Raw genomic sequence first — 56,833 nt, 5'->3', positions numbered from 1 at the left:
CGGCGGCGCAATCCGCTCCGGGAGCCACTTCGGAAGCGGCTTCGGAAGCGGCGGACGTGACCGAGGTGGCTGCGGATGCGCTGCGCCTGCTTGCGGAGAGTGACCACTCCCTCGCGGTGGCGGAATCACTGACCGGCGGCATGGTCGCCGCCGAGCTCACGGCCGTCCCCGGAGCCTCCCGATCCTTCCGCGGCTCGGTCACCGCGTACGCGACGGAGATCAAACACCTGGTCCTCGGGGTGGACGCGGGACTGCTCGCGGCCGAAGGCGCGGTGAACGCGCAGGTCGCGGCGGAGATGGCGGCCGGAGTGCGGCGCGTGATGGGCGCTTCGTGGGGGATTTCGACGACCGGGGTGGCCGGTCCGGAGCCGCAGGACGGGCAGCCGGTGGGCACCGTTTTCGTCGCGGTGGACGGTCCGGGGAGCAGGAAAACGGTCCGTCTGAGGTTGAAAGGCTCCCGTGCGGAAATTCGTAGGGAGAGTGCACGCACAGTGCTCAGGCTTCTCTCGGACCAACTCCGCGAGAATGCGCGGGGGCAGGATACGGAACAGAACGGGGGGATTTGATGTTTGCAGCCCTGAGTGAACACGACATCGCTCCCCGCACGGCCGCGGCGCGAGGCGGTACGGTGGGGCGTGAAGGATGCGGCTACACGGTCAGAGGAGGGAGCCACCGATGATTCTGCTCCGTCGCCTGCTGGGTGACGTGCTGCGTCGGCAGCGCCAGCGCCAGGGCCGTACTCTGCGCGAAGTCTCCTCGTCGGCCCGAGTTTCTCTCGGCTATCTCTCCGAGGTGGAGCGGGGGCAGAAGGAGGCATCCTCCGAGCTGCTCTCCGCGATCTGCGACGCGTTGGACGTACGGATGTCCGAGCTGATGCGCGAAGTCAGTGACGAACTGTCGCTGGCCGAGCTGGCACAGTCGGCCGCGGCAAGCGAACCGGTGAGTGTGCCGGTCCGCCCGATGCTCAATTCGGTCTCCATGGCTTCGGTCACGGGTGGACCGGAGCGGGTGACCATCAAGGCGCCTGCGGAAGCGGTGAATGTCGTAGCCGCGTGAGCGAGCACGTGCGTGTTTGAGCGTGGCCGGAGCCCCGGCCGGTGCCTGGTGCACCGGCCGGGGCTCCCGGCCGTTCTGGGTGCGGGGGCGCGGAGGGTGCGGGAGGATGGGCCCGTCCGGGTTCCGGCCCCTGGGAGGCAGTCGTGCGGCGGTTGCTGCGCATACCCGCGGTGTCGGTCCTCGCGTTGACGGTGGGGGCACTGTGGTGGTGGGCCGTGCTGCGGCTGGTACTGGCGCCCGCCGAGTCCGGGGCCGTGGAGGGCGCGGTGGCGGTGGGCGGCTGGGGGCTGGGGCTGCTGCCGGTGCACTGTGTGCCGGGCCCGGTACGCAAGGCGCGGCGCAAGGCGTCGGCGGCGGTCGAAGGGGCTACCAGGGCATGGACACCCCACCGTTCGGGCGAAGAATCTGACCTGTCATGAAGGACGAGGCGTCCGAGGCCAGGTAGAGCACCGCCCGGGCGATGTCCTGCGGCTCTCCGACCCGGCGCAGCGGGGACATGCGGACCATCGCCGCCTCGGTCTGCTGCTGGACCTCGGGGCTGTGGCGGCCGGTCATGGGGGTGCGGATCCATCCCGGGGCGACGGCGTTGACCCGTATGCCGTGCGGGCCGGCCTCGGTGGCGAGGGTCTTGGTCAACTGGACGACGGCGGCCTTGGCGGCGCTGTAGCAGAGCAGGCCGGGCTGGGCGGCGTCCACGGCGCCGGAGGCCATGGTGACGATGGAACCGGGGCGGCCCGCCTCGATCATGGAACGGGCGGCCTCCTGGCAGGTGCGCAGGACTCCCTTGAAATTGATGTCCAGGATCCGGTCGAGGTCCTCGTCGGTCGTCTCCAGGACGCTGCTCCTGTGCATGACCCCGGCGATGGCGGCCGTGATGTCGAGCGGGCCCGCCGCGGTGACGGCCGCCCGGAGCGCGGCCCGGTCGGTGACGTCGAGGGGGTGGACGGTGGCGACGCCGCCGGCCTTGGCGACGAGGGCGGCCGTCTCGGCGAGTCCCTGCTCGTCGCGGTCCGCGCAGTGCACGTGCGCGCCCGCCTCGGCGAGCAGGACGGCGGTGGCGCGGCCGATACCGCTGGCGGCGCCGGTGATCAGGGCGGTGCGGCCGGTGAGGCCGTACGGGTGCGTGGGTGTGGGCATGCCGGGACCGTACGACCGTATCTGACGGACCGTCAATCGGTGTGCGGTGGTGCGTCCTGGGGCCCGTGCCCGCTGCCTACGGGGTCGGGCCCTGCTGGCAGCGGGGGCACCAGTAGGTGGGGCGGTCGTCCTGGGGGGCCTCGCGGACGGGGGTGCCGCAGCGCAGGCAGGGGCGGTGTGCGCGGCCGTAGACGAAGAGGTCCTGGCCTGGGCGGCGGCTGCCGGTCGTGTTGCGCGGGCCCGGCCGCTCGCCGGTGTTCGCGGCCAGCAGCCGGTGGGCGGCCCCGGCCAGCCGGGGGAGGGTCGACTCGGGGAGCGCGCCGACCGGGGTCCACGGGGTGACCTGGGCCAGGAAGCAGAGCTCGGCCTTGTAGATGTTGCCGATGCCGGCGAGGTTGCGCTGATCGAGCAGGGCTTCGCCGAGCGGGCGCTCCGGGGCGGCGAGGAGGTTCGCGGCGGCGAGGTCGGGATCCCAGTCCGGGCCGAGGAGATCGGGGCCGAGGTGGCCGACGGCGCGGTCTTCCTCGGCGGTGCGGATCAGTTCCAGGACGGGGAGGCGGTAGCCGACGGCCGTGGCCTCGGCCGTGCCGAGGACGGCCCGGATCTCGTGATCCGGGCCACCGCGCCACTTCTCACCGGCGGCGAAGACCTTCCAGGCACCGTCCATCCGGAGGTGGCTGTGCAGAGTGAGGCCACCCTCGAAGCGGGCGAGGAGGTGCTTGCCGCGGGGGGTGACGTCGAGGGTGACCCGGCCGGTGAGGTCGGCGAGGGCGAAGCGGGGGACGCGCAGGTCGCTGCGGGTGAGCACGCGGCCTGCGAGGGCGGTGTGCAGGCGGGTCGCCGCGCGCCGGATGCTGTCGCCTTCGGGCATGGCTTCATTGTGCCGGTGCCGGTCCCCGCCGGGGCGGCTGGGTCGTGACGCCCCGGGACCTGGCGCGGCGTGTGCACGCGCGGGCGGGCCTGCGGCGTGCCTCGCCGGGAGGGTGCGGCCGGCCGGGGGTTCGACGGGCGTGGTGTCGGACGCCGGGGCTGGTCACCCGTCCCGGCTCGCCGTCCGGCGCTGCTCCGATCGGCTCCTGCCGGTTCTGGGCGGCGCCCGCGAGGCCGCCCGGCCAGGGGGGACTCCTCCCAGGGCGCGGGACCCCGCTCACCGGCGGAGCCGGCCGGCCGGAGCCGGGACGGCATGCCGGGCCTACCCGTGCGGGGGTTGGCGGGCAGCGAGGCCCGCCCTCGCGGGGGCACGAGGCAGCAGTCGGTCCGGACCTCCGCCCTGTCAGGGCCCAGGGTCGTGGGGTCGGCCCAGGGGCGTGAGGTCCGAGGCGGCGGGTTCGACCTGCCCCCGGGTTCAGGGCAGCGGCCCGCTCGGCCTTGTGGGGCGTGAGGCGGTGGTCCGGGTCGCCCCGCAGGGGCCGGGACGGGCATGCCGGGCCTACCCGCGCGGGGGTTGGCGGGCAGCGGTCGGGCCGTCCTCGCGGGGTGCGATCGACCTGTTCAGGACGTGAGCGGAGCGGTCACTGCCGCGCGCGGCTTTCAGGAACGCATACGCAGACCCCGCGGGGTGGCATGGAAGCCCGCCGCTTCCAGCGCCGGGCCCCACGGCGAGGTCAAGGCCGCCGCCGCGTTGATCCGCTCCACCGTGAGGGCCGGGAGCGTGCCCGTGCGGGAGGCCGCCGCCAGCGCGGCCGTGGCCGCCGCGAGTCGCGGATCCTCCGGGGCGGGCCAGGCCAGCAGGGTCTTTCCGCCGCGCTCCAGGTACAAGGTGAGCTCCCCGTCCACCAGAACCACCAGGGAGCCCGCCTTGCGGCCCGGTTTGTGGGTGGCCCCGGCCGGGGGCTCGGGCCAGGGCAGGGCCGCGCCGTACGCGTTCGCCGGGTCGGCGGCCGCCAGCACCACCGCAGCCAGCGGCGGTGGGGTCCGCTCGGCGGCCCGGAGCCGGTCCACCGCTCCGTCCATCGCGAACTGGGCCGCGCCCAGCCCCTCCACCACATAGCCCCGACGGGCCTGGCCGCTGTCCTCGAAGGCCGACAGGACGCGGTAGACCGCGCTGAAGCCGCCCTCCACCCCTTCCGCGGCGACCGCCCCACGGGTCACCACCCCGTGGCGGTCCAGGAGGGTGCGGGCCAGGGCGTGGGCCCGGTGCGTCGGATCGGGGGCGGCGGCCGGCAGCAGGGACCAGCGGCCGGAGACCGTGGGCGGCCCGGTACGCGACACCGTCGCTTGAAGCGTGCCGTACCGGCCGCGGGGGACGGTGCGCCGGGCCCGATGGGCCGTCGAGCCCGCCGTGCGGCCCGAACCGAGCAGTGAGCGCAACGGGGCCAAGGTGTCGTTGGTGAGCCGGCCCGACCAGGCCAGGTCCCACACCGCCTCGGACAGCGCGACGTCCGACACCTCGGGGAACTCGGCCCGGATCGACTGCGCGATCTGCCGGAAGAACAGCCCGTACCCGCCCGCCAGCGACGCCAGGACCGCCTGGTGCAGAGGGCTCTGCTCCAGTGGGTGCGGTGGGGGCAGCAGCATCGGGGCCGCCTCCGCCAGATAGAGCGAGACCCAGCCGTCCTTGCCCGGGAGGGCGCCCGCACCCGCCCAGACCACCTCGCCCGCGGTGGTCAGTTCGTCCAGCAGGCCGGGGGAGTACCCGCTCACCCGCGACGGAAGGATCAGGCGTTCCAGCGCGGAGGCCGGGACCGGGGCGCCCTGGAGCTGCTCGATCGCCCGGGCCAGCCCGTCGAGGCCGCGCAGGGCTCCGCCCAGGTGCTGCCACTGGGGGAGGAAGGTGGCCAGCGAGGTCGGCGGGACCGGTTCCAGCTCCTGGCGCAGCGCGGCGAGCGAGCGGCGGCGGAGCCTGCGCAGCACCGTCGCGTCGCACCACTCCTGGCCGATGCCCGCCGGGTGGAACTCTCCCTGCACGACCCGGCCGGCCGCGGCCAGCCGGTGCAGGGCGCCCTCCGTCACCGCCGCGCCCAGGCCGAAGCGGGTGGCGACGGTGGCCGTGGTGAAGGGCCCGTGGGTGCGGGCGTACCGGGCGAGCAGGTCCCCGAGCGGGTCCTTGACCGGCTCGGTGAACGCCTCCGGGACGCCGACGGGCAGTGCCGTGCCCAGCGCGTCCCGCAGCCGGCCCGCGTCCTCGATCGCCGCCCAGTGGTCCGCGCCGCCGATCCTGACCGGGATGGCGCGGCGGGCCGCGACGAGTTCCCCCGCCCAGGCCGGATCCGCCCCGCGCTCGGTCAACTGGTCCCGCGTCAGCGGGCCCAGCAGGCGCAGCAGGTCGGCCACCGACTCGGGGTCCTTGGCCCGCCGGTCCTCGGTGAGCCACTGGAGCTCCCACTCCAGCTCCTCCAGAACCTGTGCGTCCAGGAGTTCACGCAGCTCCGCCTGGCCGAGCAGCTCGGCCAGCAGCCGGGAGTCCAGCGACAGGGCCGCCGCCCTGCGCTCCGCCAGGGGCGAGTCGCCCTCGTAGAGGAACTGGGCCACATAACCGAACAGGAGGGAACGGGCGAACGGCGAGGGCTCCGGGGTCGTGACCTCGACCATGCGGACGCGGCGCGCCTCGATGTCCCCCATCAGCTCGGTCAGGCCGGGCACGTCGAAAACGTCCTGGAGGCACTCCCGTACGGCCTCCAGCACGATCGGGAACGAGCCGAACTCCGAGGCCACCTGCAGCAGCTGGGAGGCGCGCTGGCGCTGCTGCCACAGGGGGGTGCGCCGGCCGGGGCTACGGCGCGGCAGGAGCAGGGCACGCGCCGCGCACTCACGGAAACGGGAGGCGAACAGGGCCGAGCCGCCGACCTGGTCCGTGACGATCTGGTTGATGTCACCGTGGTCGAAGGCGACATCGGCCGCGCCCAGCGGGGCCTTCTCGTCGTCGAACTCGAACCCGTGCGGAGCGGCCGGGTCGTGGTCCAGGAGGTCCATGGACAGCAGGTCCGCGTCGGGCAGGCGGAGCACGATCCCGTCGTCGGCGTGCATCACCTGCGCGTCCATGCCGTACTTCTCGGCGAGGCGGGCACCCAGCGCCAGCGCCCACGGGGCGTGCACCTGCGCGCCGAAGGGGGAGTGGACCACGACGCGCCAGTCGCCCAATTCGTCGCGGAAGCGCTCGACCACGATGGTCCGGTCGTCGGGGACGTGACCGCACGCCTCGCGCTGTTCGGCGAGGTACGCCAAGACGTTCTCGGCGGCCCAGGCGTCCAGGCCGGCCGCCACCAGCCGCAGCCGGGCGTCCTCCTCGCCGAGGCCGCCGAGCTCGCGGAGGAACGCACCGACCGCGCGCCCCAGTTCGAGCGGCCGGCCGAGCTGGTCGCCCTTCCAGAACGGCAGCCTGCCCGGCACCCCGGGGGCCGGGGTGACCAGGACCCGGTCGCGGGTGATGTCCTCGATCCGCCACGAGGTGGTGCCCAGGGTGAAGACGTCCCCGACGCGGGACTCGTAGACCATCTCCTCGTCCAGCTCCCCGACCCGGCCGCCGCCCTTCTTGGGGTCGGAACCCGCGAGGAAGACACCGAAGAGGCCGCGGTCGGGGATGGTGCCGCCCGAGGTGACCGCGAGGCGCTGGGCACCCGGCCGCCCTGTGATCGTCCCTGCCACCCGGTCCCACACCACCCGCGGCCTGAGCTCGGCGAAGGCGTCCGACGGATAGCGCCCGGCCAGCATGTCCAGCACCGCCGTGAACGCCGACTCCGGCAGCGCCGCGAAGGGCGCCGCCCGCCGCACCAGGGCGAGCAGGTCGTCCAGCTGCCAGGTGTCCATCGAGACCATCGCGACCAGCTGCTGCGCCAGGACGTCGAGGGGGTTGGAGGGCACCCGCAGCGACTCGATCGCCCCCGTGCGCATCCGCTCGGTGACCACCGCCGCCTGCACCAGGTCGCCGCGGTACTTGGGGAAGACCACCCCGGTGGAGACCGCGCCCACCTGGTGCCCGGCCCGGCCCACCCGCTGCAGCCCGGAGGCCACCGACGGCGGGGACTCCACCTGGACGACGAGGTCCACCGCGCCCATGTCGATGCCCAACTCCAGGCTGGAGGTGGCGACCACGGCGGGCAGCCGACCCGCCTTCAGGTCCTCCTCCACCAGCGCCCGCTGTTCCTTGGACACCGAGCCGTGGTGCGCGCGGGCCAGCAGCGGCGGAGCGCCCAGAGCGGCCCCCGACTGGGCCATGATCTCGGCCGGGGGCTTGCCCTCCGGCGGCTTCTCGCCCAAGGCGCGCTCGTACGCGATCTCGTTGAGCCGGTTGCACAGCCGCTCGGCGAGCCGGCGGGAGTTGGCGAACACGATCGTCGAGCGGTGCGCCTGCACCAGGTCGGCGATCCGCTCCTCCACATGCGGCCAGATCGACGGCTTGTCCCCGCCCTCCTTGCCCTCGGTCGCGGGGGATCCGCCCAACTCGCCCATGTCCTGCACCGGGACGACCACCGACAGGTCGAACTCCTTGGCCGACGGCGGCTGGACGATCTCCACCTTGCCGCGCGGCGCCAGGTACCGGGCCACCTCGTCCACCGGCCGGACCGTCGCCGACAGCCCGATCCGGCGCGCCGGGCGCGGCAGCAGCTCGTCCAGCCGCTCCAGGGAGAGGGCGAGATGGGCGCCGCGTTTGGTCCCGGCGACCGCGTGCACCTCGTCCAGGATCACCGTCTCGATCCCGGCCAGCGCATCCCTGGCCGCCGAGGTCAGCATCAGGAACAGCGACTCGGGCGTCGTGATCAGGATGTCCGGCGGGCGGGTGGCCAGCGCCCGCCGTTCGGCGGGCGGGGTGTCCCCGGAGCGGATCCCCACCCGGATGTCCGGCTCGGGCAGGCCGAGGCGGACCGACTCCTGACGGATCCCGGTCAACGGGGAGCGCAGATTGCGCTCCACGTCGACGGCCAGCGCCTTCAGGGGCGAGACGTACAGCACGCGGCAGCGCTTCTTCGACTCCGCGGGCGGCGGGGTCGAAGCGAGCCGGTCGAGGGCGGCGAGGAACGCGGCCAGGGTCTTGCCCGAGCCGGTGGGGGCCACCACCAGCACGTCCGAGCCCTCCCCGATCGCCCGCCAGGCGCCCTCCTGTGCGTCGGTGGGCGTGACGAAGGCCCCCGTGAACCACGAGCGGGTCGCGGGGGAGAACGAGTCGAGCGCAGCGCCTGCCATGCCCCCATCGTGCACCCGGCCACTGACAACGGGCCGGACCTGGGGAAACGCGGGACGCGGGCGAGGCGCAGAATGGGGGGATGGGGACGGACGAGGGCGCCGGGGCCGGGGGCCGCCGGGAGTGGGCACGGCACTGGCAGTACGCGGAACTGCCCGGGCTGGACCTGCTGCGCGCCCGCTACGTACGCCACACGTTCCCGCGCCACGCGCACGACGGGTACGTCATCGCGGCCGTCACCGGAGGCATAGAGGAGATCGGGCTCCCCGGCCACGTGGTGCGCGCCGGCCCCGGCAGCGTGGTCCTGATCAACCCCGAGGTACCGCACACCGCGCGCGCCGGGGTGCCCGAGGGCTGGGCGTACGCCACCCTCTACCCCTCGCGCGAGCTGATCACCGAGGTCGCCGAGGAGATCGGCATGCTGCGCGGCACCCCCGGCTTCACCGCCGACATGATCTACGACGCGCCGGGTTCGCAGGCCGTCATCGAGGTCCACCGGGCCGCCGAGGCCGGGAACGCCCTGGCCGCCGACACCCTGCTGCGCGGCGTGGTGGCGCGGATGCTGACCCGGCACGCCGGACCGCTGCCCGCCCGGACGATCCGCGGCGCGGGCGGCGCCGACGCGGCCGCCGCCCGGGCCGTACTGCAGGAGCGGATGGCCGACCCGCCGTCGCTGGAGCAGCTCGCCGCGGAGCTGGGCACGAGCCCCTTCGCCCTGCTGCGTGCCTTCCGCGAGCGGTACGGGATGCCGCCGCACACCTGGCTGACCGACGCCCGCGTCCGGCAGGCACGCCGGCTCCTCGACGCCGGCACGGCGCCCGCGGAGGCGGCCGTCACCGTGGGCTTCACCGACCAGCCCCACCTGAACCGGCACTTCACCCGCATCGTGGGGGTGCCGCCCGGCGCCTACCGGCGGGAGCGGGCCGGCTAGGCCGTCTCTTGCGCATCGCGCCGGGCCCGCCGGACCGGGCACCTCGCCGCGTGGTCGGCCGCGGACCGACCGCGCACCGCCCCCGCCCCGCGGCACCAGGGCGCGCAAGAACGTACAAGACCGGCCCGCCCCGTCCCGCGTAGTTTCGGGGCGTGGGAGAACATCGAGCAGTGATGCAGGAGACCCCCGAGGAGACCCCCGAGGGGGTCGCCGAGGAGGTCGCCGAAGGGCGACCGCGGGCCGCCGTCGTACGCGACGCGCTCGGGGTCGGGGTGGCCGTCGGGCTGTCCGGGTTCGCGTTCGGGGTGACCGCCGCGGGGGCCGGCATCAGCACCCTGCAGGCCTGTGTGCTCAGCCTGCTCGTCTTCACCGGCGCCTCGCAGTTCGCCCTGGTCGGAGCGCTCGCGGCGGGAGGGAACCCGTTCACCGCCGCCGCCGGGGCCTTCTTCCTCGGCACCCGCAACGCCTTCTACGGGCTGCGGCTGTCCCAGCTGCTCCAGCTGCCCCGGCCCGTGCGGCCCCTCGCCGCGCACTGGGTGATCGACGAGACCACCGCCGTCGCGCTGGCCCAGCCCGACCGGAAGTCGGCCCGACTCGGCTTCACCGTCACCGGGCTCACCCTCTACGCGCTGTGGAACCTCACCACCCTGCTCGGCGCGCTCGGCGCCGAGGCCATCGGGGACACCCGGGCCTGGGGCCTGGACGCCGCCGGACCCGCCGTCTTCCTGGCGCTGCTGGCACCGATGCTGAAGACCTCCACCGAGCGCGCGGTCGCCGTCCTCGCGCTGGTCCTCGGGCTCGGCTTCCTGCCCGTACTGCCCGCCGGCGTGCCCGTGCTGATCGCGGCCCTGGCCGCCCCCGTCGTGCTGTGGATGAAGGGACGCCGTCCGTGACCGTCTGGATCGCCATCGCCCTCACCGTCGTCGGCTGCTACGCCGTCAAGCTCGCCGGGCTGCTCGTCCCCGCCGGGGCCCTGGAACGGCCGCTGGTGCGCCGCCTGGCCGCCCTGCTGCCGGTCGCCCTGCTCGCCGCGCTCACCGCCCAGCAGACCTTCAGCACCGGATCAGCGCTCGTCGTCGACGCCCGCGCCGCCGGACTCGCGGCCGCCGGGCTGGCGCTGCTGCTGCGCGCCCCGTTCCTGGTCGTGGTCGCCGCCGCCGTCGTCGTCACCGCGGGGGTACGGGCCCTGGGTGGCTGACCGTCGCGGGCAGGCGGCCGTACGCGCGCAGGGTGAGCAGGGCCTCCAGGGTGGCGATCGGCCGCCGCTCCAGCGAACTCCCCGGCGCCCAGGCCCGCCGGCGCACCGGCCAGCCTCCGTCCGGCTGCTGCTCGGAGGCCAGGAGGTCCAGTGAGCGGCGCAGCTCCGCGTCGGTGAACCAGCCGCGGGCCAGCGATTCCGGCCGCTTCGCGTAGTCGTGCGGATACAGCCGCTCGCCCGGTGCGTAGCCGGGGGCCTCCGGGTACTCCGCCCGCCGTAGCGGGTCGAGCACCACGAGCCGCTGCTCGCGCACCAGCCGGCCCAGCCGGTCCGCGGCCGCCGCGGCGCGCGCCCGGTCGGGGATGCCGTCGAGGAAGGCCACCGCGCTCTGGACCTCGTAGGGATGCGAGTGCCGTAGGTTCTCGACCCGGTCCCAGCAGAAGTCGGTGGCCCGGAAGAGCCAGGCGTGCCAGACGCGGTTGCGGTGCAGTACGCCGACGACCGGGCCCGTGGTCAGCAGCTCGCCCGGCGGGTCGTCGTGCATCGGGTGGTAGGGGGCCGCGGGATAGTCGCGGGGGGCCGGGAAGACCACCGGGAGTGCGCCGTCCACGGTGGAGACCCCGGTCAGATGGCGGCAGAGCCGCTCGATGCGCTGTCCGGCGCAGCGGCCCAGGCTGTCGAGCACGCGCAGCGCGTGCGCGGTGTGCAGGGGCTGGCTGAGCGGTCCGCGAAGATCCGGATCGAGTGCGTGACCGTAGCCTCCGTCCGCGTTGAGATACGAGCCGAGGGCCGTGTCCACCGGGTCGGCGTCCCCGCCGAGGAAGTGGAACGCGAACCGCCGCTGCTCCAGCACGCGGGCCGTGAGCCAGATGAACCCCTCGGCGCGGGTCAGCGCGGTCTGTGGGGGCTGCGCGGTCTGCGGGGGCTGTGCGATCTGCGAGGGCTGTGGGGATGGCGGGGTCTGCGAGGAAGCTTCGTCTCCGGGCATGCGTGCAACCTAGGACGCGGTGGTGCGACGGGGAGGGTCGAACGCGGGCGGTGCACTCTCCCGGGGCGGGATACTGGGGGCATGCGGTTGACGATTTTCTGGGAACGGATGGCGGAGCACTTCGGCGCGGCCTACGCGGACTCCTTCGCGCGGGACCACGTCATGACGGAGCTGGGCGGGCGCACAGTCCAGCAGGCGCTGGACGCCGGCTGGGAGACCAAGGACGTGTGGCGCGCGGTGTGTTCGGCGATGGACGTGCCGGCGTCGCTGCGCTGACCCGGCCCTGACCCCGCCCTGACCTCCCTTGGCCGGCGCGCTGTTTCGCGGTGGTGGGCGCGCGTGGGACAGACTTGGCGCCGTGGCAGCCAGTGAAGAGACGACCGATCAGTCCGCCGAGGCGCGAGGCGTGACACCGCCGGTGCGGGTGGAGGAGGCGACATCGCCGGTTCCGCCCGAGCCGCCGGCTCCGCCGCCCTCCGGTGCGACCGGCGCCGCGGACGACGCGCGCATGCCGCGCTGGCTGCCGCGCGCCGTGATCCTCGTACTGGCCCTCGTGGCCTGTTTCCAGCTCGGCAGCTGGGCCTTCCACCAGCTGATAGGCCTCCTCGTCAACATCCTGATCGCGTTCTTCCTCGCGCTCGCGATCGAGCCGGCGGTGGCCAGGATGGCGGCCACCGGTATGCGTCGCGGGCTCGCGACCTTCGTGATGTTCCTCGCGGTGTTCGTCGTGACCGCCGGCTTCCTCGCGTTGCTCGGCTCGCTGCTCGCCGGGCAGATCGTTGCCATGGTCGAGGGCTTCCCGGGCTATATCGACGCGGTGATCAAGGCGATCAACTCCACCTTCCACACCGAACTGTCCCGGCTGGAGATCCAGGAGAGCGTGCTGCGCTCCGACTGGCTGCGCAAGTACGTGCAGAACAGCGCCTCCGGCGTGCTCGACGTGTCCGCCACCGTGCTCGGCGGACTCTTCAAGCTCCTGACGATCGGGCTGTTCTCCTTCTACTTCGCCGCCGACGGACCGCGGCTGCGGCGCGCGCTGTGCTCCGTACTGCCGCCCGCGAAGCAGGCCGAGGTGCTGCGTGCCTGGGAGATCGCCGTGGCCAAGACGGGCGGGTACCTCTACTCGCGCGGGCTGATGGCCTTCATCTCCGGTGTCGCGACCTACATCGTGCTGGCCGTACTCGGGGTGCCGTACGCGCCCGCGCTCGCCGTGTGGGTGGGTTTGGTCTCGCAGTTCGTCCCCACCATCGGCACCTATCTCGCGGGCGCGTTGCCGGTGCTGCTCGCCTTCACCGTCGATCCCTGGTACGCGCTGTACGTACTCGGCTTCGTAGTGATCTACCAGCAGTTCGAGAACTACGTCCTCCAACCGAAGCTGACCTCGAAGACCGTGGACATCCATCCCGCGGTGGCCTTCGGATCGGTCATCGCAGGCACCGCACTGCTGGGCGCGGTCGGGGCGCTGATCGCGATCCCGGCCGTCGCCACGCTGCAGTCCTTCCTCGGCGCGTACGTCAAGCGCTACGAGCTGACGCGGGACGCGGAGTCCTCTACTTCCCGTCGACGTCGACGCGTACGGCTGCCAAGGCTTCGCTGACGGTCGCCTCGACGGCGTCCTTGCGCAGACCGAGGCCGCTCAGCGGACCCTCGCCGTTCTCCAGCTCCAGGAGGGCGAGCAGGAGGTGCTCCGTACCGACGAAGTCGTGGCCCAGGCGCAGGGCCTCGCGGAAGGTGAGTTCGAGGGCCTTCTTCGCCGACGCGTCGAAGGGGATGAGGTCCGGGACCTGCTCCTGGGCCGGCGGCAGTACGGCGGCCACGGCGGCCCGTACGTCGTCCGGCGAGACCGACTGGGCGCGCAGGGCGAGCCCCGCGAGGCCGTCGGGCTCGGCCATCAGACCGAGCACCAGGTGCTCGGTGCGGATCTCGGTGTTGCCGGCGGAGCGGGCCTCGTTCTGCGAGGTCACGACCACGTTGCGGGCGCGGGGGGTGAAGCGGCCGAAGCCCGCGTTCGGGTCGAGGCCGCCGGCGCCCTCCTTGTCCGCCTTGGGTACGAAGCGCTTCTGGGCCGCCTGGCGGGTGACGCCCATGCTGCGGCCGATGTCGGTCCAGGAGGCGCCGGAACGGCGGGCCTGGTCGACGAAGTGGCCGATGAGGTGGTCCGCGACGTCGCCGAGGGCCTCAGCCGCGACGACTGCGCCGCTGAGCTGCTCCAGCGGGTCGGTGTGGACCTTGTTGATGGCCTCGATCAGGTCGTCGAGGCGTACCGGATTGGTCATGCGAACGGGTTCCACCGAAGGGTTCGTCATAGAGGCAACCCTAGGTTGACACTTCGGCGAGTGTCAACCTTGGGTTGTCAGTTGGTGGATGTCGGTCGGTCGGATGTCGGTCGGCGGTGTGTCGTGCGCACGGGGTGTCGTGCGCACGGGTCCGCGGTGCCATCCTGGGCGGAAGGGCGCGAGACGCGGAGGTCGCCATGGGGTTCTACGCCGAGCAGGCGGTGCCGCGGATCCTGGACCTCGCCTGCGGGGCCAAGACGGCCCGGCCGCTGCGGCGCCGGGTCTGCCACGGACTGACGGGCGAGGTCGTCGAGATCGGCTTCGGCGCGGGACACAACGCCCCCTTCTACCCGCAGGGCGTCACGGGCGTGTCGGCGGTCGAGCCGTCCGACGTCGCGTGGCGGCTGGCCGCCGAGCGCGTACGGGACGCCCGCGTCCCGGTCCGACGGGCCGGCCTGGACGGCCAGTGCCTGCCCTTCGAGGACGGCGGCTTCGACTCCGCGCTGTCCACCTGGACGCTGTGCACCATCCCGGACCCCGTGGCGGCCCTGCGCGAGCTGCGCCGCGTACTGAAGCCCGGCGGCACCCTGCACTTCGTCGAACACGGACTCGCCCCGGAAGGGGACCGGCGCGTGCGCCGCCTGCAGCGCCGGCTCGAACCGCTGAACATGCGGCTCCTGGGCGGCTGTCACCTCACCCGCTCCGCCCCGGACCTGCTGGTGGCGGCGGGATTCACGATCACCGCCCTCGACGTCTTCTACGAGGAGGGCGCGCCGAAGTTCCTGTGCGCCGAATCCCTCGGGACGGCGGTCTCCCGCTGACCGCATCGGCGACCCGTCACGAAACCATCACGAGGGACACGGGCCGGAAGGCTCCCTGGCAGCATCGGTCGGACCGATCCAGGGGGGTTCCAGATTCCATGAGATTCCGTGTGCGTGTCCCCGGGGCGACCCGCGTCGCCGTCGCCCTCGTGGCCGTCGCAGCAGGCGTGTCGGTGCTCGGGGGCTGTTCCCGGACCCCGGCCGAGAAGCTGGAGGAGTGGTACAGCTCGGGTGGCGAGGCCCAGATCAGGAAGCTGAACGAGGACGCCGGCCGGGTCAACGAGGTGAGCATGCGCACGATCGACGTCCAAGGCCCGGCCTGCCAGGACCTGTTGGCCCGGACCGCCGAGGCCGAGAAGCTCGACCCGATCCCGGACGAAGCAGCCCAGCGGTACTGGAAGGAAGCCCTCGGCGGCTTCCGTCGGGGTGCGGGTGAATGCGCCGACGGGGCCGCGAAGAAGGATGAGAGCCAGATCTCCCGGGGCATCAGGGGGGTCCAGACGGAAGGCCTCCCCAAACTGGTGAGCACCGTCTCGATGATCAAGGCGGGCCTGGCGACGGCCAAGTGACCTGACCTGACCTGAACGGGCCTGATCCGTCCAGGACGGGCCCGAGGGGGAGGGGAACGCACTCGATCCTGGACATGGGGAGGATCGTGCAGTCGGGCGAGGACCCCGACCACGGCACCGTGCGGCCCGTTCGGCCTGCCGAGGCCCATCGCGTGGCGGGTACCGACCGCCTCACGCGGGCCCACGTCACGGCCATGGAACCGCCGGCCGAACGACGGCGGTTCGGCAGGTGCGCGATCCTGCACGACGCCCACGGCAGGCCGGAGGAGATCTGCTTCCGGAGCTTCTCCGGCGACCGGCGGACGGCCCCTTCGCGCGGGCGCGGGCGGCTCCCACGGTATTCGGGTCGATCCCCGCGAGGGGCGCTGCCTACGCTGTTCGCATGGCTCATGCGAAGACCTCCTACGTCTGCCTGCCCTGCCGGGCCTCGTACAAGCAGCCCTACGACAGGGACCGGGAGCGGGTCTGTCCGCGGTGTACGGGAACCCTGATCCATGTGGGCTCGGCCTTCGCCCCGCCCCCGCGCCGGGACGCCGCGGGGTGGCGGACCCTCGCCGTGTTGCTGAACGCCGGCGTGCGGTTCCACAAGAGCTGCTGCGGCGGGCCCGGTTACCGGCCGCGCACCCTGCACGAGGTGCGGGAGCGGATGACGTACGCGGAGCGGACCGGTACGCCCTTCGCGGAGGCGCTCGTCCTGCGCGACCTGCCGTGACCGGTTACGACACCCTGGCGCGGCTCGTGACGCCGCCGACCGTGCCGATCGACGCCCATGGCGACTGGACCGCCGCCGAGACCGCGGTCGGGGTACGGCTGCCCGACGACTACAAGTGGCTGGTCGCCACCTACGGATGGGGGGAGTTCCGGGATTTCCTCTACCTCCGCACACCGTTCGGCGCTAGCAAGTACAACGGCATCGAGTGGCAGAGCGCGCATCCGACGGAATCGGCCGACCTGGGTGGCGAGCGCTACCCGTACCCACTGCACCCGGCGCCGGGCGGGCTGCTGATCTGGGGCACCACCATGGACGCCGACCGGCTCTGCTGGCTCACCGACGGGGAGCCGGAGGAGTGGCCCGTCGTGGTGTGGAGCAGCGAGGGCTGGTACGAGACCCTCCGCACGGGCGCGGTCGGGTTCGTCGAGGGCTGGGTCGGCGGCCGCGTCCGCTCCGACCTGCTCGGCGCGGCGGAGGCGGACCTGGCGCCCTGGTTCAACACCTTCCGGCCCCGCGTCGACCGGTGCCTGCTCCTGTCGGAGGGGCCCTTACCGCATGACGAGCGTCTGCGGCGCCTGCGTACGGCTCTGGCTCCCACCACGGACCGCGGCTCGTGGCGCTCGGAGCGCGACGGGAGCGGACAGGACCACTTCGCGACCGTCGACACCGATTGGCTGTTCACCTACGACACCCCCGACACTCACACGATTCGGATCGCCTTCCCGCCCGAGGACGCGGAGCATGTCCGCCGGCGGCTCTTCGCCGCCGCCGAGCTCATGGAATGCGAGGTGCTGGAGATCACCACCGCGGCGGGGACCACGCTGGAGGCCTGGGACGCGGTCACGGACGAGGACGAGGAGGAGTAGCGGGGCCGCGACCGGGCGAGGTGCTGATGCCGACGCCGACGGGCAGCGGTGCAGGTGGGAGCGGGGTGGGCGTGGCGCGCTTGACAGGGAAATCGAACATCCATTCTGATGGGTTATCCACAGCCGAAACGCTCGTGGAGGCGCATTGTCAGTGGCAGGCACTAGCGTCAGTGACGTGAAGCGATCGACTCAAGCAAACCGGGTGGAACCCATGGCAGGCACCGACCGCGAGAAGGCTCTCGACGCCGCTCTCGCACAGATTGAACGGCAATTCGGCAAGGGTGCGGTCATGCGCCTCGGCGACAAGCCGAACGACCCCATCGAGGTCATCCCCACCGGGTCGACCGCGCTGGACATCGCCCTCGGCGTCGGCGGGCTGCCCCGCGGCCGTGTGATCGAGGTGTACGGCCCGGAGTCCTCCGGTAAGACGACCCTGACCCTGCACGCCGTGGCCAACGCGCAGAAGGCCGGCGGCACCGTCGCCTTCGTGGACGCCGAGCACGCGCTCGACCCCGAGTACGCCAAGGCCCTCGGCGTCGACACCGACAACCTCATCCTGTCGCAGCCGGACACCGGCGAGCAGGCGCTGGAGATCGTGGACATGCTGGTCCGCTCCGGTGCCCTCGACCTGATCGTCATCGACTCCGTGGCGGCCCTCGTGCCGCGAGCGGAGATCGAGGGCGAGATGGGCGACTCGCACGTCGGTCTTCAGGCCCGACTGATGAGCCAGGCACTCCGGAAGATCACCGGTGCGCTCAACCAGTCCAAGACCACCGCGATCTTCATCAACCAGCTCCGCGAGAAGATCGGTGTGATGTTCGGCTCGCCCGAGACCACCACCGGTGGTCGCGCGCTGAAGTTCTACGCCTCCGTGCGTCTCGACATCCGTCGTATCGAGACCCTCAAGGACGGCACGGACGCGGTCGGTAACCGCACCCGTGTCAAGGTCGTCAAGAACAAGGTCGCGCCCCCGTTCAAGCAGGCCGAGTTCGACATCCTCTACGGCCAGGGCATCAGCCGCGAGGGCGGTCTGATCGACATGGGCGTGGAGCACGGCTTCGTGCGCAAGGCCGGCGCCTGGTACACGTACGAGGGCGACCAGCTCGGCCAGGGCAAGGAGAACGCCCGCAACTTCCTGAAGGACAACCCCGACCTCGCCAACGAGATCGAGCGGAAGATCAAGGAGAAGCTGGGCGTGGGTGTCCGCAAGGACGCCGCGGCCGAGGCCGGTGCGGAGGCGACCGACGCCGCGGCCACCGCCGTGCCCGCCCCGGCGACGAAGGCCAAGACGACGGCCAAGGCCGCCGTGGCCAAGAGCTGACCCGTGCGCGAGCAGGAAGGGGGCGGCGAGCGCCGAGGCGGCCGTGAGGGCCGTTCGGAGCTGCCGCCCCAGAGCCCCGAGGAGCAGGCGCGGGCGATCTGCCTGCGCCTGCTCACCGGGAGCCCGCGTACCCGGCGCCAGCTCGCGGACGCCCTGCACAAGCGGGGCATCCCCGAGGAGGTGTCGCAGCAGGTCCTCTCCCGGTACGAGGAGGTGGGCCTGATCGACGACGCCGCCTTCGCCGGAGCCTGGGTCGAGTCCCGGCACCGCGGCCGGGGCCTGGCCCGTCGGGCATTGGCCCAGGAACTCCGGACCAAGGGGGTGCACGCCACCCTCGTGGAGGAGGCCCTGGAGCTGCTGGACTCCGACCAGGAGGAGCAGACCGCCCGGGAGCTCGTGGAGCGCAAACTCCGTTCCACCCGGGGCCTGGAGCGGGACAAGCGGATCCGGCGCCTCGCCGGGATGCTCGCCCGTAAGGGATACCCGGAGGGCATGGCCCTGCGGGTCGTGCGCCGCGCGCTGGAGGCGGAGGGCGAGGACGCCGACGACCTGGGGTATCCCGGGGAGTGAGCCGGTAGGCCCGGGGTGGGGGTAACCCCCGGGGCCGGACGCCGGGACACGCCAATGTCAGGCGCCGGGCACGGCGGCAGAGTTGGCCGCATGATGCTGCGTTACGCCCTTCAGACCGTCAGGGACCGCAAGGCCGGTTTCTTCGGCGCCTTCGTCGCGCTGCTGTGTGCGGCCGCCCTCGTCACCGCCTGCGGGACGCTCCTGGAAACGGGACTCCGCGGAAAGATCGGCACCGAGCGCTACGCGGCCGCACCCGTCCTCGTCTCCGCCGACCAGAACGTCCACGAGACCACGGTCGAGGAGAAGAAGGGCGGACGGACCAAGACCAAGCACAAGGCCAAGCCCGTCGCCGAACGGGCCTGGCTCCCCGCCGCCACCGTGGACACCGTCCGCGCCGTGCCCGGCGTCGAGCGGGCCGTCCCCGAGCTCACCTTCCAGGCCGTTCCGCTGGTCGAGGCCCCCGGAAAGCCGGCGCCCTCGTACGGGCACGCCTGGAGCTCCGCCGCACTGACCCCCTTCACCCTCACCGAGGGCCGCGCCCCGCAGAGCGGGGACGAGGTCGTCGTCGACCGCGCGCTCGCCGCCCGCGCCGGACTGCGTCCCGGCTCCGAACTCGCCGTGCAGTCCACCGGAGAGCCCAGGACGTACCGGGTCAGCGGGGTCGCGAAGACCGACCGGGGCGACCTCGACCGGCAGAGCGCGCTCTTCTTCGGCGAGGACGAGGCCCAGCGGCTCGCCGCCCGCGCCGGCCAGGTCAGCGCCATCGGAGTGCTGCCCGCACCCGGGGTCGGCGCCACCGAGCTCGCCGCCCGGGTCGAGCGGGCGCTGCGGGGCACGACCGCGCAGGTCGCCACGGGCGACGAGCGCGGCCCCGTCGAATTCCTCGACGCCGCCGGCGCCCGGATCAAGCTGGTCTCCATGGGCGGCGCGATGGGCGGCACCTCGCTGCTCGTCGCGATCCTCGTGGTCGTCGGCACCTTCACGCTCTCCGTCCGGCAGCGCTACCGCGAACTCGCCCTGCTGCGGGCCATCGCCGCCACGCCCGAGCAGCTACGGCGCATGATCGGCCGGGAGGCGCTGCTCGTCGGCCTGGCCGCCGGCGTCGCCGGAGCGTTCGCCGGGCTGCCGCTCGCCGCGTGGCTGCACGGCCGGTTCGTCGACAGCGGGGTCGTCCCCGTCACCCTGGAGCGCACCGCCGGCGTCTTCCCGATGTTCGCCGCCGTCGCCGCCTGCCTGCTCGGGTCCTGGGCCGCCGCCCGGATCACCGCCCGCCGGATCGCCCGGATCCGCCCCGCCGAGGCGCTCGCCGAAGCCGCCGTCGAGCGGGGGCGGCCCGGCTGGCTTCGCAGCGTGCTCGGCGTGCTGCTGCTGGCGGGCGGGGCGGTGCTGGTCGTCGTACTCGGCACGCTGCGCACCGAGCCGGCCTCGACCCCGGTCACCTTCCTCGCCGTGGTGGTACTGGTCGGGGCCCTCTCGCTGCTGGGCCCGCCGCTCGTACGGGCCGCCACCGCGCTGCTCGCCGGCCCGCTGCGGCTCGCCGGTCCCGGTGGCCACCTGGCCACCGCCAACCTGCGCGGGAACGCCACGCGGATGGCCTCCGCCGTCACCCCGCTCGCGCTGCTGATCGGTATGACCTGCACCGTGCTCTTCATCACCCCGACGCTCGGGGACGCCGCCCGGGCCCAGGCCCGCGACGGGATCCGGGCCCAGTGGGTACTGGCCGCACAGGGGCCAGGGCCCGGAGTCACCCGGGAGGCCGCCGAGCGGATCCGGCGTACCCCCGGGGTCACGGCGGCCACCGAGATCGTGCACACGTCGGTACGGGTGGGCCTGACGAAGTACGCCGCGCAGGGCGTGACCCCGGCCGGGCTGACCCGCACCTGGGACCCCCAGGTCACCGGCGGCAGCCTGGACGGCTTCGGCGAGGGGAGCGCGGCGGTGAGCGAACTCGCCGCCGACCGACTGGGCCTGAAGCCGGGGAGTCCTCTGCAGCTGACGCTGGGGGACGGCACCCCGGTCACGCTGACGGTCTCGGCGGTGTACGCGCGAGGGCTCGGCTTCGGCGATCTGACGCTGCCGCACGGGCTGGTGGCCGCGCACGCGGACAATCCGCTGGCCGGCAGCGTGCTGGTGGCGGCGGCACCGGATTCGGGCATCGGGCGGAAGCAACTGGCCGCGGCGGTGGGGGCGTTCCCGGGCGTACGGGTGCTCTCCGCGGCGGACGCCGACACGGCACGGGCGGAGCGGCAGGACGCCGGGGCGGAGATCAACCTGCTGGCCATGGGGCTGGTACTGGCCTTCACCGCGATCGCGGTGGTGAACACGCTCGCGATGTCGACCGCCGAGCGGTTCCGGGAGTTCGCGATGTTGCGGCTGGCCGGGGCGAAGCGCCGGCAGGTGCTGCGGATGCTGCGGGCGGAGGCGCTGGCGGTGGTCCTGATCGGGACGACGCTGGGGTCGGGGATCGCGCTGGCGGTACTGACCGCGTTCAGCGTGGGCATGACGGGGGTGGCGGCTCCCGCGGTGCTGCCGGTGGCCTACGCGGCGGTGGTGGGGGTGGCCGGGGTGCTGGCCCTGGCAGCCACTTCCCTCCCGGGGAGGGTGGCGTTGCGGATGGCGCCGGTGGCTGTCGCCACGGCGAAGGGGTAGCCCCCGTACGGGGATCCGGCCTCGCGGCCCCGGGGGCGTACCGCCTGAGCGGAGCGGGCCCGGGGCCGTCGCACGTGCGGCGCCGTCGCGGGGGCGCCGCCCCCGAACCCCCGCGCCTCAAACGCCGGCGGGGCTGGAACGGCGCTTTACGCGCGGGCGGGGCTGGGTGGTGCGCTTCCAACGTCGGCGGGGCTGGAACGGCGCCCTACGCGCGGGCGGGGCTGATGGGGAGGCCTGCTGACTTCCAGGCCTGGAAGCCGCCCGTCAGGTCCGTCGCGCGGTGCAGGCCCAGGGCGTGGAGCGAGGCCGCGGCGAGGCTGGACGCGTAGCCTTCGTTGCAGATCACCACCACCCGGAGGTCATGGCTCGTGGCCTCGGGGAGGCGGTGGCTGCCCCGCGGGTCCAGGCGCCATTCCAGCTCGTTGCGCTCGACCACCAGCGCGCCCGGGATCAGCCCGTCCCGCTCGCGCAGGGCCTGGTAGCGGATGTCCACCAGGACGGCCCCGGCGCGGGAGGCGGCGTACGCCTCCCGCGCGTCCAGCCGGGTGTAGCCCGCGCGGACCCGTTCCAACAGTTCGTCGATGCCGATCGGGGCGCTCACTGCCAGTCCGCCGGACGCTCGACGTGCTCCAGGCTGAGCACCGGGCCGCTACGGCTGTAGCGGCGGATCAGCGGGAGCGGCGGGTAGTAGGCGTGCACGGAGATCGCGTGCTCGGCCGGCGACCCGTTGAGGACCTCGTGCACGTGGTGCTCGCGGAAGGCGCGCCCCGAGCCCGCGTCCAGCGTGCGGTGACGGTCGACGTCCGGGGCCAACTCCAAGGACTTCCAGCCCTCGGACGGCAGCCGTACGGCCAACGAGTGCTCGGTGAGCCGACCCCGGGCGGTGGCGAACGCGCCCCGCGATTCGGCGTGGTCGTGCCAGCCGGTGCCGGTGCCCGGCGGCCAGCCGATCAGCCAGGCCTCGCTGCCGCCCGGCCCGTCCAGCCGGATCCAGGTGCGGCCCTCGGGATCGAGCGGCAGCGAGTCCACGATCGCGGCGTCGGCCGCCGTGCGGAGGGCGAAGTCGAGGAGCTCGGCGGCCGTGGGGCCCTCACCGGCCGAGCCGGACTCCGGGGCGTACGAGGGTGCGGATGCAGATGCGGATGCGGGTGCAGACATGAAGGGGGGACCGTTCCTGGGTTCGCGGAGGTGCGCGCAGGCCGGTGGACGGCACGGGGCGCGCGGAGGGAAGGGCGAATCAGCAGGAAGGGCGACACACGCAGCCCGCGTAGCGGAGCAGGTCCATATGGACCCTCCGCCACAGGCGTACGTCGTTGCCGGTCATTCCGCGAGTGAACCACGGAGTCCCGGAGACGGTCAATCGATCACCACGGTCGGTGTCGAAGTCGCTGTCTGCGTCGCCTTGGGCGCCGGTGCCGGCGTGGCGGGCGTCGGCACTCGGGACGCGGGCGCGCCCGCCCGGACCGTGTCCGCCGCCTCGTACAGCTCCGCCGGGCGGACCCCCGAGAAGGTCGCCGCCAGGTGCCCGTCCGGCCGCACCAGCAGCACGGTGTGGGCCGGGGCACCCGGGTAACTGTCCGCGACCAGCAGGTCGGTGCGGACCGGGAGGGCGCTCACCGCCGCCGCGAGGCGGGGCATCAGCCCGGCGCCGAGCCAGTGGCGCCGGTCCCAGACCCCGGTGCCGGGGGCCACCAGGACCACCAACAGCCGGCCCTGCCCGAGCAGGTCCCGCAGGGGCACGGTCGCCCCGTCGGGCGCGGTCACCGGGACGTTCGCCACCGGGCCGCCCGGCTCCGTGGCCGTCGGCACCTCCCGTACGGCGACCGGCGGGGCGTACGTGGGCTCCGCGCCCAGCGGCCCGCGCCCCAGGTGGCCGTCGGTGAGCAGGGATTCGGCGCCGCGCGCGGCTCCGGGGAGGTAGGTGCGCAGGCCGCCCCCGGCCCGCAGCGAAGGCATCGCCTGGTCGGCCGCGCGCAGCCGGGAGGCGACCGCGGTGCGCCGCTCGCCCTCGTAGCTGTCGAGCAGGGCCTCGGAGGCTCCCTGGTGCCAGGCCAAGGACAGCTTCCACGCCAGGTTCTCGGCGTCCCGGAGCCCTTCCTCCACGCCCTGGGTGCCGAGCGCGCCCAGCAGGTGGGCGGCGTCTCCGGCGAGGAAGGCGCGCCCGTCGCGCCAGCGCCGGGCGAGCCGGTGGTGCAGGGTGTGGACCCCGGTGTCGATGAGGTCGTACGGGGGCGTCGTGCCGCCGCACCACACCGCGAGGGTGTCGCGGATCAAGGTCACCAGCGCGTCGGGAGTCACGAGCTCCCCGCGGGGCGGGAGCAGCCAGTCCAGCCGCCAGACCCCGTCGGGCAGCGGTCGTGAGGTGACCTCCTGCGGCGGGCTCCGGTGCAGCAAGGCCTCGCCGGGCCAGGGCAGTTCGGTGCGCAGCGCGGCCACGGCGTGCCGCTCCACGGCGGTGCGGCCGGGGAAGCGGATGCCGAGGAGCTTGCGCACGGTGGAGCGGGCGCCGTCGCAGCCGACGAGGTAACTCCCGCGCCACCAGGTGGTCTCGGCGCCCCGCGTGTGCGCGGTGACGCCCCGGCCGTCCTGCTCCAGGGAGTCCACCTTGCTGTCGGTGACCAGCTGGACGAGCGGGTGGGCCGAGGCGGCGTCGCGCAGTCCGCGCGTCAGCGCGTGCTGCGGCACGTGCAGGGGGGCCGGGTGGTCCTCGAAGGTGATCCGCCGGTCGGGCCGGCTCCGGCGCATGGTGCGCCAGGCGGCGAAGTACGCCCCCTCGTCGCGCAGCGTCGTACAGCCCAGCCGGTGCGCCATGGCCGCTGTCTCCGCGTGCAGCACGACGGTACGGGCCGGGCGGACCTCTTCCTTGCCGGGCCCTTCGTCGAGCACGACGGAGGGCACGCCCGCACCTGCCAGGGCGAGCGACAGGGACAGCCCGACGGGCCCCGCGCCGACGACGATCACCGGGTCCATGCCACGGCTCCCGATGTCCGGTATGTGATCACAGAACGTATGCAACCCACTGTAGGTGCCTGCGTCAAGTGACCCTGGGCGGCGCAGCGGTAACTGGAAGCATTAATTCCGAAGCGGTCGCCACTTCCGGCACGCTCGACGCCCCGCGGACCGTCGGATCGCGCGACGGTCGGCCGTTCCGCACGGGTGTCGGATCGCCCCGCACGGTTCGGCTGATTTCCGACATCTTGTGGCCCGGAATCAATTCCTTCGTGATTCGGCCACGTCGCCGGAATTCATCGCCCCATATTCCGGGAGGCGGGCCGGCCGGGCTTTTCCTCGTTCCTTTCGGAGCTCGGCGCCCTCTGCGGGCTCCGGCGGCGTCACCGTAGGAGCCGGAGGCCGTAGCGGTGGGTACAACGCGGTGTGGTGCGGCGGATGAGTTCCGCCGCACCACACAGGCTGTGCACCATGCCGACCGTAGGTCGGACCCCGCAGGGTCCGTGGTCCGGGGCCCGGAGTCCGGGAGGGTCGTCAGATCCCGCCCGAGTTCGCTCCGGTGGCCATGTCGTTGACGTCGTTGGCGCCCACCACCGCCCCGGTGCTCTTCTTCGACTTCCGCAGCCGGCCTTCCATCAGGGAGGCGGACGAGGTGAGGGCGAAGTTCACGGCGATGTAGATCAGCGCGATCACGACGAGCGACGCGATGGTGTTGCTGTAGTTGGCCGCGATCTGCCGGTTCATGGAGAGCAGTTCCGCGAAGCCCAGCAGGGCGCCGCCGATCGCGGTGTCCTTGAGGATCACCACGAGCTGGCTCACCAGGGCCGGCAGCATCGCCGTCACGGCCTGCGGGATCAGCACGTGGAACATCGTCTGGCTCTTGCGCATGCCGATCGCCTTGGCGGCGTCGCTCTGGCCGTGCGGCAGGGACAGCACGCCCGCACGGACGATCTCGGCGATGACGGCCGAGTTGTAGAGGACCAGGCCCGTGACCACGGCCCAGAAGGGCCGGGTGTCGGACGGCACGTCCATCCATCCCGGCGCCATCAGCGCGAAGCCGAACAGCATCAGCATCAGCACCGGGATGGCACGGAAGAACTCCACCCAGGTGCCGACCAGCCACCGCACCCACGAGTGGTCCGACAGTCGACCGATGCCCAGCAGCGCGCCCAGCGGGAGGGCGATCACCATGGAGAGCGCGCCCGCCTTGAGGGTCTCCAGCAGGCCGGGGAGCAGGTACGTGGTCCAGACCCGGCTGTCGGTGACGAAGGGGGACCACTTGTCGGCGTCGAGCTGGCCCTTCTCGCTCATGAGGGACAGCACCCACCACATGACGAGACCGAACAGCACGACGAAGATCCCGCTGTAGATCCAGTTGCGCACCTTGGCCTTGGGGCCGGGGGTGTCGTACAGCACCGAGCTCATCGCTTCACCGCCACTCGCTTGGCGACCCAGCCCAGCAGAAGACCGGTGGGCAGGGTCAGGAGCACGAAGCCGAGGGCGAAGACCGCGAAGACCGCGAAGAGCGCCTGCGGCTCGTTCTCGAGCATTTCCTTCATCAGCAGGGCCGCCTCGGCCACGCCGATGGTCGCCGCCACCGTGGTGTTCTTGGTGAGCGCGATCAGTACGTTGGCGAGCGGTGCGATGACCGCCCGGAAGGCCTGGGGGAGCACGATCAGGGTGAGCACCTGGAAGAAGCTCAGCCCCAGCGCGCGGGCCGCCTCGGCCTGGCCGACGGGCACCGTGTTGATGCCGGAGCGCAGGGCCTCGCAGACGAAGGTGCCGGTGTAGGCGATCAGTCCGAGGACCGCGAGCCGGAAGCCGATCTCCTTGAACGTGCTGCCGCCCAGGGCGATGCCGAGGGTCTGGTTGAGTCCCAGCGAGCAGCCGATGATCAGCAAGGTCAGCGGGGTGTTGCGGACCAGGTTGACGTACGCGGTGCCGAAGCCCCGCAGCAGCGGGACCGGGCTGACCCGCATCCCGGCCAGGGCGGTGCCCCAGATCAGGGATCCGGCCGCCGAGTAGAGGGTGAGCTGAACCGTCACCCAGAAGGCTCCGAGCACGTCGTACTGCCCGGAATCAAGAAAATCGAACACGATGCCCTGCGCTCTCCCCAGGATGGCCGGTGAGGTGCGCCGCCGCCCGCGGCAGGCGGGCGGCGACGCTCCTCACCGATGAATCAGCTGCCTTCGGTGATCTGCGGGGCAGGCTCGCTCTTGAAGTTGGCCGGACCGAGGTTCTTGTCCACGGCCTTCTGCCAGCTGCCGTCCTCGACCATCTTCTTGAGCGCGGCGTTGATCTTGGTCTGGAGCTCCGTGTCGCCCTTCTTCAGACCGATGCCGTAGTTCTCGTTGCTCAGGCTCAGCCCGACCAGCTTGAACTTGCCCTTGTTCTTCTCCTGCGCCGCGTAGCCCGCCAGGATCGAGTTGTCCGTGGTCAGGGCGTCGACGGCCTTGTTCTCCAGGCCGGTCAGGCACTCGGAGTAGCCGCCCTGCTCCAGCAGGTCGGCCTCGGGGGCCAGCTTGGTCTTGACGTTCTGCGCCGAGGTGGAGCCGGTGACCGAGCAGAGCTTCTTCTTGTTCAGGTCCTCGGCCTTGGTGATGCTCGTGTCGTCGGCACGGACCAGCAGGTCCTGGTGCGCGAGGAAGTACGGGCCGGCGAAGTCGACCTGCTGCTTGCGCTTGTCGTTGATCGAGTAGGTCGCGACGACGAACTTGACGTCGCCGTTCTTGATCAGGTTCTCGCGCTCGGCGCTGACGGCCTGCTTGAACTCGATCTGGTTCGGCTCGTAGCCGAGCTCCTTGGCGACGTAGGTCGCCACGTCGACGTCGAAGCCCGTGTACTTGCCGTCCGGGGTCTTCAGGCCCAGGCCGGGCTGGTCGTACTTGATACCGACGACGATCTTGTCCTTGGCGCCGCCGGAGGCACCGCCGTCGCTCGCAGCGTCCTGCTTGCTGCCGCCACACGCGGTCGCGGTCAGGGCAAGGGCGACGGCGACGGCCGCGGCCGCAGCGGTCTTGGAGATCTTCATGGTGAACTTCCCTCGGATGAGACGTTGTTGAACGACGAGCGAGGCTTACGGCGCCCGCGCGGCCGACAGGAACGATCCGGCGGCGATCCGCATACGGATGACTACCAGACGCGATCCTCAGTGGTGCAGGATCTTCGACAGGAAGTCCTTGGCGCGGTCACTGCGCGGGTTGCTGAAGAACTGCTCGGGGGTGGCCTCTTCGACGATCTTGCCGTCGGCCATGAAGACGACCCGGTTGGCCGCCGAGCGGGCGAAGCCCATCTCGTGCGTGACGACCACCATGGTCATCCCCTCGCGGGCGAGCTGCTGCATGGCCTCCAGCACCTCGTTGATCATCTCCGGGTCCAGGGCCGAGGTCGGCTCGTCGAAGAGCATCACCTTCGGCTCCATGGCCAGCGCCCGGGCGATGGCCACACGCTGCTGCTGACCACCGGAGAGCTGCGCCGGGTACTTGTCGGCCTGAGTGCCGACGCCCACCCGCTCCAGCAGTGCCCGCGCCTTCGCTTCCGCCGCGGCCTTGTCGGTCTTGCGGACCTTCAGCTGGCCCAGCATCACGTTCTGCAGCACCGTCTTGTGCGCGAAGAGGTTGAACGACTGGAAGACCATGCCGACGTCGGCACGCAGTCGGGCCAGTTCCTTGCCCTCGGAGGGCAGTTCCTTGCCGTCGAGCGTGATGGTGCCCGAGTCGATGGTCTCCAGGCGGTTGATGGTCCGGCACAGCGTGGACTTGCCCGATCCCGAGGGACCGATCACCACGACTACCTCACCGCGGGCAATGCTCAGATCGATGTCCTGAAGCACGTGCAGCGCGCCGAAGTGCTTGTTGACGTTGCTCAGCACGACCAGGTCGTCTGCGGCACCGGCCGCGTCCTGCACGTCCTTGGTCACTGATACTCCGCTCATCGGCTTCTTGCTCCGTCCTCCTCGGTTGGGAGGACAGTAGTGACGTGACGAGCACAACGTCATCACATCTGAGGGAGAATTGAGGATAACGATCCGGCCTCTTCCGGATACGCTCCGTGCGCGGTGCCCCCGTGGTCGATCATGTCCGCGTACCGGGTGCATAACGGAAGGCGCGCCGGGGCGGGACCCCCTTGACGTGGGACTCCGCATCGGCGTGGATGCATGGTGGCCCTCTGTGCGGTCCCACGTGTGACCATGCGTGGTGAAATCCGAGTAGGTGAACAGGAGAGGGGGACGGCATGAGACTGCTGCTCGTCGAGGACGACGATCACGTTGCGGCAGCCCTGTCCGCGATCCTCGCCCGTCACGGCTTCCAGGTCACCCACGCCCGCAACGGCGAAGAGGCCCTGCAGGCGCTCCTGCCCGCCGGCACGCCGACCCCGAGCGGCCCCCAGCCCTACGGCGTGATCCTGCTCGACCTCGGCCTGCCCGACCAGGACGGCTACGAGGTGTGCGGCAAGATCCGCAAGCGCACCGCCACGCCCGTGATCATGGTGACGGCGCGGGCCGACGTACGCTCCCGCATCCACGGCCTGAACATGGGCGCCGACGACTACGTGGTCAAGCCCTACGACACCGGCGAACTCCTCGCCCGGATCCACGCCGTCGCCCGGCGCACCGGCGCGGCCGAGGACGCCGCCCCTGGCGCCGGTACGCCCACCACCGTCCGCCTCGGCTCCGTCAGCATCGAACTGCCCACCCGCCGGGTCAGCGTGGACGGCGCCGACGTGCCCCTCACCCGCAAGGAGTTCGACCTGTTGGCCCTCCTCGCGCAGCGGCCCGGCGTCGTCTTCCGCCGCGAGCAGATCATCAGCGAGGTGTGGCGCACCAGCTGGGAGGGGACCGGGCGCACCCTGGAGGTCCACGTCGCCTCGCTGCGCTCCAAGCTCCGCATGCCCGCGCTCATCGAGACCGTCCGAGGGGTGGGCTACCGGCTCGTCACTCCGGCCGCGCCCTAGGGACCCCTGCCGTGCGTGCCCGTCTGCTCCCCCTGCTCATCATCCTGATGGCGGGCACGCTGCTCGCCCTCGGCTTCCCGCTCGCCGTGAGCCTGGCCGCCGGGCAGCAGCAGCGGGTGGTGGTCGACCGGATCGACGACAGCGCCCGCTTCGCCGCCCTCGCGCAGTTCGTCATCGACGCCGAGGGCTCCGGATCCACCGGCGCCGCCGAGCGCCGCGAGACCCTCGGCAAGGAACTCGCCCGCTACCAGACCCTGTACGGAATCCGCGCCGGCATCTTCTTCCGCGACGACAACGCCCTCGTGCGATCCCCGAGCTGGTGGACGCTCCCGCAGTCCCGCGAGGGACGCCGGGCCCTGCTGGACGCGCTCGCCGGCCGGCGAAGCCACGATCCACCGCAGGTGTGGCCCTGGCAGACCGACGGCAAACTGCTCGTCGTCTCCCCGGTCGTCCTCGACGGCGACGTGGTCGCGGTCGTCGCCACCGAATCACCGACCGACCAGATGCGTGCCCGGATCCTGCGGGGCTGGCTGCTGATCGCGGGCGGGCTCGCCGCCGCCATGCTGGTCGCCTTCGGCGCCGCCCTCCGGCTCACCAGCTGGGTGCTCAAGCCCGTGCAGACCCTGGACGCGGCCGCCCACGGCATCGCCACCGGACGGATGAACTCGCGCGTCGCGGCCGCCGGCGGCCCCCCGGAACTCCAGCGCCTTGCCCACTCGTTCAACGAGATGGCCGACAACGTCGAAGAGGTCCTGGAGCAGCAGCGGGCGTTCGTCGCCGACGCCTCCCACCAGCTGCGCAACCCGCTCGCGGCGCTGCTGCTGCGGATCGAGCTGCTCGCCCTCGAACTGCCCGAGGGCAACGCGGAGATCGCCTCCGTGCGGACCGAGGGCAAGCGCCTGACCCAGGTCCTGGACGACCTGCTGGACCTGGCGCTGGCCGAGCACGCCTCCGCCGAGATCAGCCTCATCGACATCGGGGCCCTGACGGCCGAACGGGTCGCCGCGTGGCGCCCGTACGCCGAGGAGAAGGGGGTACGGATCACCGAGACGGGCCGGACCGCCATCACCGGCTGGGCCGACCCCATCGCCCTGTCCAGCGCCCTCGACGCCGTCATCGACAACGCCCTCAAATTCACCCCCACGGATGAGGAGGTCGAGGTGTCCGTGTCCACCGCGGGACGTTCCGTCCGCGTGGTCGTCGCCGACCGCGGCCCCGGCCTCACCGAGGACGAGCTGCTCCGCGTCGGCGACCGGTTCTGGCGCAGCGGCCGTCACCAGAACATCAAGGGGTCCGGGCTAGGCCTGTCGATCTCCCGGGCCCTGCTCGCCGCGGGCGGCGGATCCCTCTCCTACGAGAAGAACCCGCCGCACGGGCTGCGGGTGACGGTGGCCGTCCCGCGCACCGACCCCCAGGGCGCCTGAGCCCCGGCTCGCTCCGCCGGCCCCGGCTACCAGGGGAGGGTGGTGCGGGCCGCCTCCGACACCGCGTACAGCTCGTCGACGGCCCGGACCTCGAAGGCCGCCGCCCGCTCCCGCCCGGCGCGCGGGACGGCGGGCAGGTAGAGCGCGGTCCCGCAGGTGCCGCCGAGGAAGCGTCGGGTGCCGTCCGGGAGGACCCGCCACACCTCGTAGTGGCGCGGCCGCCCGTCGGGACCGGCCGCCGCCCGCCAGGACAGGCGCAGCCAGGCCCGGCCGTCCTGTCGGGCCGAGGCGTCCACGACCGGAGCCGTGGGCGGGGCCGGGCGCCGGGTGCGGGTCCCGTCGCGTACCGACAGGGCGCCGACCCGCCACACCACCGGCCTCCCCCCGGGCGCGGTGATCCGTACCGCAAGGCCGTACGCGGTCCCGCCCGCCAGTGCCGCCGGCCCGGCCCGCGTCGTACGCCAGCCCTGCCCGATGTCCCGGGTCCGGGCCGGCAACCACGTGTACGGGACCGGCTCGCCGGGGCCCGACGGCTCGCGGAGGGCCACGCCGACCTCCACCGCGACCGGCTCCGACGACCCGGTGGCGTGCACCAGTTCCAGCACCGCCCCGCGGGTCAGCGGCAGCCGCGTCGCGTGCAACCCGATGATCACCGGCGCGGTCGGGGTGCCCTCCACCAGCACGCTGGAGCCGCCGCGCCAGGCGTCCGCGAAGTCCAGGGTGACCGACGGCCGAGCCCCGGCGGTGTCCACCACCCAGCGGCGGCCGGGGAGCCGGTCCTGGAGCCCGAGGTGGTTCCAGGGGCTGTCCGAGACGACCTTGCCGCCGTCGTACCAGCGCAGCCCGTGACCGGTGTTGAAGGAGCAGGCGAAGGGGAGCTCGGTGACGGTGGACCGGTCGGCGACGACCGTGGCGGGAGCCCGCCAGCCGGAATCGGGAGCGGGAGCGGGTACGGCAGCGGGATCGGGTGCGGGCCGGGACGGATCCAGGGACTCGCCCGTCCAGAACCGGTCGTCGGCGCGGTGGAAGGCCCCGGGGGAGCGGTCGGTGAGATGGTTGCGGGTCCACTCGGGCCGGTAGAAGCCGTAGCCGACGACGTGATCGCGCTCGCGCGGGACGATCGCGTCCCAGTCCACGACGGAGTCCCAGCCACGGGACTCGGTGTCCACGGCGGCCCACAGCTCGTGGCGGGAGCGGCCGAGACGGTCGGCGAGCGCACCCGAGGCGGCCAAGGTCTGCGGCGTCCAGCGGAAGTCCACGAACATCGTGTCCGCGACCTTCCCGGCCCGATCCTCGAAGAACTCCTGGTTGAGCGCGTTGAGGGCACCCTGCCAGCCCACCCGGCCGGTGCTGTTCATCGCGTCGTACCAGGTGATGCGCAGGCCGTGGGGTTCGCCGCCCGCCCGCAGGGCGCGCAGGAACTCCCGCATCCGCGTGGCGAGCGCGCTGTCCCCGCCGTCGGTCTCGGCGTTCACGAACCAGCCGTCGAAGCCGTACGTCCGCGCCACCTGCACGAGCTTGTCGGCGATCGGGAAACGGCCGAGGGAGTCCCGCCGCACCAGGTCGCGCGTCCACCGGAGGTCACCGCCGTAGGCGACGGGGGGCAGGAACAGGTTGCCCAGTACCCGCACCCCGTGGCGGTGGGCGGCGTCGACCACGGGCGCGTTGGGCGCGAGCACGATGCCCTCGCCGGCGGACCCGCCCCAGAAGACCAGCTCGTCGATGTACGCCCAGTGCGTGAGCGCGTAGTGGTCGGCGGTCGGGGAGCCCTGGGAGGGGTTCCCGGCCGTGGGCCCGAAGGAGACCAGGGAGGCGATACGGGCCTGGCCGGCGCGGGCGGTCCGGTTCGCCGGGACCGGGGTGAAGCGCTCCGCCAGGGGGACGGTCGAGGTGTTGTGGGCCAGGTCGGGGTCGCCCTCGGGGGTCCACCGGCTGAGCGAGCGCCACACGATCCCCGGGCCGGGGGTCCCCGGGGGGAGCGAGTCCGGGAACCAGTACGAGGCGTACGGGGCCAGGTCGGCCGGGGCCGGGGCCGGGGCCGAGGTCGGCGCTGCGACGGCGGGCCCTCCCGTGGGTAAGGGCGCGGGCGCGGCGGCTGCCCGGGCACGGCCCGCCAGGCCCAGCAGCGCGGCGGCCCCGGCCCCGGTGACCAGCGCCCTGCGTCGGGTCGGGCGTATCGCGGCGGGCGGCGTACTCGGATCGACGCCGTCGTCGGTCTCGGGCATGCGGGGCTCCTCACGAAAGAAATCGGGGGATCGGGCCAGGTCGCGTCAGGTCAGGCCAGGCCAGGCGGGGTCAGGTCGGGTCAGGTCCGGGCGGGGTCAGGTCACGTCGTGCACGCGCACCACCTCGGTGATGCCGCGCGCGGCCAGATGGGCGGGGTCCCAGGCACGCTCCGCGAGGACCACGGCGGGGCGCACCCCCTGGGCCGTCAGCGAGGCCCACGCCTCGAAGAAGGCTCCGCCCGGGGCGCACGACGAGCGCCCCGCAGTGTGCGCCGCGCCATCGACGACCTCGTCCCCGTCCACGGCCCCGCCGATGTCCACGACGAGTGCGGTGGACCGCCGGGCCGGCCGGTGCGCGCGGCCTCGCCAGGCCGCGGCGATCCGGGCGATGGCGGCGCCGGCCGGTTTGGTCCGGCGGTCGTTGGTGAGCAGGCCGAGGCCGTACTCCAGCTCCGGGAAGTCCGCGAGCTCCCGGGACACGTCGTGCGAGCACCACCAGGTCACGCCCCACAGGTCCGGGCAGTCCAAGGCGTTCGCGACGGTCGCCTCGGTGAACCGCGCCGCGTGCTCGGGCGGGATCAGTGGCGCGGGGGCGCCGACCTCCTGGAGCCACACCGGACGGTGCGGGTCCAGCGCCCAGGCCTTGGAGAGCTCGATCAGGTACGCGGCATGGTGCTCGGTCGCCGTCCCGCTCCGGCCGTGGCGTTGCGCGGTGCCGTTGAACACCCAGGAGTGCACGGCCGTGACGCCGCCCAGCCGGGCCGCCTGGGTCGGGGTGAAGGGGTGCCCGTCCTGGTACCAGGCGGCGTCGTACTCGGCATGCAGGTGCAGCCGCCCGGGGGCGCCTTCCTCGCAGGCGGCGAGCATCCGCTCCAGCCAGCGGGCGGCCTGGTCCGGGGTGATCCGGTCGGGGTCGGGGTGCGGGGCGCCGGAGAACTGGTTGATCTCGTTGCCGACCGTCATGCCCAGGAAGTTCGGCCGGTCGGCGAGGGCCGCGGCCAGCGTGCGCAGGTACTCCTCCTGTCCGGCGACCACGGCCGGGTCGGTGAAGATGTTGCGCCGGTGCCAGGTCCGGGTCCAGGCGGGCAGGAAGTCGAAGCTCGACAGGTGCCCCTGCAGGCCGTCCACGTGGACGTCGAGCCCGCGCTCGGCGGCCGCGTCGCAGAGGTCCACGAGCTGCTCGACGGCGCGCGGCCGGATCAGCGTCCGGTTCGGCTGGAAGACCGGCCACAGCGGGAAGACGCGGATGTGGTCGAGCCCGAGTGCGGCGATCGAGTCGAGGTCGGCCCGCACCTCGTCGATATCGAAGTCCAGCCAGTGGTGGAACCAGCCGCGGGACGGGGTGTAGTTGGCGCCGAAGCGGAGCGCGTCATCGGGCACAGGGCGTCCTGGAGTTCTGGAGTACTCGCGTACTCGACGAATTCACCGGATGCGCCACAACCTGCCGGTGCGGATGCGGAAAGTCAACAGGGCGACCGGTCGCTCCACGCGCGTTCACTTATGCGCTTCAGCTCGGTTGACACAAGGGTTGTGGGCCGCAGACTCTGAGAGAGCTAATGCGCTTTAGTTGAGCCGGTGGTGCAGGGGTGCAGGGAAATGGACAGCGCTATTTCGGTCACGCCGATCACCGCTCCGGCCCGTTTCGCCGGGCGGCCCGAAATCGCCCGCGCTGGTGATCCGAAGGGCGGAGCCACGGGAAGGGCCGCGCCGGCCGGCTCCGCGTGACCGTGCACGGCGCGGGCCGCTTCGCGGCGCACCCGCTCGACCGGCGGCCGCTCGGCGATTCGTCGTTCCCGCTGCTGATCGTCATAAGAGCGTCCTGTCAGGGCAGGATCGCGTACGGTCCGGCCATCGCCATCCGTATTCCGCCATCCGTAGGCCGCCACGCGTGACGCACCCGAAGGACGAATGAGACAGTCCATGGCCCGTAGACCCACGATCAAGGACATCGCCCGGCAGGCCGGTGTGTCGGAGAGCGCCGTCTCCTTCGCGCTCAACGGCCGGCCGGGCGTCTCGCAGGACACCCGGGCCCGGGTCCGTCGTGTCGCCGAGGAACTCGGTTGGCAGCCCAACAGCGCGGCCCGGGCCCTGTCCGGCGAACGCTCCGGAGCCGTGGGCCTGGTCCTCGCCCGGCCCGCGCACACGCTCGGCGTCGAGTCCTTCTTCCTCCAGCTCGTCTCCGGCATCCAGGAGGTCCTCTCCGCGGCCCGGACCGCCCTGCTGTTCCAGGTCGTCGAGGACATCGACGCCGAATGCGCGATCTACCGCCGCTGGTGGGCCGAGCGCCGGGTCGACGGCGTCCTCGTCGTGGATCCGCGGACGAGCGACCCGCGACCGGCGCTCCTGGAGGCACTGGCCCTGCCGGCGGTCACCATCGGCGAGGCGCTGCCCCCGGAGGACCGGAGCGGGGGCGCCCCCGCTCCGGCCGCGGCCGCACACGCGGTACGGGATGCGGCCGCGCCCGCGGTCCTGTCCTCGGTCCTGTCCTCGGTCCGGGCCGACGACGCCGGCGCCATGGCCCAGGTCCTGGAGCACCTCCACGGGCTCGGCCACCGCCGGATCGTGCATGTCGCCGGGCTCCCCTACCTCGCCCACACCGTCCGCCGGATGGAGTCCCTGCGCACCGAGGCCGCGCGTCGTGGGCTCGGCCCGGACCAGGTGCGCTCGGTGCCCACCGACTACTCCGACACCGAGGGCGCGGCGGCCACCCGACGGGTCCTCGCCGAGCCGGAGCCGCCCACGGCGCTCGTCTACGACAACGACGTGATGGCCGTCGCCGGGAGCGCGGTCGCCGCCGAACTGGGCATCCCCGTCCCGGGCAGGCTGTCGATCGTGGCCTGGGACGACTCCGCGCTCTGCCGGGTCACCCATCCCCGACTCACCGCTCTCGTACGGGACACCGCCGGCTTCGGTCGGCTGGCCGCCGAGGAACTGCTGGCCGTCCTCGCGGGCGACCCACCCGGGGTGCGGATCAGCGAGCGGCCCAGGCTGGAGCCGCGTGAGAGCACGGCGCCGCCCCCGGCGCATACTTAACCCTGAAACCTTCCTGGAGCCGCCACCGTGATCATTCCCAGCGCCCCGTTCTCCGCACCGCGGGCAGCCGCGGCGGCCTCCGGGCCGACCGTGGCGATCGACATCGGCGGCACGAAGATCGCCGGTGCGCTGGTGCACCCCGACGGCACGATGACGGCCACCACCCGCCGCCCGACCCCGCGCGGGACGGACGCGGACGGCGTCATGGCGGCGGTCGCCGAGGTCGTCGCCGACCTCTCCGCCTCGCCGCTGTGGGCCTCGGCCGAGCGCTGCGGGATCGGCAGCGCCGGTCCGGTGGACACCTCCCGGGGCACCGTCAGCCCGGTCAACATCGGCGCCTGGCGGGATTTCCCGGTCCAGGAAAGAGTCGTGGCGGAGCTCGCGGCGCGCGGGGCCGACCTGCCGACCGTGCTGGCCGGCGACGGAGTGGCGATGACCGCCGCCGAGCATTGGCTGGGCGCGGCCCGGGGCCACGCCGACGCGCTGTGCATGGTGGTCTCCACCGGCGTGGGCGGCGGCCTGATCCTGAACAACCAGCTCCACCCCGGCCCCACCGGCAACGCGGGACACATCGGCCACATCAGCGTGGCCTTCGACGGAGAGCCGTGCGTCTGCGGGGGCCACGGGTGCGTCGAGTCGATCGCCTCGGGTACGGCGATCGCCCGCTGGGCCTTGGAGCAGGGCTGGACCCCGTCGGACACCGCGGCCGGCGGCGGAAGCGTGAACGGCGCCGGCGGCGCCGGCGGCGAGCGGGATGCGACGGCCGCCGGGGTGGCCGCCGCCGCCGTCGAGGGCGACCCGATCGCCCTGGCCGCCTTCGATCGGGCGGGCCGCGCCCTCGCCGCCGCCATCGCGGCCACCGCGACCCTGGTGGAGACGGACATCACGGTCATCGGTGGTGGAGTGGCCGCCGCCGGCGACACCCTCTTCGCCCCGATCCGCAGACACCTCGCGGCCTACGCCACGCTTTCGTTCGTCAAGGACATCCAGGTGGTGCCGGCGATGCTGGGCACCCACGCGGGACTGATCGGCGCGGCCGCGGCGGCGACCATGCTGCTGCCTTCCCCGTCGTCGCGGCCGTCCACGTCCTGAACCTCGAAGCCGTCGGGACTCCCCGGGCCCCCGGGGTCAGGGCTTGACGGACCGGTAGTACCGGCGTGCGCCCTCGTGCAGGTCCACGGGCTCGGTGTAGATCGCCGTCCGCAGGTCCACGAGCTGCGCCGCGTGCACCTCACGGCCGACGAGGTCACGGCTGAGGATCACCGTCCGCGTCAGTTGCTCGGTGAGCTGGGGGTCGGTCCCCTCCATGGTCACCAGCAGGTTCGGCACGGCCAGGGTCGACACGGCGCTGGTGTTGCGCGCCCGCGAGTAGGTGTCCTGCGGCATCACGGCCGTCCGGTAGTAGCGCGCCGGGGAGCCGCTCTCCTGGAGCTGTTCCACCAGGTCGCCGAGCTGCACCAGCCGGATGTCGAAGCGCTCCGACAGCTCCCGCACGGCGTTGGTCGGCAGCCCGCCCGACCAGAAGAACGCGTCGATCCGGCCGGCCTCCAGCTCGCTCGGCATGGTGTCGATACCTATGGACACCGACGTGAGGTCCAGTACCGGGTCGATCTTGGCCGCCCGCAGCAGCCGCTCCGAGACCAGCCGCACCCCGGACCCCGGCTGACCGATCGCCACCCGCTTGCCGCGCAGGTCACGGGCCGACTGCACCGGGGAGCCGGCCGGGACCACGAGCTGCACGTAGTCGTCGTAGAGCCGAGCGACCCCTCGTAGTCGGTCCGCGCCGGCCCTCTGGTCGAGCTGGTACTTGGCGACCGCGTCCGCCGTCGCCACCGTGAAGTCCGCCTCGCCGGTGGCCAGCCGCTTCAGGTTCTCCTGCGAACCCTCGCTGGTCTCCAGTCGCACGTCGACGCCGGGCATGTCCCGCTTGAGCGCCTGCTCCAGCAGTTCCCCGTACCGGTGGTAGACCCCGGCCCGCGCGCCCGTGCTGAAGGTCAGCTCACCCTGCAGTTCCGGGTGCCCGAAGGGCTTCAGCCACCACGTCAGCACGCCGAGCACGGCGAGTACGGCCACCAGGACCCGCAGGGCGTGGCGCCTGCTGATCCGGGGCGGTACGAGAGGCATGGGCGCGATCCTGCCACCCGTCCGCCGTCCTGTCACGGCGCGGGCCTTCCGGCGGCCCACGGGCGAGGCCTTCTCCGCGGTGCGCCTCCGGCCGGCTCGGGTGGTCCGTCCGTACGCCGGGTCCGCGCGGGAGCCTCTTCGGCGCGGACCCGACCGGCGTCCGGGTGCGCGCGGGACCTGGACCGGTCCCGCCGTGCGGGATCTCCCGCGTGCCGGGAGGCCCCGGACCTGCTGCTCGTCCTCTTCGGTCGCCTCCTTCCCCCGGGTCGGCCGAACGAGGGACCGGAGGGCCACCGGGTACCGCCTACCCTTGTTCCATGACCAGCAGCGACCGGAGCCAGGCAGTGGACGTGAAGCGAAGCTACGAGGTGCGCACCTACGGGTGCCAGATGAACGTGCACGACTCGGAGCGGCTCTCCGGTCTGCTGGAGGACGCCGGCTACGTCCGGGCGCCCGAGGGCGCCGACGGCGACGCCGACGTCGTGGTCTTCAACACCTGCGCGGTCCGCGAGAACGCCGACAACAAGCTGTACGGCAACCTCGGGCGACTGGCGCCGATGAAGACGAAGCGCCCCGGCATGCAGATCGCCGTCGGCGGCTGTCTCGCGCAGAAGGACCGCGACACGATCGTCAAGCGGGCCCCCTGGGTCGACGTGGTCTTCGGCACGCACAACATCGGCAAGCTCCCCGTGCTGCTGGAGCGCGCCCGCATCCAGGAAGAGGCGCAGGTCGAGATCGCCGAGTCGCTGGAGGCCTTCCCCTCCACGCTCCCGACCCGCCGCGAGTCCGCGTACGCCGCCTGGGTCTCGATCTCCGTCGGCTGCAACAACACCTGCACCTTCTGCATCGTCCCGGCCCTGCGCGGCAAGGAGGAGGACCGCCGACCCGGCGACATCCTCGCCGAGGTGGAGGCCCTGGTCGCCGAGGGCGTCTCGGAGATCACCCTGCTCGGCCAGAACGTGAACGCGTACGGCTCGGACCTGGGCGACCGCGAGGCCTTCAGCAAGCTGCTGCGCGCCTGCGGACAGATCGAGGGCCTGGAGCGGGTCCGCTTCACCTCCCCGCACCCGCGCGACTTCACGGACGACGTGATCGCCGCGATGGCCGAGACCCCGAACGTGATGCCGCAGCTGCACATGCCGATGCAGTCCGGATCGGACACGATCCTCAAGGCCATGCGCCGCTCGTACCGCCAGGAGCGCTTCCTCGGCATCATCGAGAAGGTCCGCGCCGCCATCCCGCACGCGGCGATCTCCACCGACATCATCGTGGGCTTCCCCGGTGAGACGGAGGAGGACTTCCAGCAGACGATGCACGCGGTGCGCGAGGCCCGCTTCGCGAACGCGTTCACCTTCCAGTACTCCAAGCGCCCCGGGACCCCGGCGGCCGACATGGAGGGGCAGATCCCCAAGGAGGTCGTCCAGGAGCGGTACATGCGCCTGGTCGCCCTGCAGGAGGAGATCTCCTGGGACGAGAACAAGAAGCAGGTCGGCCGCACGCTGGAGGTCATGGTCGCGGAGGGCGAGGGCCGCAAGGACGGCGCCACGCACCGCCTCTCCGGCCGCGCGCCCGACAACCGCCTGGTCCACTTCACGAAGCCGGAGGCGGAGGTCCGCCCGGGCGACGTGGTCACCGTGGACATCACCTACGCGGCCCCGCACCACCTGCTGGCCGAGGGCCCGACGCAGACCGTGCGCCGCACGCGCGCCGGCGACGCCTGGGAGAAGCGCAATGCCGCTCCCGCACAGCCGGCGGGCGTCCTGCTCGGCATCCCGAAGCTGGGCGTCCCGGCACCCCTGCCGGCCGTCACCTCCGGCTGCTCGGTGCCCGCCTCCTCCTGAGGCGCGGTCCGAGGGGGGCGGGGGCGTGGCCCCCGACCGGTGCGACGCGCGGCGACGTGAGGGCGCGGCGACGCCCCTCCCACCCCGTCGGTCGGTCCGGCTAGGCTGCGGATCATGCTCGTAGCCGCCGCCGTCTGTCCCGCCCCGCCGCTGCTCGTGCCGGAGGTCGCCGCGGGGGCCGCCGCCGAACTCGGCGACGCCCGCACCGCCTGCTCCGACGCGCTGGCGGTGCTCGCCGCGTCCCGACCGGATCTGCTGGTCGTCGTCGGCGCCGCCGCCCAGGGCGGTGCGTACGACCAAGGCACCCCCGGCGGCTTCGCCGGGTTCGGCGTGGACCTGACCGTCACCCTGGGCCCCGACCTGGGCGAACCGCCGAGCGGCCACGCCACCGGGGCCACCCTCCCGACGTCCCTCGCGGTGGCCGGCTGGCTGCTCGGGCAGGCCCGCTGGGCGGCCGCCCCGGTCGCCGGCGCGGCCGTCGCCGCGGACCTCGCCCCGAGCGGCTGCGGCCTCCTCGGCGCGGATCTGGGCGGTTCCGCCGAACGGGTGGCCATGCTGGTCCTCGGGGACGGCAGCGCCTGCCGCACCCTCAAGGCCCCCGGCTACCTCGACGAGCGGGCCGCCGCCTTCGACGCGGCCGCCGCCCGTGCGCTGGGCGCCGCGGACGTGGCCGCGCTGGCCGGCATGGACGCCGCTCTCGCGGCCGAACTCCAGGTCGCCGGACGGGCCCCCTGGCAGGTGCTGGCCGGCGCAGCCGAGGGCGCGGAACTGGAAGGGCGCCTGCTGTACGAGGACGCGCCGTACGGCGTGGGGTACTTCGTCGCCGCCTGGTCCTAGCGGGCCGAGCTCCTGGCGGGCCGACCGGGGACGCCTGGGGGCCGTAGGGCTCGTGGAACGCCGAAGGGGCGCGGGACCGGCCGTAGCCCGTCCCGCGCCCCTTTCGCGGACCGCGTCAGGAAGCGGTCGGCGGCGGCGTCGGCCCGCCGGGAGCGTCCTTGTGCGCGATCTTCCCCAGGGCGTCCTTCGCCTTGCCCGTTCCGCTCGTGATCTGGCCGCTGTACTTGCCCTTGGTCTTGGAGTCCACGGCCTTGGCCACCTTGTCCAGACCCTCGCCGATCCTGCCCTCGTGCTGCTGGGCCAGGTCGCCGACCTTGTCCTTCGCCGGACCGAGCTTGGCCTTCAGATTGTCCAGCAGGCCCATGGGTCACCTTCCGTTGGCGGTCACTACGTGCGGGCGCCCTCACCGGTCTCGCTGTCCGCCGCCACCGGGGCCGCCAGCTGCTTCGGAATCTCCACGACTCCCGCCTCCGGAGACTTCTCGGCAACAGGCTCGGCCTCCTCGGCCGCACCGGACTCCGCCGTCAGGTCCACCGCCGCGACCTCCTCGGTCACGACTTCGCCCTTACGACGAAAAAACCGATCAAAAACGCCCATGTCTACTCCCGTAACGTTACTCGTGTGAGTGAAGTTCCGCGTTGACCGAACCGGCCTGCGCCGGGCGTACGCAGGGCGTATGTCCGGCCGGAACCTCGCCAGGGCAACGACCCCGCCCCCACCCCGTCACGTAACTCGATCGGGTACATGCCGTGAGGTTTGCGAGACTGGGGCCGTGAGGAAAGCAGCCCCCGCTCCGCGGGTCATCGCCGTCGTCGGTCCCACCGCGGCAGGAAAGTCCGACCTGGGCGTAGCCCTGGCCCGCCGATTCGACGGCGAGGTCGTCAACGCCGACTCCATGCAGCTGTACCGGGGGATGGACATCGGCACCGCCAAGCTGACGACGGAGGAGCGCGGCGGTGTCCCGCACCACCTCCTCGACATCTGGGACGTCACCGACACCGCCAACGTCGCCGACTACCAACGGCTGGCCCGCCTGGAGATCGACAAACTGCTCGCCGAGGGCCGCACCCCCGTCCTCGTCGGCGGATCCGGCCTGTACGTCCGGGGCGCCCTCGACGTCATGGAGTTCCCCGGGACCGACCCCGAGGTCCGCGCCCGCCTGGAGGAAGAGGTCACCCTCCGCGGCTCCGGCGCCCTGCACGCCCGACTCGCCGCCGCCGACCCGGCCGCCGCCCAGGCCATCCTGCCCAGCAACGGCCGCCGCATCGTCCGCGCGCTCGAGGTGATCGAGATCACCGGCCGCCCGTTCACCGCCAACCTGCCCGGCCACGAGTCCGTCTACGACACCGTGCAGATCGGTGTCGACGTGGCCCGCCCGGAGCTCGACGAGCGGATCGCGACGCGGGTCGACCGGATGTGGGAGGACGGGCTGGTGGACGAGGTCCGCGCGCTGGAGGCCCGCGGGCTGCGCGACGGAATCACCGCCTCCAGGGCGCTCGGCTACCAGCAGGTGCTGGCCGCGCTCGGCGGCGAGTGCACGCAGGAGGAGGCCCGGGCCGAGACCGTCCGGGCGACCAAGCGGTTCGCCCGCCGTCAGGACTCCTGGTTCCGCCGCGACCCGCGCGTGCACTGGCTCAGCGGGGCGGCCGCCGACCGGGGGGAACTCACCGGACTCGCGCAGTCGTTGGTCGAACGAGCGGTCACAGCCTGATCACGTGATGGCATCGGGACGCCTCACGCGCCAGTAGCGGGGCCGGGGGCGTGCCATCATCAAACTCGAGCGGGTGCGATCACCTGCGACGAACGGCGGCGTACTGAGTCCGAGTGGGGAGGGCGCGTGGCGATGGAGGCCGGCCCTCGCGACACCGGGCAGGACGACACCCGAAGGGAAGCGGATCCGATGCTTCTGGACGGGACGGACGGAAGGGACGGGCCCACGGGGCTCGGGCTGCCCGCCGATCCGGCGCGACTGACCCCGGACGGCCCGGACACCCCGGACTCCGCCGAGGCGGAGGCCGCCGCCGGACCCGAGTTCGAGGTCGAACTGCGCCCGCAGCGCCGCCTGCGCGTGTGGCAGATCGCCCCCATCGCGATGCTCGCCGCCACCGGTTCGCTGATGTTCGCCTTCCCGCTCGCCTTCGAGTTCGGCGACGGCGGTGCCGTGGTCGCCATGCTCGGATTCCTGATCAGCTGCTGCGCCGGAGGCTGGGGAATGATGGCCGCCCGACGGGTCGGCTACACGTGGCCCGGTCTTCCGGCCCGGGGGAGCGGCCGCCGCCCCGACTGGCGCATGGCCGCGCTGTACGCCGTCGTCGCACTGGCCGTCGTAGGTCTCGCCGTGTACCGGGTCGCCCGGCTCCGCTGACCGCCCCTCGGCCGCTGGCCGCCCCTCGGCCGGTTCCGCCCCTCGGACGGTGCGGCACCTCTGAGCTGCGGCTCGGTACCATGGGCGGGTGACGCAGACCACCCTCTCCTTCCTCAAGGGCCACGGCACCGAGAACGACTTCGTGATCGTCCCGGACCCGGACAACGCCATCGAGCTGCCCGCGTCCGCCGTCGCGAAGCTGTGCGACCGGCGCGCAGGGATCGGCGCCGACGGCGTCCTGCACGTCGTCCGGTCCGCCGCGCACCCCGAGGCCGCGCACCTGGCCGACGAGGCGGAGTGGTTCATGGACTACCGCAACAGCGACGGCTCCATCGCCGAGATGTGCGGCAACGGCGTGCGCGTCTTCGCCCGCTACCTCCAGTACGCCGGACACGTCGAGCCCGGCGACCTCTCCGTCGCCACCCGCGGCGGCGTCAAGCGCGTGCACCTCGACAAGGCCGGCGACGTCACCGTCTCCATGGGCCGTGCCGAGCTGCCCGCCGGCGAGGTCACGGTCGGCGTCGACGACCGGAGCTGGCCCGCGCGGAACGTCAACATGGGCAACCCGCACGCGGTGGCCTTCGTCGAGAGCCTCGACGACGCCGGGACCCTGTTCACCGCCCCCGCCTTCAGCCCGACGTCCGCCTACCCGGCGGGGGTCAACGTCGAGTTCGTCGTCGACCGCGGCCCCCGGCACCTCGCCATGCGCGTCCACGAGCGCGGCTCCGGCGAGACCCGCTCCTGCGGCACCGGCGCCTGCGCCGTCGCCGTGGCCGCCATCCGCCGCGACGGAGCGGACCCGGCCGTCACCGGCGACGCGGTCGCCTACACCGTCGACCTCCCCGGCGGGACCCTGATCATCACCGAACACCCCGACGGGCGGATCGACATGACCGGCCCGGCCGTGATCGTGGCTTCGGGAGAGTTCGACGAGGCCTGGCTCACCGAAACGGTTTTCGGCTGAAGCTTCCCTCTAATGGGTGATCCGTTTCACGCTGAGCGAGAGGTGGACTGCGCCACGTGGTGGGGTCGGTAACATCAGGCACCGGCCCTGAGGGCTCACCCCATGCCCACCACCGCCGGTCGAAGCCGCCGGAGGTGCCCATGAGTGCAGAGGCCACGAACCCCGAAGCACACCCCGAAGCGCGCCCTGAGCTCCGCAGACGGGGGCGGACCAGGCTCGATCTGCGCCGCCTCGGGCGTGCGGCCCTGCTCGGGCCGACGTCGCGGGACCGGCTTCCGGACGCCATCGGCCACGTGGCGGAGGCGCACCGCGCCCACCATCCGGACGCCGATTTGTCCATTCTGCGCCGCGCGTATCTCCTCGCGGAGACCTCGCACCGCGGCCAGATGCGAAAAAGTGGTGAGCCGTACATCACACATCCGCTCGCCGTTACCCTCATCCTCGCCGAACTGGGCGCCGAGACCACCACCTTGACGGCCTCTCTGCTCCACGACACCGTCGAGGACACGGACGTGACCCTCGATCAGGTCCGGGCGGAGTTCGGCGACGAGGTGTGCTTCATCGTCGACGGCGTCACCAAGGTGGAGAAGATCGACTACGGCGCCGCCGCCGAACCCGAGACCTTCCGCAAGATGCTCGTCGCCACCGGCAACGACGTCCGCGTCATGTCCATCAAACTCGCCGACCGGCTGCACAACATGCGCACCCTGGGCGTGATGCGCCCCGAGAAGCAGGCCCGCATCGCCAAGGTCACCCGCGACGTGCTCATCCCGCTCGCCGAACGACTCGGCGTCCAGGCCCTCAAGACCGAGCTGGAAGACCTCGTCTTCGCGATCCTGCACCCCGAGGAGTACGAGAGCACCCGCGCGCTCATCGCCGCCCACGCCGGCGAACGCGACCCGCTCCCCGCCATCGCCGACTCCGTACGCGGTGTCCTGCGCGAGGCCGGGATCGGCGCCGAAGTACAGGTACGACCGCGGCACTTCGTCTCCGTGCACCGCATCGCTCGCACCCGCGGCGAGCTACGCGGCTCCGACTTCGGCCGCATCCTCGTCCTCGTCGGCGAGAACGCCGACTGCTACGCCGTGCTCGGCGAGCTGCACACCTGCTTCACCCCGGTCGTCTCGGAGTTCAAGGACTTCATCGCCAGCCCGAAGTTCAACCTCTACCAGTCGCTGCACACCGCCGTTGCCACGCCCGAGGGCTACGTGGCCGAGGTCATCGTGCGGACCCGGCAGATGCACCGCGTCGCCGAGGCCGGCGTGGTCGCCCTCGGCAATCCGTACGCCACCGCGACCCCCGACGCCGCCACCGACCCGGACGAGGAGCGCGTGGACCCCACGCGGCCCGGCTGGCTGTCCCGGCTCCTCGACTGGCAGCAGTCCGCACCCGATCCGGACACCTTCTGGACCGTGCTCCGGGCGGAGCTGGCCCAGGACCGGGAGATCACCGTGTTCCGGGCCGACGGCGGGACGCTGGGCCTGCCCGCCGGCGCCAGCTGTATCGACGCCGCCTACGCGCAGCACGGCGCGGAGGCCCACGGCTGTATCGGCGCCCGGGTCAACGGGCGCCTCACCTCCCTGTCCTCCCCGCTGTCCGACGGGGACACCGTCCAGCTGCTGCTCGCGCAGGACGCCTCCTCAGGACCCGCCGCCGAGTGGTTGGACCACGCCCGGACCCCGGCGGCCCGGATCGCCATCAGCAGCTGGCTCGAAGCCCACCCCGACCGGGCCATGGCCACGACCTCGGCCGCCCGGGCACCGCTGTCGGTGGTCGGCGCCCGCGGTGGCGGGGGCAACGCCGTCGCCGACCTGCCGGACGCCACCGTGCGACTCGCCGGGTGCTGCACCCCGGTGCCGCCGGACGCCGTCGCCGGCTTCCTGGTCCGCGGCGGGGCCGTCACCGTGCACCGCATCCACTGCGCGGCGGTGGCGCAGATGCGTGCCGTGGGGCGTACCTCCGTCGCCGTGCACTGGCGGGCCACGGCGGACTGCCGGGTCACCCTGCGCGCTGAATCGTTCGGCCGCCCGCATCTACTGGCCGATCTGACCGAGGCCATCGCCCGCGAGGGGGTCGAGGTGGTCTCCGCGACCGTGGAACCGCCCGTCGAGCAGCGGGTCCGGCACAGCTACACCCTGCAGCTGCCCGACGCCGCCGGGTTGCCCGCGCTGATGCGGGCGATGCGCGACGTGCCGGGCGTGTACGACGTCAGCCGGGTGTAGCCACCGGCCGGTCGGTCGTCGGTGCCCGTCGGGTGCCCGTCGGGTCCGGACGTAGGCCGGGACGGCTCCGGACGGCCCCGTTCGGGTGGACCCGTCGCGCGTCGTTCGCAGCCGTGTGGCGGGCGCTGGTAAGCGGTGGTGGATGCAGCTCTCCTCCCCGCGCCTGCGCGCCGCCCTGCTCGCCGCGGCCTCCCTCACCCTCGTCGCCGCCGTCCTGCCCCCGCCGACGCCCCTGGGCATCGGCGACCGGCTCTTCCCGGAGCTCGGGAACCCCGGGTACGACGTGCTCTCGTACGACCTGTCCTTCGCCTACAAGGACAACCTGACCCCGCTCGACGCCGTCACCGTCATCGACGCCCGCGCCCTGGAGCGGCTGGAGCGCATCAACCTGGACTTCACCCACGGCAAGGTGGCGTCCGCCGAGGTCAACGGGGAGCCGGCGCGGTTCGAGAGCGCGGGGGAGGACCTCGTGCTCACTCCCGCGCGCCCGGTGGCGGAGCGCATGCCGCTGCGCATCACCATCCGGCACACCAGCGACCCGCGCGGCCGCGGGGACGGCGGCTGGGTGCCCACGGAGGACGGCCTGGCCATGGCCAACCAGGCGGACGCCGCCCACCGGGTCTTCCCCTGCAACGACCACCCCGCCGACAAGGCGCTCTTCACCTTCCGGATCACCGCACCGGCCGGGCTCACGGCCGTCGCCAACGGGGAATCGGTCGCCCCCGCCGTACGGCTCGGACCCACGACGACCTGGACGTACCGGACCCGGCACCCGATGGCCACCGAGCTGGCCCAGGTCTCCGTGGGCCGTTCCGCGGTCGTGCACGGCACCGGCCCGCACGGGCTGCCGCTGCGCGACGTGGTGCCCGCCCAGGACCGGGAGCGCCTGGACCCCTGGCTGAAGAAGACCGCGGGCCACATCGAGTGGATGGAGGAGCGGGTCGGCCGCTACCCCTTCGAGAACTACGGGGTGCTGATCGCGCGGGCCACGACCGGCTTCGAGCTGGAGACGCAGACGCTCTCGCTCTTCGAGAGCAACCTGTTCGCGGGTGAGGGCTACCCCGACTGGTACGTCGAGTCCGTGATGGTCCACGAACTCGCCCACCAGTGGTTCGGCGACAGCGTCACCCCGCGGACCTGGTCCGACCTGTGGCTCAACGAGGGACACGCCACCTGGTACGAGGCCCTCTACGCGGACGGGCTCGGCAAGTACTCCCTGGAGCGGCGCATGCGCGAGGCGTACCAGCGCTCCGACCAGTGGCGGGCGGCGGGCGGCCCGCCGGCCGCCCCGAAGGCCGCCGCGGCCGGAGAGAAGATCGGGCTGTTCCGGCCGGTGGTCTACGACGGGTCCGCGCTGATCCTCTACGCCCTGCGGCAGGAGATCGGCGCCGAGGCCTTCGACCGGATCGAGCGGCGCTGGGTCGCGGAGAACCGGGACGGGATCGCGGGGACGGCCGACTTCGTCCGCCTGGCCTCGCAGGAGGCGGGCCGCGACCTGGCGGCCTTCCTGGAGCCCTGGCTGTACGGGACCACGACCCCGCCGATGCCGGGGCACCCGGAGTGGAGCGGCAAGGCGGCCGCGGCGCCGGGCAAGGCGTCCTGAGCGCCGCCCGCGACGGCCGCGGACTCGGCCCCGCCGCGGCCTCCGGTGGGGCCGCGGCGGGTCGGAGCGCCCAATAAAGGGTGTGACCGGTGAGGAACGGGCATGTCACCATCGACGGGGCCGCGCGGGGAATCCCCCGGCGGTGTGACACGTTGGACGTGACAGTTAACGTGACACTGCTATTCGAATCGACGTAAGGATCCAATGACCTCCTCTTCTTCCCCTTCCCAGGACGCGCGGGACGCACAGGACGCACAGGATGCGCGGGACCCGCAGAGCTTCACCGAGAGCCTTCGGGCCGATGCCCTGATGGAAGAGGACGTCGCCTGGAGCCACGAGATCGACGGAGAGCGGGACGGCGACCAGTTCGACCGCTCCGAGCGCGCGGCCCTGCGCCGCGTCGCCGGTCTCTCCACCGAGCTCGAGGACGTCACCGAGGTCGAGTACCGCCAGCTCCGCCTGGAGCGCGTGGTTCTCGTCGGTGTCTGGACCTCCGGAACGGTGCAGGACGCGGAGAACTCCCTCGCGGAGCTCGCCGCCCTCGCCGAGACCGCGGGCGCCCTCGTCCTCGACGGCGTGATGCAGCGCCGCGACAAGCCCGACCCGGCCACCTTCATCGGTTCCGGCAAGGCCCGCGAGCTGCGCGACATCGTCATGGAGAGCGGGGCGGACACCGTCGTCTGCGACGGCGAGCTCAGCCCCGGCCAGCTCATCGCTCTCGAAGACGTCGTCAAGGTGAAGGTGGTCGACCGGACCGCCTTGATCCTCGACATCTTCGCCCAGCACGCCAAGTCCCGAGAGGGCAAGGCGCAGGTCGCGCTCGCGCAGATGCAGTACATGCTGCCGCGACTGCGTGGCTGGGGTGCCTCGCTGTCCCGTCAGATGGGTGGCGGCGGCGGTGGCGGCATGGCCACCCGAGGCCCCGGTGAGACCAAGATCGAGACCGACCGGCGCCGGATCCGCGAGAAGATGGCGAAGATGCGCCGGGAGATCGCGGAGATGAAGACCGGCCGTGACATCAAGCGGCAGGAACGGCGTCGCAACAAGGTGCCCTCGGTCGCCATCGCCGGTTACACCAACGCGGGCAAGTCCTCGCTGCTCAACCGCCTCACGGGCGCGGGCGTACTGGTGGAGAACGCGCTGTTCGCCACCCTCGACCCGACCGTGCGCCGGGCCGAGACGCCGAGCGGCCGGGTCTACACCCTGGCCGACACCGTCGGCTTCGTCCGGCACCTGCCCCACCACCTGGTCGAGGCCTTCCGCTCCACGATGGAGGAGGTCGGGGACTCCGACCTGATCCTGCACATCGTGGACGGTTCGCACCCGGCACCGGAGGAGCAGCTGGCGGCCGTGCGCGAGGTGATCCGCGAGGTCGGCGCGGTGAACGTGCCCGAGATCGTCGTGATCAACAAGGCGGACGCCGCGGATCCGCTCGTCCTGCAGCGGCTGCTGCGGATCGAGCGGCACTCCATCGCCGTCTCGGCGCGGACGGGCCTGGGCATCGAGGAACTCCTCGCGCTCATCGACTCCGAGCTGCCGCGCCCCGAGGTCGAGGTGGAGGCCATGGTGCCGTACACGCGCGGCTCGCTGGTCGCCAAGGCGCACGCCGAGGGCGAGGTGATCTCCGAGGAGCACACCGCGGACGGCACCCTGCTCAAGGCGCGGGTCCACCAGGAACTGGCGGCGGACCTTGCGCCGTACGCGCTCGCGAAGCACTGAGCGAGCGTGCCGGACGGTGTGACGGCGTGACGGTGTGACGGCTGAGGCCCCCCTGCGGTGCAGGAGGGCCTCAGCCGCTACGTGGACTACATGGACTACTTGAACTTGCGGCTGACGGCGTCGAAGATGCCCTTCGCCTCCGGACCCAGCCGGGGTCCGGCCAGCCAGCCCGCCTTGGCCGGCCCGATCGAGGTGTTCGACACGAGCGCCGGCTTGCCGTCGGAGCCTGCCGAGACCCAGCCACCACCGGAGGAACCGCCGGTCATGGTGCAGCCGATGCGGTACATCACCGGGTCGTTCGCGTTCAGGGACAGCCGGCCCGGCCGGTCCGTGCACTGGAAGGCGCGCTGGCCGTCGAAGGGCGCCGCCGCCGGATAGCCCGTCGCCGTGATGCTTCCGACCTTCTGCACGGCCTGCGCGTTGAACTCCACCGGGAGTGCCGAACCGACGACCTCCTCCAGGGACTTGGTGCTGCCCTTCTCGGGCGTCACGTGCAGCACCGCGAAGTCGTACGGGGCACCCGCGCCACCGGTCGGACCGCCGCCCGCGATCCACTGGTCGGAGGTCTGCGCCCAGTCGCTCCACCAGACGCCGAACGGGGCGACCGTCTCGCGGGGCGCGCCCTTGAGCTGAGCCGCCTGCTTGCCCGCGTTGTTGTAGGAGGGGACGAAGGCGATGTTGCGGTACCAGCCGCCGGCCTTGCCCGCGTGCACGCAGTGGCCCGCGGTCCAGACCATGTTCGACTTGCCGGGGTGGGCGGGGTCCTTGACCACGGTGGCCGAGCAGACCATCGAGCCCTCGGGGCCGTCGAAGAACACCTTGCCGGCCGCCGGAACGCTCGTGTGGTAGGGCGGGTTGGCCTGCTTGGCCGCCACCGGTACCGGGGTCGGGTCGGTGACGCCCTGGTCCTTGCCCGCGTCGGGGTCGACGGCCGGGCGCTGCGGCTGCTCGGCGTCACGCATGCGGTCCGGGTCCCACAGGCCCTCGATGACCGGGTTGATGTAGTCGCCCGCCTCGCGGAGCCAGTCCTCCCGCTTCCAGTTCTTCCACTCACCCCCCTTCCACTTCTCCAGGTCGATGCCGTGCTCCTTGAGCTTGTCCTTGAGCTGGTCGGGGATTTTTATCCCGTCCTGGCCCGGCAGGCTCGCCGCCACGGTCGGCTTGGCGTCGCCGCCGGCCTCCCCGTCGCCGGGGCCGCAGGCACCCGCGGTCAGCGCGAGCGTGGCCGCGCACAGAATCGCGGTGACCGGTCGGTTCGATCGCATGTCGTTCGTCCCCCTGGGAGTTCGAGGAGTGGAGTGCAGGCCCCCACTATGCCGCTGTGGCCCAGGACGACCTAGGCCGGGGCCGCGGTTCCTGAGGTTCTTCCCCTTACAGGACAAGGATCTTGAGTCAACCCGTGATCCCTCGCCGTCACCGTCGTTGGTACGTACGGGGGATGGGGGAGCAGCGTTCATGTTCGAGATGCAATCCGGAAGAGCAATCAGTGCGGGAGGACCGACACTCGTGGCTGTCACCGAGCCGGCCGCGGCGGCGGCCGCGACAGAGATCCCGCCTCACGTGCCTCCACAAGTGCCGCCACAAGTGCCGCCACAGGGAAGTCGGGGGACGATTCCGGACGGATCCGACGATTCGGATGTATGCGGCGGGCCGGAGGGTTCCGTCGCCTCCGACGGCATCCTGCGCAGGCAGGCGCAGCGGGAGTCCGCCGCCCGGACGTACGCCCGCTCGCTGCCCATCGTTCCGGTGCGCGCCCGCGGACTGACCATCGAGGGCGCGGACGGGCGGCGTTACCTCGACTGCCTCTCCGGCGCCGGGACGCTCGCCCTCGGGCACAACCATCCGGTGGTGCTCGAAGCCATCCGAGGTGTCCTCGACTCGGGGGCCCCGCTGCACGTGCTCGACCTCGCGACCCCGGTCAAGGACGCCTTCACCACCGAGCTGTTCGCCAACCTGCCGCCCGAGCTGGCCGCCGACGCGCGCATCCAGTTCTGCGGACCGGCCGGCACGGACGCCGTGGAGGCCGCCCTCAAGCTGGTGCGCACCGCGACCGGTCGCTCCGGGCTGCTCGCCTTCACCGGGGCCTACCACGGCATGACCGCCGGAGCCCTGGACGCCTCGGGTGGCGCCCCCGGGGTACGGGTGACCCGGCTGCCCTACCCGCAGGACCTTCGCTGCCCGTTCGGCGTCGGTGGCCCCGAGGGCGCCGAACTCTCCGCGCGCTGGACGGAGAACCTGCTCGACGACCCGAAGGGCGGGGTGCCCGCCCCCGCCGGCATGATCGTCGAACCCGTGCAGGGCGAGGGCGGGGTGATCCCCGCCCCGGACGGCTGGTTGCGCCGGATGCGGGAGATCACCGCGGCGCGGGGTATCCCGCTGATCGCCGACGAGGTGCAGACGGGCGTCGGCAGGACCGGTGCCTTCTGGGGAGTCGACCACGCCGGGGTGGTGCCCGACGTCATGGTCCTCTCCAAGGCGATCGGCGGGAGCCTGCCGCTCGCGGTGATCGTGTACCGGGCCGGCCTGGACGTGTGGGCCCCCGGCGCGCACGCCGGCACCTTCCGCGGTAACCAGCTCGCCATGGCCGCCGGTACCGCCACGCTCGCCTTCGTCCGCGAGAACCGGCTCGCCGAGCGCGCCGCCGCCCTGGGGGAGCGGATGCTGGCGGCCCTGCGCGGGCTGGCCTGTGGCCATCCCTGCATCGGGGAGGTACGGGGCAGGGGCCTGATGATCGGCGTCGAACTGGTCGACCCCGACACCGGGGTCGCGGCGCCGGCCCTCGCCGCCGCCGTCCGTCAGGAGTGCCTGGACCGCGGCCTGATCGTCGAGCTCGGCGGCCGCCACGGCGCCGTGGTCCGTCTCCTTCCCCCGCTGACCCTGACCGACGAGCAGGCCGCGGCGGTCCTCGACCGCCTGGCCGACGCCATCCCGGCCGCCGCCCGCCGGACCCACTGACCCGCACCCCGAGGACCCGCGATGCCTGACCCGCACCAGTCGACCCCCGTCACGGAGACCCAGCAGCCGTCTCCCGACCGGCTCGCCCCAGCGCCGGGACCGGCCCCGGCGCACTCGGCTCCCGAGGCGGTCGCCCCGGGGTGGCCGACATCGCCGTCCGGCACCACGGCGCGGCTCCGGGAAGCGGCGGAGCCGCCGGCCCCGACGCCCTTGCCCGGTGCGCCCGGTACGCCCGATGTGCTCGAGCCGCAGGGCCCGGGTCCGGCCGTGGGCCCGTCGGCCCGGCTCGTACCCGCCGAGGACGCGCCGACCCCGGCCCCGGCCCGCACGCTGCCCTACCCGGACGGGGCCACGCCCGAGCACCCGCGGCAGGACCCGGCGGGCGCACCCGACGCACCGGGTCAACTCCCCCCGGCGGAGGCGGCCGCGGCCGCCTCCGCCGGGTCCGGGGCCGCCACCGACGCCGGGGCGACGGCCACCGTCCCGCGGCAGAAGGACGGCATCCCACCCCGGCCCCGTACCGGATGGACGAGCCCCCTCCGCCTGGAGCCGACCACACTGCCCGACCTCCTCAACCACCCCGACCCGGCCGTCGCCGCCGAGGCCGCGGCGGTCGAGAACCTGCTCCGCTGCTGGGTCCGCGAATCCGGTCTCGGCCGCCCCGACGGCCCTGCCGGAACGCCCCTGCGCATCCCCCTTCCCGCCTCCGGCACCGCCCTGCTCGTCCCGGTCCGCCACTGGTCCCACGCGGGCTGGCACCGATTCGGCGCGGTCCGCCTCGAAGGCACCACGGCCGCCGCGCCCTCCCTCGACGCCGTCACGATCGCCGCGCTCATCGCCCGTGAGGGCACGAGCGGTGGCCGAGGCGCCGCCGACCTCGTCGGCCGCGTCGCCGACTCGGTCCGGCGTACCGCCGAATTCATCGCCGACCGGCGGGAACGCCCCACCGCCCCGGCCCCCGTCGGCGGGGACCGCTTCCTCACCGCCGAACAGGCACTCCTGCTCGGCCACCCCCTCCAGCCGGACCCGAAGAGTCGCGAAGGACTCTCCGAGGCCGAGGTACGCCGCTACTCACCCGAACTCCACGGCTCCTTCCCCCTGCACTGGTTCGCGGTCGAACCCGCCGCCCTGGCGAGCGAATCGGCCTGGACCGAGAGCGGCCGCCCCGTCTCCGCCCCGCAGCTCCTCGGCCGGCTCGCCCCCGGGCTCCCGCTGCCCCATGGCACCACCCCCCTTCCCCTGCACCCCTGGCAGGCCCGCGACCTGCTCCAGCGCCCCGCCGTCACCGCCCTGCGCGACGCGGGACTCCTGCACGACCTGGGCCCGCACGGCGAGCCCTGGTACCCCACCTCCTCCGTCCGCACCGTCCACCGCCCGGGCGCCCCCGCGATGCTCAAGCTCTCCCTGGGCCTGCGCATCACCAACTCCCGCCGCGAGAACCTCCGCAAGGAACTCCACCGCGGCGTCGAGGTGCACCGGCTGCTCCGCACCGGCCTCGCCGAGCAGTGGCAGGCCTCCCACCCCGCCTTCGACATCGTCCGCGACCCCGCCTGGGTCGCCGTCGACGCCCCGGACGGAACCCCCGTACCCGGACTCGACGCCCTGCTGCGCCACAACCCCTTCCGCTCGGGCGACGACCCCGTCTGCATCGCCGCACTCACCGCTCCCCGCCCCTGGCCCGGCCGAACCACGATGAGCTCGCGCCTCGCCGAACTCGTCACCGGCCTCGCCACCGCCACCGGCCACACCACGTCCGCCGTCGCCGCCGAGTGGTTCCTGCGCTACCTCGACCACGTGGTCCTGCCGGTCCTCGCCTTCGACGCGCTCGCCGGCATCGCCCTCGAAGCGCACCAGCAGAACACCCTCGTGCTCCTCGACCCGGCAGGCTGGCCGATCGGCGGCCGCTACCGCGACAACCAGGGCTACTACTTCCGCGAATCCCGCCGCGCGGAACTGGAGCACCGGCTCCCCGGCATCGGAAGCGCCAGCGACACCTTCGTCTCCGACGCCGTCACCGACGAACGCTTCGCCTACTACCTCGGCATCAACAACGTGCTCGGCCTCATCGGTGCCTTCGGGTCCCAGCGCCTCGCGGACGAACGCGTGCTCCTCGCCGCCTTCCGCCGCTTCCTCGCCAAGTCCGCGGGCCTCGGCCCGCTCCCCGCGCGGCTGCTCGACTCGCCCACCCTGCGCTGCAAGGCGAATCTGCTCACCCGCCTGGGCGGTCTCGACGAGCTGGTCGGCCCCGTCGACACCCAGTCCGTCTACGTCACCATCACCAACCCCCTTCACGATTGACGCGTCGGCGCCGACGCGGAGAAGAGCCCCCGATGCCCTCCACCGACACCCCGGCCGCAGCTCCGGCGGCCGGATCCGCCCACGACATCCGCTCTGCCACAGGCTTCGTCGAAGGCACCGGCACCATGCGCGAACAACGCCTCGACGTGGACCTGTTGCCCCTGCTCGCCGAGGCCGACCTGCTCGATTCCCCCGCCATCTGGGGCAGCGTCACCACACCCGCCGGAAATTTCCGCCTCGAACCCGTGCGGCCCGGCCGGGACCTGGACCTGCTCACCGGATGGATGAACGATCCCGAAGTGGCCGCCTACTGGGAGCTCGCCGGCCCCGCCGCGATCACCGCCGCCCACCTACGGGCCCAGCTCGACGGCGACGGCCGCAGCATCCCCTGCCTCGGCCTCCTCGACGGCACACCGATGAGCTACTGGGAGATCTACCGGGCCGACCTCGACCCGCTCTCCGGTCACTACCCGGCGCGCCCCCACGACATGGGTATCCACCTGCTCATCGGAGACGGCACGAACCGCGGGCGCGGACTGGGAACAGCTCTGCTACGCGCCGTCGCCGACCTGGTCCTCGGCAACCGCCCCCGCTGCACACGCGTCGTCGCGGAACCGGACATCCGCAACACCCCCTCCGTATCGGCCTTCCTGAGCTCCGGTTTCCGCTGCTCCGCGGAAATCGACCTTCCCGAGAAGCGGGCCGCCCTGATGATCCGGGAGCGGGTGCTGCGCAATCTCCTCTGAGTGCCGCCCCGCAAACCCCGACCGTCGTCGGTAGCTCGCACCTCTCCCTTCGATAACTCTGCGTGACGAAGCAAAGTTCCCGACCTCCGAGGAGTCCCGTGCCGAACTTCCCCGTAGCCCCCGACGCGGCCGACCCCGCCGTGCCACCGTCGCCCCAGCATCCCTGCACCCCGCCCGAACTCACCCGCGCGACCTGGGACTTCGCCGCCCGTCGGCTGCTCGCCAAGATGCTCGGCGAATTCGCCTACGAGGAGATCATCCGTCCAGTCCCCGCACCGGCCGCCTCGGGAGACGCCTGGACGCTGGCCCTCGACGACGGCAGCAGCCTCGGCTTCCGTGCCCGCCGCCGCTCGTACGGCAGCTGGCACGTCACTCCGGACACGATCACCCTCACCCCACCGGCACCCGAGCCGACCTCACCGCCCGCACCGACCGAGCCCGGCGACCTCGGCAGCCCGACCGCCTTCGGGGACCCGTACGCCTTCCTCATCCGGGCCCGTACCCTCCTCGGCCTCGACGGTCCCACCCTCGGTCACCTCGTCCGCGAGCTCACCGCCGACGCCCGGCTCGACCACACCGCGCTCACCGCCGACGTCCTCGCCGACCTCGACTACGCCGCCCTCGAAGGTCACCAGACCGGCCACCCCTGGCTCGTCCCCAACAAGGGCCGCATCGGACTCTCCGCCTCCGACACCGCAGCCTGGGCCCCCGAGGCGCGCACCCGCCAGCGGTTGCCCTGGCTCGCCGCCCACACCTCGCTCGCCGCCTACCGGGGGACCGCCGGCCTGGAGGATCCCGCCCGCCTCTACACCGCCGAGCTCGGCCCCGTCACCCGGGCCACCTTCGACCGGTGTCTGCGCGACCGCGGCCTCGACCCGCTCCACTACCTCTACCTCCCGGTCCACCCCTGGCAATGGGACGAGGTCGTCCTCCCGCTCTTCGCGCCCGCGCTCGCCTCCGGTGCCCTGGTACCGCTCCCCGCCGACCCAGACGTACGCATCCCGCAGCAGTCCGTCCGCACCTTCCTCAACCTCAGCCGCCCCGACCGGCACAGCGTCAAACTCCCGCTCTCCGTCTTCAACACCATGGTCTGGCGCGGACTGCCGTCCGACCTCGCGCTCGCGGCCCCCGCCGTCACCGCCTGGATCCACTCCCTCCGCGACGGCGACCCCTTCCTCCGGGACGAGTGCCGGGTCGTCCTGCTCGGCGAGGTCGCCTCCGTCACCGTCCGTCACCCCGTGTACGACGAGCTCCCCGAGGTCCCGTACCAGTACAAGGAGCTCCTCGGCGCGATCTGGCGCGAGCCCCTCACCGGTCTGCTGGCGCCGGGCGAGCGTGCCCGCACCCTCGCCTCGCTCCTCCA

General features: G+C 73.0%; 49 protein-coding genes (1 of these 49 only partly in view). 30 read left to right on the top strand and 19 right to left on the bottom strand.

What is annotated here, in order from left to right; translation table 11 throughout:
* Positions 1–56 precede the first annotated feature (56 nt).
* Together BCL76_RS04905 and BCL76_RS04900 are read left to right on the top strand one after the other, a co-directional pair.
* Complete coding sequence (locus BCL76_RS04905) at positions 57–566, top strand: CinA family protein (protein ID WP_109778237.1); 510 nt, start codon at positions 57–59, stop codon at positions 564–566.
* Between the two features lie 109 nt (positions 567–675).
* Positions 676–1,056, top strand: a complete 381-nt coding sequence (locus BCL76_RS04900; RefSeq protein WP_030012484.1) for a helix-turn-helix domain-containing protein — start codon at positions 676–678, stop codon at positions 1,054–1,056.
* Between the two features lie 366 nt (positions 1,057–1,422).
* Here the strand turns inward: BCL76_RS04900 and BCL76_RS04890 are convergent, their stop codons facing one another.
* From BCL76_RS04890 to BCL76_RS04880, 3 genes are all read right to left on the bottom strand, one after another.
* A complete protein-coding gene (locus tag BCL76_RS04890) occupies positions 1,423–2,193 on the bottom strand; it encodes an SDR family NAD(P)-dependent oxidoreductase (RefSeq protein WP_109778235.1) in 771 nt (256 codons plus the stop codon).
* A gap of 76 nt (positions 2,194–2,269) precedes the next feature.
* Positions 2,270–3,064 (bottom strand): Fpg/Nei family DNA glycosylase, encoded by a 795-nt coding sequence (locus BCL76_RS04885; protein ID WP_109778234.1) that lies wholly within the window; start codon positions 3,062–3,064, stop codon positions 2,270–2,272.
* A gap of 659 nt (positions 3,065–3,723) precedes the next feature.
* The gene (locus BCL76_RS04880; protein WP_109778233.1) at positions 3,724–8,313 is read right to left on the bottom strand and encodes an ATP-dependent helicase; all 4,590 of its coding nucleotides are present in this window, start codon (positions 8,311–8,313) and stop codon (positions 3,724–3,726) included.
* Positions 8,314–8,393: 80 nt separating this feature from the next.
* On the opposite strand from BCL76_RS04880, the gene BCL76_RS04875 reads away from it, so the two are divergent.
* The 3 genes from BCL76_RS04875 (at position 8,394) to BCL76_RS04865 (ending at position 10,440) form a co-directional block, all read left to right on the top strand.
* On the top strand, positions 8,394–9,242 hold the full coding sequence (locus BCL76_RS04875; RefSeq protein WP_109778232.1) for an AraC family transcriptional regulator: 849 nt from the start codon (positions 8,394–8,396) through the stop codon (positions 9,240–9,242).
* Between the two features lie 173 nt (positions 9,243–9,415).
* Entirely contained in the window at positions 9,416–10,135 is a 720-nt protein-coding gene (locus BCL76_RS04870; RefSeq protein WP_109778231.1) for an AzlC family ABC transporter permease, read from the top strand.
* Positions 10,132–10,440: an AzlD domain-containing protein gene (locus tag BCL76_RS04865; RefSeq protein ID WP_109778230.1), complete on the top strand. Its 309-nt coding sequence runs from the start codon at positions 10,132–10,134 to the stop codon at positions 10,438–10,440. The genes BCL76_RS04870 and BCL76_RS04865 overlap by 4 nt, the downstream gene beginning before the upstream one ends.
* Here BCL76_RS04865 and BCL76_RS04860 read toward each other — a convergent pair.
* On the bottom strand, positions 10,409–11,428 hold the full coding sequence (locus BCL76_RS04860; RefSeq protein WP_258309305.1) for a hypothetical protein: 1,020 nt from the start codon (positions 11,426–11,428) through the stop codon (positions 10,409–10,411). The genes BCL76_RS04865 and BCL76_RS04860 overlap by 32 nt on opposite strands.
* Positions 11,429–11,509: 81 nt before the next feature.
* On the opposite strand from BCL76_RS04860, the gene BCL76_RS04855 reads away from it, so the two are divergent.
* Positions 11,510–11,704 (top strand): DUF3046 domain-containing protein, encoded by a 195-nt coding sequence (locus BCL76_RS04855; RefSeq protein WP_030766163.1) that lies wholly within the window; start codon positions 11,510–11,512, stop codon positions 11,702–11,704.
* A 130-nt stretch (positions 11,705–11,834) separates the two neighbouring features.
* Positions 11,835–13,025, top strand: a complete 1,191-nt coding sequence (locus BCL76_RS04850; RefSeq protein WP_258309327.1) for an AI-2E family transporter — start codon at positions 11,835–11,837, stop codon at positions 13,023–13,025.
* On the opposite strand, the gene BCL76_RS04845 is transcribed toward BCL76_RS04850, so the two are convergent.
* Positions 12,979–13,734, bottom strand: a complete 756-nt coding sequence (locus tag BCL76_RS04845; RefSeq protein ID WP_109778229.1) for a Clp protease N-terminal domain-containing protein — start codon at positions 13,732–13,734, stop codon at positions 12,979–12,981. The two genes, BCL76_RS04850 and BCL76_RS04845, sit on opposite strands and share 47 nt — an antisense overlap.
* A 167-nt stretch (positions 13,735–13,901) precedes the next feature.
* On the opposite strand from BCL76_RS04845, the gene BCL76_RS04840 reads away from it, so the two are divergent.
* The 7 genes from BCL76_RS04840 to BCL76_RS04810 all read left to right on the top strand — a co-directional run bounded on the left by BCL76_RS04840 (position 13,902) and on the right by BCL76_RS04810 (position 21,212).
* Positions 13,902–14,525 carry a class I SAM-dependent methyltransferase gene (locus tag BCL76_RS04840; protein WP_109778228.1) on the top strand — a complete coding sequence of 208 codons (624 nt, stop codon included), beginning with the start codon at positions 13,902–13,904 and terminating at the stop codon, positions 14,523–14,525.
* A gap of 98 nt (positions 14,526–14,623) precedes the next feature.
* Positions 14,624–15,094, top strand: a complete 471-nt coding sequence (locus BCL76_RS04835) for a hypothetical protein (RefSeq protein ID WP_146228317.1) — start codon at positions 14,624–14,626, stop codon at positions 15,092–15,094.
* 382 nt (positions 15,095–15,476) lie between these two features.
* Positions 15,477–15,806, top strand: a complete 330-nt coding sequence (locus BCL76_RS04830; RefSeq protein WP_146228316.1) for a deoxyxylulose-5-phosphate synthase — start codon at positions 15,477–15,479, stop codon at positions 15,804–15,806.
* A complete protein-coding gene (locus BCL76_RS04825; RefSeq protein ID WP_258309304.1) occupies positions 15,803–16,672 on the top strand; it encodes an SMI1/KNR4 family protein in 870 nt (289 codons plus the stop codon). Before BCL76_RS04830 ends, BCL76_RS04825 begins: the two co-directional genes overlap by 4 nt.
* A 211-nt stretch (positions 16,673–16,883) precedes the next feature.
* On the top strand, positions 16,884–17,993 hold the full coding sequence (recA, locus tag BCL76_RS04820; RefSeq protein ID WP_109778226.1) for a recombinase RecA: 1,110 nt from the start codon (positions 16,884–16,886) through the stop codon (positions 17,991–17,993).
* Positions 17,994–17,996: 3 nt separating this feature from the next.
* Entirely contained in the window at positions 17,997–18,563 is a 567-nt protein-coding gene (recX, locus tag BCL76_RS04815) for a recombination regulator RecX (protein WP_109778225.1), read from the top strand.
* A gap of 90 nt (positions 18,564–18,653) precedes the next feature.
* Positions 18,654–21,212 carry an FtsX-like permease family protein gene (locus BCL76_RS04810; RefSeq protein ID WP_109778224.1) on the top strand — a complete coding sequence of 853 codons (2,559 nt, stop codon included), beginning with the start codon at positions 18,654–18,656 and terminating at the stop codon, positions 21,210–21,212.
* 205 nt (positions 21,213–21,417) lie between these two features.
* Here the strand turns inward: BCL76_RS04810 and BCL76_RS04805 are convergent, their stop codons facing one another.
* The 8 genes from BCL76_RS04805 to BCL76_RS04775 all read right to left on the bottom strand — a co-directional run bounded on the left by BCL76_RS04805 (position 21,418) and on the right by BCL76_RS04775 (position 28,095).
* Positions 21,418–21,813 carry a rhodanese-like domain-containing protein gene (locus BCL76_RS04805; protein ID WP_309136793.1) on the bottom strand — a complete coding sequence of 132 codons (396 nt, stop codon included), beginning with the start codon at positions 21,811–21,813 and terminating at the stop codon, positions 21,418–21,420.
* A complete protein-coding gene (locus BCL76_RS04800; RefSeq protein ID WP_109778222.1) occupies positions 21,810–22,370 on the bottom strand; it encodes a cysteine dioxygenase in 561 nt (186 codons plus the stop codon). Before BCL76_RS04800 ends, BCL76_RS04805 begins: the two co-directional genes overlap by 4 nt.
* A gap of 79 nt (positions 22,371–22,449) precedes the next feature.
* On the bottom strand, positions 22,450–22,536 hold the full coding sequence (locus tag BCL76_RS40470; RefSeq protein WP_311318651.1) for a putative leader peptide: 87 nt from the start codon (positions 22,534–22,536) through the stop codon (positions 22,450–22,452).
* Between the two features lie 32 nt (positions 22,537–22,568).
* Positions 22,569–24,182, bottom strand: a complete 1,614-nt coding sequence (locus tag BCL76_RS04795) for an FAD-dependent monooxygenase (RefSeq protein ID WP_109778221.1) — start codon at positions 24,180–24,182, stop codon at positions 22,569–22,571.
* 513 nt (positions 24,183–24,695) lie between these two features.
* Positions 24,696–25,586 carry an amino acid ABC transporter permease gene (locus BCL76_RS04790; protein ID WP_109778220.1) on the bottom strand — a complete coding sequence of 297 codons (891 nt, stop codon included), beginning with the start codon at positions 25,584–25,586 and terminating at the stop codon, positions 24,696–24,698.
* Complete coding sequence (locus tag BCL76_RS04785; RefSeq protein WP_109778219.1) at positions 25,583–26,257, bottom strand: amino acid ABC transporter permease; 675 nt, start codon at positions 26,255–26,257, stop codon at positions 25,583–25,585. The genes BCL76_RS04790 and BCL76_RS04785 overlap by 4 nt, the downstream gene beginning before the upstream one ends.
* A gap of 83 nt (positions 26,258–26,340) precedes the next feature.
* Complete coding sequence (locus BCL76_RS04780) at positions 26,341–27,192, bottom strand: glutamate ABC transporter substrate-binding protein (RefSeq protein ID WP_109778218.1); 852 nt, start codon at positions 27,190–27,192, stop codon at positions 26,341–26,343.
* Between the two features lie 117 nt (positions 27,193–27,309).
* Entirely contained in the window at positions 27,310–28,095 is a 786-nt protein-coding gene (locus BCL76_RS04775; RefSeq protein WP_109778217.1) for an amino acid ABC transporter ATP-binding protein, read from the bottom strand.
* A 299-nt stretch (positions 28,096–28,394) separates the two neighbouring features.
* Here BCL76_RS04775 and BCL76_RS04770 point away from each other — a divergent pair, with 299 nt between their 5' ends.
* Together BCL76_RS04770 and BCL76_RS04765 are read left to right on the top strand one after the other, a co-directional pair.
* The gene (locus BCL76_RS04770; protein WP_109778216.1) at positions 28,395–29,114 is read left to right on the top strand and encodes a response regulator transcription factor; all 720 of its coding nucleotides are present in this window, start codon (positions 28,395–28,397) and stop codon (positions 29,112–29,114) included.
* Between the two features lie 11 nt (positions 29,115–29,125).
* Positions 29,126–30,538, top strand: coding sequence for a sensor histidine kinase (locus BCL76_RS04765; protein ID WP_109778215.1), 1,413 nt, complete (start codon positions 29,126–29,128; stop codon positions 30,536–30,538).
* Between the two features lie 26 nt (positions 30,539–30,564).
* Here BCL76_RS04765 and BCL76_RS04760 read toward each other — a convergent pair whose 3' ends face one another.
* A complete protein-coding gene (locus BCL76_RS04760) occupies positions 30,565–32,763 on the bottom strand; it encodes an endo-beta-N-acetylglucosaminidase (protein ID WP_109778214.1) in 2,199 nt (732 codons plus the stop codon).
* A gap of 96 nt (positions 32,764–32,859) precedes the next feature.
* Positions 32,860–34,143 carry a glycoside hydrolase 5 family protein gene (locus BCL76_RS04755; RefSeq protein WP_109778213.1) on the bottom strand — a complete coding sequence of 428 codons (1,284 nt, stop codon included), beginning with the start codon at positions 34,141–34,143 and terminating at the stop codon, positions 32,860–32,862.
* A 540-nt stretch (positions 34,144–34,683) separates the two neighbouring features.
* Between BCL76_RS04755 and BCL76_RS04750 the strand changes: the two genes are divergently transcribed.
* Together BCL76_RS04750 and BCL76_RS04745 are read left to right on the top strand one after the other, a co-directional pair.
* Positions 34,684–35,796 (top strand): LacI family DNA-binding transcriptional regulator, encoded by a 1,113-nt coding sequence (locus BCL76_RS04750; RefSeq protein ID WP_181382426.1) that lies wholly within the window; start codon positions 34,684–34,686, stop codon positions 35,794–35,796.
* Between the two features lie 33 nt (positions 35,797–35,829).
* Positions 35,830–36,888 (top strand): ROK family protein, encoded by a 1,059-nt coding sequence (locus BCL76_RS04745; protein ID WP_258309326.1) that lies wholly within the window; start codon positions 35,830–35,832, stop codon positions 36,886–36,888.
* 36 nt (positions 36,889–36,924) lie between these two features.
* Here BCL76_RS04745 and BCL76_RS04740 read toward each other — a convergent pair whose 3' ends face one another.
* Positions 36,925–37,920: a TAXI family TRAP transporter solute-binding subunit gene (locus tag BCL76_RS04740; protein ID WP_109778211.1), complete on the bottom strand. Its 996-nt coding sequence runs from the start codon at positions 37,918–37,920 to the stop codon at positions 36,925–36,927.
* 317 nt (positions 37,921–38,237) lie between these two features.
* Between BCL76_RS04740 and miaB the strand changes: the two genes are divergently transcribed.
* Both miaB and BCL76_RS04730 read left to right on the top strand, forming a co-directional pair.
* Positions 38,238–39,761 carry a tRNA (N6-isopentenyl adenosine(37)-C2)-methylthiotransferase MiaB gene (gene miaB / locus BCL76_RS04735; protein ID WP_109778210.1) on the top strand — a complete coding sequence of 508 codons (1,524 nt, stop codon included), beginning with the start codon at positions 38,238–38,240 and terminating at the stop codon, positions 39,759–39,761.
* Between the two features lie 114 nt (positions 39,762–39,875).
* Positions 39,876–40,598: a class III extradiol dioxygenase subunit B-like domain-containing protein gene (locus tag BCL76_RS04730; RefSeq protein WP_109778209.1), complete on the top strand. Its 723-nt coding sequence runs from the start codon at positions 39,876–39,878 to the stop codon at positions 40,596–40,598.
* 115 nt (positions 40,599–40,713) lie between these two features.
* On the opposite strand, the gene BCL76_RS04725 is transcribed toward BCL76_RS04730, so the two are convergent.
* Together BCL76_RS04725 and BCL76_RS04720 are read right to left on the bottom strand one after the other, a co-directional pair.
* Entirely contained in the window at positions 40,714–40,962 is a 249-nt protein-coding gene (locus tag BCL76_RS04725; protein WP_109778208.1) for an antitoxin, read from the bottom strand.
* Positions 40,963–40,985: 23 nt separating this feature from the next.
* Complete coding sequence (locus BCL76_RS04720) at positions 40,986–41,153, bottom strand: gliding motility protein (protein ID WP_258309301.1); 168 nt, start codon at positions 41,151–41,153, stop codon at positions 40,986–40,988.
* Between the two features lie 217 nt (positions 41,154–41,370).
* On the opposite strand from BCL76_RS04720, the gene miaA reads away from it, so the two are divergent.
* From miaA to hflX, 6 genes are all read left to right on the top strand, one after another.
* Positions 41,371–42,309 carry a tRNA (adenosine(37)-N6)-dimethylallyltransferase MiaA gene (miaA, locus tag BCL76_RS04715; RefSeq protein ID WP_109778206.1) on the top strand — a complete coding sequence of 313 codons (939 nt, stop codon included), beginning with the start codon at positions 41,371–41,373 and terminating at the stop codon, positions 42,307–42,309.
* 132 nt (positions 42,310–42,441) lie between these two features.
* The gene (locus tag BCL76_RS04710) at positions 42,442–42,963 is read left to right on the top strand and encodes a hypothetical protein (RefSeq protein ID WP_109778205.1); all 522 of its coding nucleotides are present in this window, start codon (positions 42,442–42,444) and stop codon (positions 42,961–42,963) included.
* A gap of 88 nt (positions 42,964–43,051) precedes the next feature.
* Entirely contained in the window at positions 43,052–43,927 is an 876-nt protein-coding gene (gene dapF, locus BCL76_RS04705; protein ID WP_109778204.1) for a diaminopimelate epimerase, read from the top strand.
* A 140-nt stretch (positions 43,928–44,067) separates the two neighbouring features.
* Positions 44,068–46,149: a RelA/SpoT family protein gene (locus BCL76_RS04700; protein WP_109778203.1), complete on the top strand. Its 2,082-nt coding sequence runs from the start codon at positions 44,068–44,070 to the stop codon at positions 46,147–46,149.
* A gap of 142 nt (positions 46,150–46,291) precedes the next feature.
* Complete coding sequence (locus BCL76_RS04695; RefSeq protein ID WP_109778202.1) at positions 46,292–47,752, top strand: M1 family metallopeptidase; 1,461 nt, start codon at positions 46,292–46,294, stop codon at positions 47,750–47,752.
* 204 nt (positions 47,753–47,956) lie between these two features.
* A complete protein-coding gene (hflX, locus tag BCL76_RS04690) occupies positions 47,957–49,471 on the top strand; it encodes a GTPase HflX (RefSeq protein ID WP_109778201.1) in 1,515 nt (504 codons plus the stop codon).
* A 95-nt stretch (positions 49,472–49,566) separates the two neighbouring features.
* Here hflX and BCL76_RS04685 read toward each other — a convergent pair whose 3' ends face one another.
* A complete protein-coding gene (locus BCL76_RS04685; protein WP_109778200.1) occupies positions 49,567–50,736 on the bottom strand; it encodes a trypsin-like serine peptidase in 1,170 nt (389 codons plus the stop codon).
* Positions 50,737–50,926: 190 nt separating this feature from the next.
* Here BCL76_RS04685 and BCL76_RS04680 point away from each other — a divergent pair, with 190 nt between their 5' ends.
* The 4 genes from BCL76_RS04680 to BCL76_RS04665 all read left to right on the top strand — a co-directional run.
* Positions 50,927–52,426, top strand: coding sequence for a diaminobutyrate--2-oxoglutarate transaminase family protein (locus BCL76_RS04680; RefSeq protein ID WP_375137880.1), 1,500 nt, complete (start codon positions 50,927–50,929; stop codon positions 52,424–52,426).
* A gap of 21 nt (positions 52,427–52,447) precedes the next feature.
* Positions 52,448–54,724, top strand: coding sequence for an IucA/IucC family protein (locus BCL76_RS04675; protein WP_109778199.1), 2,277 nt, complete (start codon positions 52,448–52,450; stop codon positions 54,722–54,724).
* A gap of 32 nt (positions 54,725–54,756) precedes the next feature.
* Complete coding sequence (locus tag BCL76_RS04670; RefSeq protein ID WP_258309298.1) at positions 54,757–55,470, top strand: GNAT family N-acetyltransferase; 714 nt, start codon at positions 54,757–54,759, stop codon at positions 55,468–55,470.
* 98 nt (positions 55,471–55,568) lie between these two features.
* Positions 55,569–56,833, top strand: partial view of an IucA/IucC family protein gene (locus tag BCL76_RS04665; protein ID WP_375137879.1) — the 5' portion only. The gene runs 616 nt beyond the window's last position; the window shows 1,265 of its 1,881 coding nt (coding positions 1–1,265); it begins with the start codon at positions 55,569–55,571; its stop codon lies beyond the right edge, outside the window.

Source organism: Streptomyces sp. CG 926 (genome assembly GCF_003148825.1).
In the GTDB taxonomy this organism is placed as follows: Bacteria; Actinomycetota; Actinomycetes; order Streptomycetales; family Streptomycetaceae; genus Streptomyces.
This window is presented reverse-complemented; position numbering and strand designations above follow the sequence as displayed.

Excerpts from the sequence above, each read along its gene's own strand:
- BCL76_RS04900 (WP_030012484.1), top strand. The coding sequence starts at position 676 with ATGATTCTGCTCCGTCGCCTGCTGGGTGACGTGCTGCGTCGGCAGCGC.
- BCL76_RS04890 (WP_109778235.1), bottom strand. The coding sequence starts at position 2,193 with ATGCCCACACCCACGCACCCGTACGGCCTCACCGGCCGCACCGCCCTG.
- BCL76_RS04885 (WP_109778234.1), bottom strand. The coding sequence starts at position 3,064 with ATGCCCGAAGGCGACAGCATCCGGCGCGCGGCGACCCGCCTGCACACC.
- BCL76_RS04880 (WP_109778233.1), bottom strand. The coding sequence starts at position 8,313 with ATGGCAGGCGCTGCGCTCGACTCGTTCTCCCCCGCGACCCGCTCGTGG.
- BCL76_RS04875 (WP_109778232.1), top strand. The coding sequence starts at position 8,394 with ATGGGGACGGACGAGGGCGCCGGGGCCGGGGGCCGCCGGGAGTGGGCA.
- BCL76_RS04870 (WP_109778231.1), top strand. The coding sequence starts at position 9,416 with ATGCAGGAGACCCCCGAGGAGACCCCCGAGGGGGTCGCCGAGGAGGTC.
- BCL76_RS04860 (WP_258309305.1), bottom strand. The coding sequence starts at position 11,428 with ATGCCCGGAGACGAAGCTTCCTCGCAGACCCCGCCATCCCCACAGCCC.
- BCL76_RS04855 (WP_030766163.1), top strand. The coding sequence starts at position 11,510 with ATGCGGTTGACGATTTTCTGGGAACGGATGGCGGAGCACTTCGGCGCG.
- BCL76_RS04845 (WP_109778229.1), bottom strand. The coding sequence starts at position 13,734 with ATGACGAACCCTTCGGTGGAACCCGTTCGCATGACCAATCCGGTACGC.
- BCL76_RS04840 (WP_109778228.1), top strand. The coding sequence starts at position 13,902 with ATGGGGTTCTACGCCGAGCAGGCGGTGCCGCGGATCCTGGACCTCGCC.
- BCL76_RS04835 (WP_146228317.1), top strand. The coding sequence starts at position 14,624 with ATGAGATTCCGTGTGCGTGTCCCCGGGGCGACCCGCGTCGCCGTCGCC.
- BCL76_RS04830 (WP_146228316.1), top strand. The coding sequence starts at position 15,477 with ATGGCTCATGCGAAGACCTCCTACGTCTGCCTGCCCTGCCGGGCCTCG.
- recA (WP_109778226.1), top strand. The coding sequence starts at position 16,884 with ATGGCAGGCACCGACCGCGAGAAGGCTCTCGACGCCGCTCTCGCACAG.
- BCL76_RS04810 (WP_109778224.1), top strand. The coding sequence starts at position 18,654 with ATGATGCTGCGTTACGCCCTTCAGACCGTCAGGGACCGCAAGGCCGGT.
- BCL76_RS04800 (WP_109778222.1), bottom strand. The coding sequence starts at position 22,370 with ATGTCTGCACCCGCATCCGCATCTGCATCCGCACCCTCGTACGCCCCG.
- BCL76_RS40470 (WP_311318651.1), bottom strand. The coding sequence starts at position 22,536 with ATGACCGGCAACGACGTACGCCTGTGGCGGAGGGTCCATATGGACCTG.
- BCL76_RS04795 (WP_109778221.1), bottom strand. The coding sequence starts at position 24,182 with ATGGACCCGGTGATCGTCGTCGGCGCGGGGCCCGTCGGGCTGTCCCTG.
- BCL76_RS04790 (WP_109778220.1), bottom strand. The coding sequence starts at position 25,586 with ATGAGCTCGGTGCTGTACGACACCCCCGGCCCCAAGGCCAAGGTGCGC.
- BCL76_RS04780 (WP_109778218.1), bottom strand. The coding sequence starts at position 27,192 with ATGAAGATCTCCAAGACCGCTGCGGCCGCGGCCGTCGCCGTCGCCCTT.
- BCL76_RS04775 (WP_109778217.1), bottom strand. The coding sequence starts at position 28,095 with ATGAGCGGAGTATCAGTGACCAAGGACGTGCAGGACGCGGCCGGTGCC.
- BCL76_RS04770 (WP_109778216.1), top strand. The coding sequence starts at position 28,395 with ATGAGACTGCTGCTCGTCGAGGACGACGATCACGTTGCGGCAGCCCTG.
- BCL76_RS04760 (WP_109778214.1), bottom strand. The coding sequence starts at position 32,763 with ATGCCCGAGACCGACGACGGCGTCGATCCGAGTACGCCGCCCGCCGCG.
- BCL76_RS04750 (WP_181382426.1), top strand. The coding sequence starts at position 34,684 with ATGGCCCGTAGACCCACGATCAAGGACATCGCCCGGCAGGCCGGTGTG.
- BCL76_RS04740 (WP_109778211.1), bottom strand. The coding sequence starts at position 37,920 with ATGCCTCTCGTACCGCCCCGGATCAGCAGGCGCCACGCCCTGCGGGTC.
- miaB (WP_109778210.1), top strand. The coding sequence starts at position 38,238 with ATGACCAGCAGCGACCGGAGCCAGGCAGTGGACGTGAAGCGAAGCTAC.
- BCL76_RS04730 (WP_109778209.1), top strand. The coding sequence starts at position 39,876 with ATGCTCGTAGCCGCCGCCGTCTGTCCCGCCCCGCCGCTGCTCGTGCCG.
- BCL76_RS04725 (WP_109778208.1), bottom strand. The coding sequence starts at position 40,962 with ATGGGCCTGCTGGACAATCTGAAGGCCAAGCTCGGTCCGGCGAAGGAC.
- BCL76_RS04710 (WP_109778205.1), top strand. The coding sequence starts at position 42,442 with ATGGAGGCCGGCCCTCGCGACACCGGGCAGGACGACACCCGAAGGGAA.
- BCL76_RS04700 (WP_109778203.1), top strand. The coding sequence starts at position 44,068 with ATGAGTGCAGAGGCCACGAACCCCGAAGCACACCCCGAAGCGCGCCCT.
- BCL76_RS04695 (WP_109778202.1), top strand. The coding sequence starts at position 46,292 with ATGCAGCTCTCCTCCCCGCGCCTGCGCGCCGCCCTGCTCGCCGCGGCC.
- hflX (WP_109778201.1), top strand. The coding sequence starts at position 47,957 with ATGACCTCCTCTTCTTCCCCTTCCCAGGACGCGCGGGACGCACAGGAC.
- BCL76_RS04685 (WP_109778200.1), bottom strand. The coding sequence starts at position 50,736 with ATGCGATCGAACCGACCGGTCACCGCGATTCTGTGCGCGGCCACGCTC.
- BCL76_RS04680 (WP_375137880.1), top strand. The coding sequence starts at position 50,927 with ATGTTCGAGATGCAATCCGGAAGAGCAATCAGTGCGGGAGGACCGACA.
- BCL76_RS04675 (WP_109778199.1), top strand. The coding sequence starts at position 52,448 with ATGCCTGACCCGCACCAGTCGACCCCCGTCACGGAGACCCAGCAGCCG.
- BCL76_RS04670 (WP_258309298.1), top strand. The coding sequence starts at position 54,757 with ATGCCCTCCACCGACACCCCGGCCGCAGCTCCGGCGGCCGGATCCGCC.